The 57,671-nt window shown below is 49.2% G+C and carries 47 protein-coding genes, 1 tRNA gene and 1 pseudogene (1 of these 49 running past the window's edge); 10 read left to right on the top strand and 39 right to left on the bottom strand.

Going from position 1 to position 57,671, the window contains the following annotated elements; all coding sequences use genetic code 11:
• Nucleotides 1–103: the 3' portion of a hypothetical protein gene (locus R3187_RS17930; protein ID WP_318968438.1), read on the top strand. It extends 44 nt beyond the left edge of the window; the window shows 103 of its 147 coding nt (coding positions 45–147); its start codon lies off the left edge, out of view; the stop codon is at nt 101–103.
• Between the two features lie 954 nt (nt 104–1,057).
• On the opposite strand, the gene R3187_RS17925 is transcribed toward R3187_RS17930, so the two are convergent.
• From R3187_RS17925 to R3187_RS17890, 8 genes are all read right to left on the bottom strand, one after another.
• Nucleotides 1,058–2,422 carry a hypothetical protein gene (locus R3187_RS17925; RefSeq protein WP_318968437.1) on the bottom strand — a complete coding sequence of 455 codons (1,365 nt, stop codon included), beginning with the start codon at nt 2,420–2,422 and terminating at the stop codon, nt 1,058–1,060.
• A 2-nt stretch (nt 2,423–2,424) separates the two neighbouring features.
• Nucleotides 2,425–3,576, bottom strand: coding sequence for an ATP-binding domain-containing protein (locus R3187_RS17920; protein WP_318968436.1), 1,152 nt, complete (start codon nt 3,574–3,576; stop codon nt 2,425–2,427).
• Nucleotides 3,573–4,994 carry a protein kinase domain-containing protein gene (locus R3187_RS17915; RefSeq protein ID WP_318968435.1) on the bottom strand — a complete coding sequence of 474 codons (1,422 nt, stop codon included), beginning with the start codon at nt 4,992–4,994 and terminating at the stop codon, nt 3,573–3,575. Before R3187_RS17915 ends, R3187_RS17920 begins: the two co-directional genes overlap by 4 nt.
• Before the next feature lie 377 nt (nt 4,995–5,371).
• Nucleotides 5,372–5,548, bottom strand: a complete 177-nt coding sequence (locus tag R3187_RS17910; RefSeq protein ID WP_318968434.1) for a hypothetical protein — start codon at nt 5,546–5,548, stop codon at nt 5,372–5,374.
• Between the two features lie 312 nt (nt 5,549–5,860).
• A complete protein-coding gene (cas6f, locus tag R3187_RS17905) occupies nt 5,861–6,478 on the bottom strand; it encodes a type I-F CRISPR-associated endoribonuclease Cas6/Csy4 (protein WP_318968433.1) in 618 nt (205 codons plus the stop codon).
• Entirely contained in the window at nt 6,475–7,497 is a 1,023-nt protein-coding gene (csy3, locus tag R3187_RS17900) for a type I-F CRISPR-associated protein Csy3 (RefSeq protein WP_318968432.1), read from the bottom strand. Before csy3 ends, cas6f begins: the two co-directional genes overlap by 4 nt.
• Nucleotides 7,475–9,385, bottom strand: coding sequence for a type I-F CRISPR-associated protein Csy2 (locus R3187_RS17895; RefSeq protein ID WP_318968431.1), 1,911 nt, complete (start codon nt 9,383–9,385; stop codon nt 7,475–7,477). The genes csy3 and R3187_RS17895 overlap by 23 nt, the downstream gene beginning before the upstream one ends.
• Before the next feature lie 5 nt (nt 9,386–9,390).
• A complete protein-coding gene (locus tag R3187_RS17890; RefSeq protein ID WP_318968430.1) occupies nt 9,391–10,587 on the bottom strand; it encodes a TniQ family protein in 1,197 nt (398 codons plus the stop codon).
• Nucleotides 10,588–11,199: 612 nt separating this feature from the next.
• Here R3187_RS17890 and R3187_RS17885 point away from each other — a divergent pair.
• From R3187_RS17885 to R3187_RS17865, 5 genes and pseudogenes are all read left to right on the top strand, one after another.
• Entirely contained in the window at nt 11,200–13,062 is a 1,863-nt protein-coding gene (locus tag R3187_RS17885) for a DEAD/DEAH box helicase (RefSeq protein ID WP_318968429.1), read from the top strand.
• A complete protein-coding gene (locus tag R3187_RS17880) occupies nt 13,053–13,490 on the top strand; it encodes a hypothetical protein (RefSeq protein WP_318968428.1) in 438 nt (145 codons plus the stop codon). Before R3187_RS17885 ends, R3187_RS17880 begins: the two co-directional genes overlap by 10 nt.
• A 331-nt stretch (nt 13,491–13,821) precedes the next feature.
• On the top strand, nt 13,822–14,535 hold the full coding sequence (locus R3187_RS17875) for a hypothetical protein (protein ID WP_318968427.1): 714 nt from the start codon (nt 13,822–13,824) through the stop codon (nt 14,533–14,535).
• Nucleotides 14,536–14,539: 4 nt separating this feature from the next.
• Nucleotides 14,540–15,082 carry a hypothetical protein gene (locus tag R3187_RS17870; RefSeq protein WP_318968426.1) on the top strand — a complete coding sequence of 181 codons (543 nt, stop codon included), beginning with the start codon at nt 14,540–14,542 and terminating at the stop codon, nt 15,080–15,082.
• 300 nt (nt 15,083–15,382) lie between these two features.
• Nucleotides 15,383–15,693, top strand: a pseudogene (locus R3187_RS17865) (integrase core domain-containing protein); the annotation flags it as partial.
• A 40-nt stretch (nt 15,694–15,733) separates the two neighbouring features.
• Here the strand turns inward: R3187_RS17865 and R3187_RS17860 are convergent.
• From R3187_RS17860 to R3187_RS17845, 4 genes are all read right to left on the bottom strand, one after another.
• On the bottom strand, nt 15,734–16,750 hold the full coding sequence (locus R3187_RS17860; RefSeq protein ID WP_318968425.1) for a TniB family NTP-binding protein: 1,017 nt from the start codon (nt 16,748–16,750) through the stop codon (nt 15,734–15,736).
• Between the two features lies 1 nt (nt 16,751).
• Nucleotides 16,752–18,605, bottom strand: coding sequence for a Mu transposase C-terminal domain-containing protein (locus tag R3187_RS17855; protein WP_318968424.1), 1,854 nt, complete (start codon nt 18,603–18,605; stop codon nt 16,752–16,754).
• Nucleotides 18,598–19,230 carry a Tn7 transposase TnsA N-terminal domain-containing protein gene (locus R3187_RS17850; RefSeq protein WP_318968423.1) on the bottom strand — a complete coding sequence of 211 codons (633 nt, stop codon included), beginning with the start codon at nt 19,228–19,230 and terminating at the stop codon, nt 18,598–18,600. Before R3187_RS17850 ends, R3187_RS17855 begins: the two co-directional genes overlap by 8 nt.
• A gap of 136 nt (nt 19,231–19,366) precedes the next feature.
• A tRNA-Arg gene (locus R3187_RS17845) sits at nt 19,367–19,443 on the bottom strand.
• Between the two features lie 160 nt (nt 19,444–19,603).
• Here R3187_RS17845 and R3187_RS17840 point away from each other — a divergent pair.
• Together R3187_RS17840 and R3187_RS17835 are read left to right on the top strand one after the other, a co-directional pair.
• Nucleotides 19,604–21,523 carry an ATP-binding protein gene (locus R3187_RS17840; RefSeq protein ID WP_318968422.1) on the top strand — a complete coding sequence of 640 codons (1,920 nt, stop codon included), beginning with the start codon at nt 19,604–19,606 and terminating at the stop codon, nt 21,521–21,523.
• A 204-nt stretch (nt 21,524–21,727) separates the two neighbouring features.
• The gene (locus tag R3187_RS17835; protein ID WP_318968421.1) at nt 21,728–23,911 is read left to right on the top strand and encodes a M3 family metallopeptidase; all 2,184 of its coding nucleotides are present in this window, start codon (nt 21,728–21,730) and stop codon (nt 23,909–23,911) included.
• 124 nt (nt 23,912–24,035) lie between these two features.
• Here the strand turns inward: R3187_RS17835 and pmbA are convergent, their stop codons facing one another.
• A complete protein-coding gene (pmbA, locus tag R3187_RS17830) occupies nt 24,036–25,382 on the bottom strand; it encodes a metalloprotease PmbA (RefSeq protein WP_318968420.1) in 1,347 nt (448 codons plus the stop codon).
• Between the two features lie 173 nt (nt 25,383–25,555).
• Here pmbA and yjgA point away from each other — a divergent pair, with 173 nt between their 5' ends.
• On the top strand, nt 25,556–26,095 hold the full coding sequence (gene yjgA, locus R3187_RS17825) for a ribosome biogenesis factor YjgA (protein ID WP_318968419.1): 540 nt from the start codon (nt 25,556–25,558) through the stop codon (nt 26,093–26,095).
• Nucleotides 26,096–26,183: 88 nt separating this feature from the next.
• Here the strand turns inward: yjgA and R3187_RS17820 are convergent, their stop codons facing one another.
• The 25 genes from R3187_RS17820 to R3187_RS17700 form a co-directional block, all read right to left on the bottom strand.
• Nucleotides 26,184–27,179 carry a branched-chain amino acid aminotransferase gene (locus tag R3187_RS17820; RefSeq protein ID WP_318968418.1) on the bottom strand — a complete coding sequence of 332 codons (996 nt, stop codon included), beginning with the start codon at nt 27,177–27,179 and terminating at the stop codon, nt 26,184–26,186.
• Nucleotides 27,180–27,209: 30 nt separating this feature from the next.
• The gene (tldD, locus tag R3187_RS17815) at nt 27,210–28,649 is read right to left on the bottom strand and encodes a metalloprotease TldD (RefSeq protein ID WP_318968417.1); all 1,440 of its coding nucleotides are present in this window, start codon (nt 28,647–28,649) and stop codon (nt 27,210–27,212) included.
• Complete coding sequence (locus R3187_RS17810; RefSeq protein ID WP_318968416.1) at nt 28,649–29,482, bottom strand: carbon-nitrogen hydrolase family protein; 834 nt, start codon at nt 29,480–29,482, stop codon at nt 28,649–28,651. The genes tldD and R3187_RS17810 overlap by 1 nt, the downstream gene beginning before the upstream one ends.
• A complete protein-coding gene (locus tag R3187_RS17805) occupies nt 29,472–33,329 on the bottom strand; it encodes a YhdP family protein (RefSeq protein ID WP_318968415.1) in 3,858 nt (1,285 codons plus the stop codon). The genes R3187_RS17810 and R3187_RS17805 overlap by 11 nt, the downstream gene beginning before the upstream one ends.
• Nucleotides 33,329–34,795, bottom strand: coding sequence for a ribonuclease G (rng, locus tag R3187_RS17800; RefSeq protein ID WP_318968414.1), 1,467 nt, complete (start codon nt 34,793–34,795; stop codon nt 33,329–33,331). Before rng ends, R3187_RS17805 begins: the two co-directional genes overlap by 1 nt.
• Complete coding sequence (locus tag R3187_RS17795) at nt 34,792–35,364, bottom strand: nucleoside triphosphate pyrophosphatase (RefSeq protein WP_318968413.1); 573 nt, start codon at nt 35,362–35,364, stop codon at nt 34,792–34,794. Before R3187_RS17795 ends, rng begins: the two co-directional genes overlap by 4 nt.
• 33 nt (nt 35,365–35,397) lie before the next feature.
• On the bottom strand, nt 35,398–35,880 hold the full coding sequence (gene mreD / locus R3187_RS17790; RefSeq protein WP_318968412.1) for a rod shape-determining protein MreD: 483 nt from the start codon (nt 35,878–35,880) through the stop codon (nt 35,398–35,400).
• A complete protein-coding gene (mreC, locus tag R3187_RS17785) occupies nt 35,880–36,737 on the bottom strand; it encodes a rod shape-determining protein MreC (protein ID WP_318968411.1) in 858 nt (285 codons plus the stop codon). Before mreC ends, mreD begins: the two co-directional genes overlap by 1 nt.
• A gap of 48 nt (nt 36,738–36,785) precedes the next feature.
• On the bottom strand, nt 36,786–37,829 hold the full coding sequence (locus R3187_RS17780; protein WP_019677307.1) for a rod shape-determining protein: 1,044 nt from the start codon (nt 37,827–37,829) through the stop codon (nt 36,786–36,788).
• Between the two features lie 223 nt (nt 37,830–38,052).
• Complete coding sequence (locus R3187_RS17775) at nt 38,053–42,015, bottom strand: DUF6701 domain-containing protein (protein ID WP_318968410.1); 3,963 nt, start codon at nt 42,013–42,015, stop codon at nt 38,053–38,055.
• Nucleotides 42,012–42,428 carry a pilus assembly PilX N-terminal domain-containing protein gene (locus tag R3187_RS17770; RefSeq protein WP_318968409.1) on the bottom strand — a complete coding sequence of 139 codons (417 nt, stop codon included), beginning with the start codon at nt 42,426–42,428 and terminating at the stop codon, nt 42,012–42,014. Before R3187_RS17770 ends, R3187_RS17775 begins: the two co-directional genes overlap by 4 nt.
• A complete protein-coding gene (locus tag R3187_RS17765; RefSeq protein WP_318968408.1) occupies nt 42,418–43,242 on the bottom strand; it encodes a type II secretion system protein in 825 nt (274 codons plus the stop codon). Before R3187_RS17765 ends, R3187_RS17770 begins: the two co-directional genes overlap by 11 nt.
• Nucleotides 43,242–43,823, bottom strand: coding sequence for a prepilin-type N-terminal cleavage/methylation domain-containing protein (locus R3187_RS17760; RefSeq protein WP_318968407.1), 582 nt, complete (start codon nt 43,821–43,823; stop codon nt 43,242–43,244). The genes R3187_RS17765 and R3187_RS17760 overlap by 1 nt, the downstream gene beginning before the upstream one ends.
• Nucleotides 43,817–44,290, bottom strand: a complete 474-nt coding sequence (locus R3187_RS17755; protein WP_318968406.1) for a type II secretion system protein — start codon at nt 44,288–44,290, stop codon at nt 43,817–43,819. The genes R3187_RS17760 and R3187_RS17755 overlap by 7 nt, the downstream gene beginning before the upstream one ends.
• Nucleotides 44,291–44,305: 15 nt before the next feature.
• Nucleotides 44,306–44,797, bottom strand: a complete 492-nt coding sequence (locus tag R3187_RS17750; protein WP_318968405.1) for a prepilin-type N-terminal cleavage/methylation domain-containing protein — start codon at nt 44,795–44,797, stop codon at nt 44,306–44,308.
• A 28-nt stretch (nt 44,798–44,825) separates the two neighbouring features.
• Nucleotides 44,826–45,377, bottom strand: a complete 552-nt coding sequence (locus R3187_RS17745; protein WP_318968404.1) for a prepilin-type N-terminal cleavage/methylation domain-containing protein — start codon at nt 45,375–45,377, stop codon at nt 44,826–44,828.
• Between the two features lie 71 nt (nt 45,378–45,448).
• Complete coding sequence (locus R3187_RS17740; RefSeq protein WP_318968403.1) at nt 45,449–46,669, bottom strand: type II secretion system F family protein; 1,221 nt, start codon at nt 46,667–46,669, stop codon at nt 45,449–45,451.
• A gap of 3 nt (nt 46,670–46,672) precedes the next feature.
• Entirely contained in the window at nt 46,673–48,430 is a 1,758-nt protein-coding gene (locus tag R3187_RS17735) for a GspE/PulE family protein (protein WP_318968402.1), read from the bottom strand.
• A gap of 1 nt (nt 48,431) precedes the next feature.
• The gene (locus tag R3187_RS17730) at nt 48,432–49,544 is read right to left on the bottom strand and encodes a hypothetical protein (RefSeq protein WP_318968401.1); all 1,113 of its coding nucleotides are present in this window, start codon (nt 49,542–49,544) and stop codon (nt 48,432–48,434) included.
• Nucleotides 49,541–50,428 carry an ExeA family protein gene (locus R3187_RS17725; RefSeq protein WP_318968400.1) on the bottom strand — a complete coding sequence of 296 codons (888 nt, stop codon included), beginning with the start codon at nt 50,426–50,428 and terminating at the stop codon, nt 49,541–49,543. The genes R3187_RS17730 and R3187_RS17725 overlap by 4 nt, the downstream gene beginning before the upstream one ends.
• A 4-nt stretch (nt 50,429–50,432) precedes the next feature.
• Nucleotides 50,433–52,091 (bottom strand): pilus (MSHA type) biogenesis protein MshL, encoded by a 1,659-nt coding sequence (gene mshL, locus R3187_RS17720; protein ID WP_318968399.1) that lies wholly within the window; start codon nt 52,089–52,091, stop codon nt 50,433–50,435.
• Nucleotides 52,081–52,404: a hypothetical protein gene (locus tag R3187_RS17715; protein ID WP_318968398.1), complete on the bottom strand. Its 324-nt coding sequence runs from the start codon at nt 52,402–52,404 to the stop codon at nt 52,081–52,083. The genes mshL and R3187_RS17715 overlap by 11 nt, the downstream gene beginning before the upstream one ends.
• Nucleotides 52,382–53,032, bottom strand: a complete 651-nt coding sequence (gene gspM, locus R3187_RS17710) for a type II secretion system protein GspM (protein ID WP_318968397.1) — start codon at nt 53,030–53,032, stop codon at nt 52,382–52,384. The genes R3187_RS17715 and gspM overlap by 23 nt, the downstream gene beginning before the upstream one ends.
• A gap of 2 nt (nt 53,033–53,034) precedes the next feature.
• The gene (locus R3187_RS17705) at nt 53,035–53,625 is read right to left on the bottom strand and encodes a PilN domain-containing protein (protein WP_318968396.1); all 591 of its coding nucleotides are present in this window, start codon (nt 53,623–53,625) and stop codon (nt 53,035–53,037) included.
• Nucleotides 53,622–54,545 carry a hypothetical protein gene (locus tag R3187_RS17700; RefSeq protein ID WP_318968395.1) on the bottom strand — a complete coding sequence of 308 codons (924 nt, stop codon included), beginning with the start codon at nt 54,543–54,545 and terminating at the stop codon, nt 53,622–53,624. The genes R3187_RS17705 and R3187_RS17700 overlap by 4 nt, the downstream gene beginning before the upstream one ends.
• 72 nt (nt 54,546–54,617) lie before the next feature.
• On the opposite strand from R3187_RS17700, the gene R3187_RS17695 reads away from it, so the two are divergent.
• Entirely contained in the window at nt 54,618–55,604 is a 987-nt protein-coding gene (locus R3187_RS17695) for a 1-aminocyclopropane-1-carboxylate deaminase/D-cysteine desulfhydrase (RefSeq protein WP_318968394.1), read from the top strand.
• On the opposite strand, the gene R3187_RS17690 is transcribed toward R3187_RS17695, so the two are convergent.
• Nucleotides 55,558–57,195, bottom strand: a complete 1,638-nt coding sequence (locus R3187_RS17690; RefSeq protein ID WP_318968393.1) for an EAL domain-containing protein — start codon at nt 57,193–57,195, stop codon at nt 55,558–55,560. The two genes, R3187_RS17695 and R3187_RS17690, sit on opposite strands and share 47 nt — an antisense overlap.
• Nucleotides 57,196–57,671: the final 476 nt, after the last annotated feature.

The raw sequence follows: 57,671 nt of genomic DNA, 5'->3' as shown, positions 1-57,671 counted from the left end.
TGCTGTATTATCTGACAAGCAGATCCGGTTTTATGCAGTGCCGACGTCACTGTTTGAAGAAATGACGGCATTTTGTGAGTTTGCCCAGCGTGGTAACACTTAACTGAAACACATCCCAACTAAGTTTACTACTACAAACACTGATATAGAGAAATTTGCTGCTGAGATGGCAAAAAAACTTATGGGTAAGTAAGTCCCACACCAAAACATAACTGCGTTTCACTCTTTGAGACACAGTTTAAGATATTTCGGCATGCAGAATATCTAATGGGTATAGCAACTGTTTTCCAATGAGCTACCAAATTTTTACAGGGCCACGAAGCAATTAGCCACCTTCATAAAGCAGTCACAATTAAAAAAACCGCCTTGGTATGGCGGTCTCTTCGCAGCGCTTGTTGGTAATAACGCTGTACGTGAACGTACTTAATCTACATTTTGAATGGTACGACAACTTCTATTTAAAATCAAACTCCGGGGGGGCATTTAAGAACAATAAGCTAAATTCGGCATGCCGTAGCCCAAGCTTTTTGCAATAATGCTATGCCTTTTTTTCTCTTCTAGTTCGCGCACGCTCGGGAAATATTACTGTCACTGGATTCTGAAAGTCTGCCACTAATTGCTTTGCTACTTCAGGCGTTAGCTCTAAAGGTTTTTTTCGCAGAAACCATCGCCCCGTTGGGTTGTTAACACACATTTAATAGTAGAATTTGTCTACAAAATAATATCAGCCACCTCCGCTGCGGAATTTTCGATTTGAACTGGGGACATTTGCTTCCAGTTTCTCAGCCACCTACTCGGCGGATTACAACAAATCATAGGTGCATTAAACACTCTCGAAAAATAATTTGTGCTCTGTCATCTCCAGCTACAAAGAAAATCTGCGTTAGCAAGCTCAGGATTACTTTAGAACCACAGCCTAATTCAGCAGGATATTGAGTTGTTGCCAAAAGAGTCAGCGAAGACGAGTAGCTTCGCTTGCCTTGATCTCCTAGAACGTTGTTGAGGACGATAACCCTTACGAGATTGACTTGGATTCCAATCTATTTTTCTGCCTTCCTCACATTCGAGGCTTAGTAGCTTTGTTTCTTCTTGACGAGTACTCATCAGGGTAGTCTGGCAAATCCTTCGCCAGCAGAGAAAGCTCTAGAGCAAGGCGTTTTGCACGCTCACGTGGAGATATAGAGGTGTTGGTAGACTCCATCTCAAAAGATTGTTGCCTTTCATCGTATCGAGAGCGACTACGGAGTTGAAAGGTAAACGATGTAGAAACGTAAGGAATAAGCTCAATCTGTAATTCACTTGCGTGTCCAATAACACCAGCAATCCCCTCAAGCCCTGAACGAGCTATCATCTTTAATTCCAGGTAAGACATATCCGAAATAGGTGCGGCCAGTTTATCCTCGTCGCGGAGCAAATCACGCAACATACGAAATCCCAAGCCACTATGTAATGATAGAATCTCTTTCGGATGTTGGAGGGCGGCGTACAGCCCATACCAAACTAGCAGCTCCGGTAGTCCAATACTCTTAAGCATCTCAAAATGGTCAAGTCGACCTGGAGCTAACCTTGTCGCCAGGAATGCACATGCGAATACCAATGTATCATGCTCGGTTCGACTCTTAGCAGCAGTTAAGGCTCGGAGAGCTTCCTGTAGCAGCAGGCCCCGGTCTTCTCTTGTCATGGACTGAATGGCTTCAATACTCATTGGACGCGAGAGATAAGCTGTGAGGCCTTCCCAAGCCCGTTCCTGTCCTTCCTTATCACCTTTTAGAATTGAAAACGCTAGTTGGCCAGACGGCTGACTAGGCTTCTTATCAAAAGCAAGCTGAGTGAGGAGCGTTAACCCATTCGTCAAATGCGACACAGTTCTCTGTGCGCTATCCAAGGCTGCAGGTGAATTTAGCATTGAGTATACATCTAACCACCGAGTAGGGAGTTCCTGGAATGAATCCGCACTCACTTGAGCTCCGATAGCTCTACCCCAAGCGTAAGAAAAAGTGCGTTTGCAAAGCAATGGACTCTGCTGCTGCAATCCCACTTTTCCATCACTATGAAGCGAACCTTCAACTAGGCTAAGTAGAGCTATTACTGAAAAAATCGACTTATTTAGTAAAAGACTTTCAGTATCGAAATGCTGCTTTGCCTCTTTCCGTCCAATTACACGACTAATAGCGGTTAATGGAGCAGGTACCTGTGGTGAAGCCTTTAGAGAGCTTAATACCGATTTAACGTCATCATCACCAGCAACAACCAGAACTGGAAAAGAAAAACCTTCACGTGGATCAATATCCCAAATCAGTAAAATGTCATTTTCGTAGTTCAACTTAATTTGTGTAAGTGCGTTTACTCGTTTTTCGATCATTTTCATCGAACCGAGATAAACCTCAAAGCACTCACGCTTATTAACTTGTGCGATCCACATAACTAGTCCTTACCAAAGATTTTTTTCTTCGTCACAGGCGCTTTGGACGGCGACGCACTTTGTATTGCAGATTCAAGATAGCCTGGGATGGAATTGTGCCAATACATTGTCAGGGCTGTTTTGGCGCGTGTTATCCCAGTGTATATCAGTCTTTTTTGCACTCCACCCATTCTATAAAGATAGTCTAAGCCGGCGATGTGAAGTGCTCTAAATTCCAGCCCTTTTGCGGCAGTTAGTGTAGATAACCATATTGGTCGTGATGGATCAAAATCCTTTGAGTTAGCTCTAGTGATTGAATATCCAAGACCTGCGCGTGTCAAAGCGGAAAAAATTATATCCAACTCTTCATTGCGAGGGCATAGAATTCCAATGAGATCGTTGGGGTAAGCAAACCGCTGGTCGTTAATCTGGGTTACCATTGCAGAAATCTGCTCCTCAAGCGAAAGACCTCTTTTGGGCATAAAAGTTGAGGGATAATCAGCCTCTCGATAGTTAGAGTGCGTCCGAAGCGGAGTATAGTCTGGTGCATTCTTGAATATTCCGTCCGCCACACGACATATCGCCAACCCATTCCTAAAGTGAAACGTCAGTGGGTAAATTTCATCTGTGCAGTTACGGAGCACTTCAATGCAATCGTCAACATTGTAGATCTTCTGTCGAGAATCCGCTGTCGCTATCAATACGTCGGTTAAACATTTCATTAACCGGATCTCTTGAGGAGTGTAATCTTGCGCTTCGTCAAGAAGTAGAGCTTCGAACTGTTTACCGACGCGACCCGAATCCACTAATTCCTGCAGCCTGTTTGCACGCTCAACTCGAGCCTCGTTAATTTGTAGATTTTCACTATCAACACCCATTCCCTCACTACGCAAAATATCATTGAACAGTTGCGCATGTGTAACTATTTTCTCGGTTGGAAAGTCATACTGATTGCCTCCGAGTTGAATGAAATGCTTCAGCAGTGACCCAAAGACAACGATATGAAGGTTTGGATAATCTCCCAAGTACAACTGATTTGCTCGAAGCAGTAAAAGATTTGTTTTACCACTCCCTGGAGGCCCCATTATTAGTAGGCTTTTTTCTTCATCCAGATCGAGGACCTTCGCTTGCTCAGCAACTAGGTCATCTTCGTCTTTCCACCAAGTATCACTCACACTGCCCCCCTCTTAACCATTAGAGCAATAATATTGCCTTCGTTAGGCCATTTTCCCTGTTCAATCTGCATATAAGCATCTTCGAGACAGCTAACAAAAACTTCTTCTAGGTAGCTATTGTCGAGCAACAGTTCGATCTCTCCAGTATGAATGGGAGTATATGCTGGGAGCATTTCAATTTGGATGTATTCGTTAGCACAAGCCGCAGCAGCTTCAGCTCTGAAAATCGGTCTACCTAAGTTCTCGTCAATTAAAGTAAAGCGGATCGATACCGTAATCTTAAAAGGGATTCCTTTTAACTCATCTTTTTCGAAATGAATATATGTTTCAGATGCACATTGCTCGACATTCTTAATAGACTGAGTGCTGCGAAGCGGGAAGGCTTGTAGGTCATTCATAAGAGCCGCTAATCTTGACTCAATGCGGTTACATACGTCATCCAATGTTTTCCTTACCGAACGCGGGTTTTGTCCCACAGGCTTCTCTTGAGCTGCCGCGACTTGAAAATATTTTTGCCTTTGTCGAATTCGATCACGAGCAAGAGTGATTGATGGAGAATCATCAATCACAAGGTTCTGAAAACGGTCCCACGAAACAAGCTCTAGACGGGTAGCCGGATTTTTGATCAAGCAGTGATTCGCTAAGGTTACGCACCTTGCGTTGTCGCCGAAGATCTCCGGCACTTTCTCAATTACCGCCCGAACAAGGCATGAAAAAGGCTCGGAATCCCTTTCAAACAAAACGCGCTTCATAATTAGGTCATGCAATACTGCACCTATTTGATAAAACGTTACCGCACGCCATCCCTCAACAGAATCTTCCTCTTGTCTTTGCAGAAACTCAGGTGCCCCGTAGCGAAGAGTTCCGATAAAGGAACGCTGATCAACATCGGTTAAATTAGATAAGCCGATCGGGCGCAGGACACCAAGATCAAGAAGGATAGCTCTTGAAAAATCGGAAGATACTGCAATGTTTTCTGGTTTTATATCGCGATGAACCAAATTTCGGTCTTCCAGAAAGCGCGCTGCAGAAGCGAGCTGTGCAATTAGCACAGGAATCATTTCCGACGGAATGCTCAATAACGCGTCATGCATATTGGGATATGGAATGCACTCCATAACTATATATAAAACTTTGGTTTCTGGACACTCGCCGCCATCCAGAATATTCACCAAGTTAGGATGAGAGGCTCCAACGAGACTTTTCTCCCGTAGTATCCGTTCAAGTTGAGTCGCTCGCCCATATCGCTCAACAAGTTCTGGATGGAACACTTTGATCGCACCTACTTCGGCTTCTCGAGAGCAGGCGAGCACCACCGCCGATTTCCCTTTCCCTAAAAAGCTGTTGATACGCCATCCACCGACTTCTTTTCCAAGTAAACTAGCTACGAGAATTTCAGCTTGCGCAGAATCCATCATTCCCTCGAAAGAATATTTGCCACGTGATTACCTAAGACATTCAGGCCAACAGTTTTACTGTATAACAATATAGGAACAATATTGCTAGCTAAAACTACGCTAATGCCATTCATGTTTGCTGGTTTGTGCAGCAGACAACATAAAGTGATTTGGGGCGGACGGAAAGTGGCTTAAATACTAAAAAGGAAGTATTATTTGCAATGTAATTTTAGCGGCGGCAGAGCAGCCCCGCATCAACAACGTAGTAGCTCATTATCAGCAGTGGCGGTACCGATACCCCACATAAAATATAATTTTCGGAACAATCAAGATCTCAACATGCCAGAGTATTTATGCTTCTGGCCTTCTTAATTGATACATCGTAGCAGCTTTGTAAGCTAACTATGCTTGGCGGCCCATGCTTTTTGCAATAACACTATGCCTTTTTTCTCTTCTAGTTTGTGATCTCTCTCAGAAAATCTTACTTTCACTGGATTCTGGAAGTCTGCCACTAGCTGCTTTGCTGCTTCAGGCGTCAGCACTAAAAGCTTTTCTTCGAATGAATACTCAGACACCATCGCCCCCTTTGGGTTGTTAACACACATTTTATAGTAAAATTTGTCTACACAATAATATCAGCCACCTCTGCGGCGGAGTTCACGATTTGAACCTGGGACATCTGCTTCCGGTTTCTAAGCCACCTATGCGGCGGATAACGCCCCTCCATTGCCATAATGGAATAAAACTCGTTTCTAAGCCACCTATGCGGCGGATAACTATGGAGCAAACCTAATAAAATAAATTAAATCAATAAATTAGACCAATAACAACTAGCTACACTTTAACTTATAGAGGTATCTTTTATAGCATTAAAATTAACCACTTACCTAACGGTCACAAATTAAGGGTCGTAGACAAGGCACTGTCCCCTTAAACTCAGATCTATTTCCTAATCCGTAGCTACTGAACTCTGATAGTTGTTTTTTTTCGCACTCCAAACGGCCGATAAAAAGCAAGAAATCTGCTCCACTAGAGCTACCAAAGGATAGCCTATGTGCAAAAGGTATCTCAACACATCCACGCTCACTTGTTTTAGGAGCATAGTCGACACCGGCTTGAATAGCTCTTGATTGCAAACGTTTCAACTCTCTTTTTATAGCAGATGCGGATTCTTTTTCCAGTCGTCTTTCCCGGTAATAAATAAATTCTTGATATTGGTATTCACCAGGCAACGCCTGAACACCGCTGATTAGAAAATACCTTTCCTCAGCCATTTGGACAAAGTAATTTTGCTGACTGAGGGTAGTTAAGGCTTGTAGCGACTCAGATATAAAAGCGATGGTTCGGCCAATACTGCTTTGCTCCCAATTCGGGAATGACACACCAATACTGCGTATGTTAAATCTAGTTTGATAGGCATGCAAAATGCGAATACATTTACCCGCCAGGAACTCACAATTTACGTGCTCGGGTAAATATCGAATGTAAAAATAAAATCTTTTCACTTTGCTGCTCCTTGTTGAAACAAACCACCTTTTATCAGATTAGCAGCCAAAAAGTGAGCTCTGTTGTTGGGCTGCTTTTCAGCTTTTATCTCGTCAGTCAGTTGCTCGACCTGCGTAACGGTACTGAAAAAATCTAAACCATTTTCAGGTGTGCGCAATGCGGCACTTATCTTTTTATCTACCCCGTATTGAGCCACTCGTAATGGCTCGACAGCGTCATCAAGCCAATCGTCAATCTGAGCAATTGCCGCACCAATTTTATAGGCACCTAAAATTGGGCTCTCAGTGCCATCTACCATAGTTTTTTGGAATACCCGCCCGGCAATATATGCGCTATCCCGATCACTAAATGCCTGACTGGGGTATATCTCCTGGCAGGTTATTGGAATAATCTCAGCTTCCACCTCGCAAAGCAGAAATTTGCCCGGATTAATTAGCGCTTCACTAAACTCATCAACCAAATCTGCCCAGCCAGCTAAATTCTGTTGCCAGCCTTTTTGCCCTGAATGCGGCTGTACATTTTCAACTACCAGATTTCGACCTGTGTGGGTTCTGATCCTGATTGTAGTACTCAGTGAATACTGATTTCGCCATAACCAGGCACCAGAAATGATCTGTATCAGGTAACGCTCGGCAAGATAGTTATAGCCTTTCACGACTATGTAGGACTTCACAAATTCAGACATGGCCTCTATAACTTCAGTGTCATTGCACACCTCGGGCGCTATAGAGTTTGCATTAACAGTCAACGAGAATCTGCAGAAGACCCGGTTCGCGTCGTAAGGTACATGGCAATATTCGATAGTATGTGGGTTTCCCTCGCCAAGTTTCTTCGCTGTAGCTGAGGCTTTGGGAATCATTTTGTTATCAAATCCTTCCGCCACACCCTCTTTTTGACCGAGTACTTTCACTGTTTTAAACGGCAGTGGTCTTTCCTCTCCTTGTTTATTCACATAAGTGAAAACACCAATGCTGGGTGACAGTGAGCGGCGGTAGCTAAATCGTTGAGGCAGCTTCATGTTCAGTTCCTTCAGTCCCTAATAGAACGGCATTTGGAAGTACTGCAAGCTTCCAGAAAAATTCATGATCCAAAGCATCAGCGCCGGCAAGGCGTTGGTACACGTTCCCGAGAACCGGTTCTGCAAAGGCATGTGGCATATCATTCACAGTTCCCGTTTTATCAGTAGGTGTTTCCAGAAGTTGGTAACCCACTGTTGTGAGCAGTAGCTCGGGTACAAGAGTCATTGTTTCGACATCACTTTGCGAAAAGTTAAGATCCGGTGCCAGCCAGCGTCCTCGTTTCTCCGGTATGGCCTGAACTGCGCGATAAAACGAATCCATCCAGAGAAAACTCTCAAGCCGTTCTATTTGGGGGTGCACCGCCCCCTGACACAGTGAATTCGGAAAACATGAAATCAACTGGTTAGGCTCAAGGTGCAATTGAGCTTCAGGCACTTTGAAAACAAAACTGATGACGAAATCACAATAACGTGTTGTCAGAATGGCAGGGGTAACAAGCCTTTTGCCGTCCAGTTTAACTTCTCTGGTTAATCCACGGTCGTCGAATGCAAACTGATGTAAGCACAGTGCGAAGCTCTCAATCTGAAAAGTACTGTTGTTCGTCCGGCGTTGGATATTCCGTTCAAACGCATGTAGAAAGCCCCAGATACCCATTAGCGATGGGATGCCCACTGTGTAAGCGGAGCTAAATGCCGAAGCGCCGGAAATTTTGATGCCTGGCAATACCAGGTACTGATAGTTTCCCTGCGTTATCGGAGAGAGCTCATAATCAAATGATGCTTTGAGCATCAGCTGGTTGAGTAGCCTTGTAACATTGGGCTGATATGCCAGTTCACGACCGAACTTTGTCTTGCTGAGGTGCTCATTAAATTGGGCAACTAAAGCGCTGGCGGTCAGACCTTTTGAGATGTTGTATTTCTTAATCCAGATATCAATGTAATTAAGGATTTCTTGTATCCACTCATCGCCCAGGCGCTTTCGATTATTGTCTGTCAGCAGCATCTGCTCAGCCTTGGTGAGCTGCTCTAATGCCAGCAAACCGGCGTCCGGCAGCGACTGCTTCGGGTTCAGGCAGTGCCTCATCCAGAGTTTTTTGGGCACCGTCCTGAAAGTGAATACCCGGCCGGCAGTTGCAGCAGCCAAATCACCTACACTTGCCGCTCTGGCGTGTTTAATAACACCTCGATGCCGTTTCTCGGCCTTTAACGCCAGATGAATCTCTCGCTGCAACATATGAGATGGTACCGGAGTGACAGCACAGTATGCGTTGAGATAAGGTAACCGGATTTGGCGTAACTCCGGGCCAAGTTCAAGTAAGGTTTGTCTGGGCACAATTCCCTGCAGCTCTTTAGTCAGCCAGATAATATCCTTTTTATACATCCCTGCTTCAAAGAGAAGCTCTTTAAAATTCGAATCCCCGTCGCGGATCAATTCTGCGATGCAGCTTAGCCCGCCCTGCCAATTGAACGAGGCGCAGAGAAATAACTGGTAATTGATATCGGCAGAATTATGTGACCACCCAAGCCTGGCATGGTCTTTACACATTTGAGAGGATATATAGCCGGCTGGGAGCATTCCTATTGGCGCAAGTCGCAATACGCCACGGTTCTTATAATCAAGGTACTTTAAATTATGTGAATGCCTGAACCTCACAGTCGAAAGGCATTTACTTAACCAGTCTTGAGATTTTAACAGGCTATAAGCTTCTGTTGCCGAGGTGACATCCAATACATCACTGAGTTTTAAAGTCAGGTTTGCCAGAATATGGATAGCTTGAACCTCCAAGCCGTCAATACAAACCGCTTCACTAAGGGCATTGAAAGCCCGCTTCAACTCGACATTTCTAATCTGCACATCCGGCAACTGTATAAGCTCTTTTAAGTGCATCCGATTTACCACTTTGAAACCAGATAACGTCTGTTTGACGTCTCACTCTGATATGACGTAAGCCAACAGCAGAGCGCATCGGACAAACGAAATACCGGAGAAGTCACGGCCGCAATTTGGCTGCTCTTAAGTTGATTTTTTGTCTGTAAGATACCTTGGTCATAAAGTGATGCTATCTGCCCAGTGGTGGTGTTAAGCAGAATCGCAGCCTCAATACTGTTAATGGCCAAATCGCCGAGTAAACTACCTTTATCGATCACCTCATCAGATAAAAACTGCACAATGCTTCTAAGTACAATGTTGTCTGCAAGTGCCGACCCCGGCAACCGGCAAGATACTATTAAGAGATCACCAAAAACGTCCTGAAAGGTCATTTCATTTGCAGGTAAAACAGCAAGCTCAATGGCCTTTGTGAAGTCCGATTTTAGCTTCTCAAACACAGAGTCAGGCCAAGCCTTAAAGTAGCTAAAAAATGAGCTCTCAGCGATACACTCACCAGATTCGCCATAGTGCCTGAACCAGTGAACGAGTCCCCATCTATGGCTTTGTACAACGTTAGGAAGATGCTCGTTCGACTCCCCTGATAACCAGGCGGATAGTGTTAGCTCGGGATCGGACGCATTTTCAGTTTGCTCAAGCAAAGATGCCCCGCAAGAATGACAACTGCCAGAAAACTCCTGCTCAACCATATTCAAGGATGCACCACAACGGCAATGGCTTATCAGCGCTATGCCATGTTGATGACAAGCAGTGTAGGACCGAAAATGCCAAAGTTGCCGGCCATATCCATTTTCATTGATACACAAGGGACATACAGGAACTTCGTGAAGTGGCAGTAGTTCATCGAGCGGTATATTTACACCTTGTCTGTACAGACTCACGCGTCTTTTCGAAAATGTGACCGCGCAGCGGGCCAAACTAATATCCAGTAAATCAGACAGCGTACAACCGGCCAGCTCTGCGAACTGACGTAACATGTCGATACGGCGACGACTGGAGATTTGAGAGTGGTATAAGTTAGCACTTGCAATGCCCTCAGGTAAAAATGACTCGAATCTTCTAGCCGAGGAGTTGGTAACACTACTTTTTAAAGACTGAATGAACGTTGAAAAATCTGAATAACCGTTACCTCTGGCAACCCGCAGCATAAAGGATTCAAGACTTTCGTCAGATTTGGGCTTGGGGCGGACAAGATAGCGCAAGGTAGTCTCAGATTATCCAAATATACTTTTTTGAATCAAGCATAGACGCACTTGTGGTTAATTCAATGTATACATGAGTGAAGAAGATAGAGATAGTAGTATTAAGGTGTTTGATGAATGGAGACAATAAACGGTTATAGAGACCTTTGCGGTCTGCACCAGAGGTGTCGCCTTTTGGCACTAGCGCCACAGCACCGGTATCGAGGACTGCTTTGATATCACTACGGCTTTAATAACCTTTGTCAGCGTCATCCAGCTTATTCAGATAGTTGCTAATGCTTAGCTCAACCTGCGCAATATAAATCTGCTGCTTAGACCAAAAAGTGATCAGCAGTTTTCACACAGCCTGCGCTCGTAGCTGTCTTTCACTATATATGACCGGTTAGTGCCAGAAGAAAATGTAGGAATTTGCTGTTGCTGAATCACTGATTTTCACTGAAGCAGACGTTCAGCATGACTGATTTATCGTAATTACAAATGCTTAAATCTGACGGAGTAAAGGAATTAGACTCAAAGCGATCGTTAGTACTCTGTTTCTATAAAAGTTTTTATTTAGTATATTTAGGTTAATTTTTGCGTTACTCAACTCTCAGTTTGAAAAGGGAATTATAGATGTCTTATTTTATGGATACCGCAGCCAATATTTTAGGCAATTCAAAACTCAGAAAGCCACAAATTGAAGCGTATATAAAAATTACTGAATATTTCCGAGAAAATCCTAAGGGTGATGCTTTAGTGGTTTTGCCTACGGGAACCGGCAAAAGTGGCTTAATCTCTATCGCTCCATTTAGCGTTTGCAATGGTAGGGTTTTGATTATCACCCCTGGGCTAGTTACAAAAAAGAGCATTCAGAAAACCCAAGAGTTACTTGAAGATAATTTTTGGATTAATTTTGATGTGCTATTTAGTGCAAATGATATTCCAATAATTTCCGAATACAGTTCTGAGCTATCTGAACAGCATTTGATTGATAGCGATATCGTTTACTCCAATATTCAGAAACTTGGAAAAATACGTGAATCTGGCCTTGTTAATCGAGTTGCATCAGATTTTTTCGACATGATTATTGTCGACGAATCACATCACGCTCCAGCGGAAACTTGGAAAGAAGTTCTTTCTTATTTTTCAAATTCAAAAAAACTATATGTTACAGGTACCCCATTCAGAGGCGATAAACAGGAATTACCAGGAACAAAAATTCATGAAACATTTTTATCTGAGGTAATGCGTGACAAATACGTTAAATGGTTACGCAAAGAAACAGTTAACGCTCATGAACTATTTTTCACAATACCTGATAGCCCCGGAGTTAAATTTTCTAAAGAACAGGTTTTAGCACTCAAAGACCAAGAATGGCTTGAGCGTTCAGTGGCTCTATCGAAAGAGTGTTCAATGGATGTGATTAATCACAGTGTGGAGCGACTTGCGGGACTTCGCAAGGCATCGCCAGATGTGCCCCACAAGATATTGGCAGCGGGTTGCAGCATTCTTCATGCTGAAGATTTAGATCGCTGGTATAAAGTATGTGGTCTCAAGACGGTAATAATCCATAGTGAGATGCCGAAAGAGGAACTTGATGCCTCGTTCAAGCGAATTGAACTTCATGACTGTGATGTAGTTATTTCTGTAAATATGCTGATGGAAGGCTACGATCACAAGTATTTATCTATTCTTTCCATATTTAGACCATATAGAAGCACCAATGCTTTTGCCCAAATTATCGGCAGGGTGCTACGAGCTATACCTGAAGATGAAATCACAGCATTCGAAATTGATAATAATGCACTAGTTATCTATCACGAGGAAACTGGCTTAGATGTCATGTGGCAAGATTTTCAGGGAGAAATCGATCGTGGCAAAAAACAGAAAGTTAGAGAATATCCTGATTTAGACATTGATTACCAAGCAAAAGATACAACTCTCGCAGGAGTATCGTCGGACGGCTCATTTTTGAGTGCGCAATCATCTTATCTTAACGATATAGATTTTAATGAATTATTTGAGCGGAAACGAGCGGAGATAGACGTACAGGTCTCTAAAAAAATTGAGTCAATTCCAGTTGACAGTGGCTTCGATGCCGAAGATCTCGAAATATTAAGAGGCAGACTGATTGAGAAAGAAACACGTCTAGTTGGCAGAAATGAGATTGACCCCAATCTAGTTGCTAAGCGGCCAGATAAAGCAAGAAAAGACATGAGAAAAATTCTTGTAGCCAATGCTCAAAATGAAGCAACAAATCTTTTAAGTGACTTGGGGTTGGATGAAAAAGGTTTGGAGCTAGCGGAAAAATTCACCCGGTCTATTTCGCAGGTACAACCGAACTCGACCAATGATGCCGTGCTCGTAATGTACATTAATGCTAAACTCTTCAAAAAATTTGGCCCAGTGGGGCAACGTGAAAATAACATATTGCTACTTTCAATAAACGAAGTGCCTGCGATAATAGAAGAGTTGAGGAAAATGTTATGTGCTTAGTCAATGGTGTGAATCAATTAATTGATAAATTAGCATCCCTTTACCTTTTCAAGGGTATACAGCCTTCTGAAATTGCGGATACCATTTTCGAGAAAAACTATAGCAGCCTAGCGATTGAAAAAACAGTAGATGGGATCGTGTTAATTGCGTGTTTTTCTGAAGTCGACGAAGACACTCACGCAATTTATAAACATCAACTTAAATATGTGTATTCAGCAGACAAGACTCTGCAAGTGGTCGAACAACGAGTTGGCAATAAGGCGGCAAAAATTCAGTGGTCTCGAAAAGCAGAACTCGATAGGTTAATTGACGAATTTGTAGACAAGGTTAAACCTGTGCTGAATCAAGATCAAATTAAGTCTATTTTGTCTACTTTACCTCGAGAAATACGACCTCAGGTTGAAGTAAAATTAAGGCTTGTTGCATAGTAAATTTCAGTTATACCTAGTGACAAAGCTCGGGGAAGACAACTAGGGTACGGATGGTTTTATCGTTTTTGGCATCAAACATATTTGTTTAGAAATAAAAACTCAGAGTAATAAAATGAATGTCTGCAGTTAAGGCAAAGCAGAGATTCTTTTTTTCGTAAGCTCCTGGTCTGAACGACTGCTATTCGCTCATTGCCGCAAGTAAACCTCTGTTGTCTGTTGAATATCCAAAACAGGCAGAATAAGCTGGAAAATCTTAGCAAAAGATTGGCATTAATCTTGGGGGAAAGGTCACCATGTTTAAGTTTGACTCTTATAATTAGAGGTACTGATGAAGCTTTACGAAAACGTAATTATAGGCAATTTTCTTTATGGTTTGGGGCTGTCTATCGGCAGAGCTTTACCTGAGCAAAGAACGCTGTCTGTTGTTAATCTTTTGCAGCAAACCCCAGCAGATAAATCACTCGGTGATATGTTAGTAGAGTTTGAAAGTGTAGTACGCCTTATTGAGTTCAAGAATAAAGGAAGCTCTCTCAAGAAGGAAAAAAACAAGCAAACACAGCTGATTACTGCTCTGATTGGGCAAAATGATTTGATCGCCGTATCAAGAGAAGCCCACTGGTATGTTGAGACAGAACCTTTTGAAGAAAAATGTGCAAACAATATCACCCCTTATTTAGAAGCATTCTCTGGAGCCAGCTCTAGCTACACTTTAGAAGGCTTCATTGGAAGTATCACTCATGCTGTTAAGAGCCCTCAGAAAAAATTTACAGCTGAGCAGCTCAAGGCTTATCTTGCCGTAGTAGCTGCATGTCAAGGTGACGGTAAAGTGGGAACTGGTGGGATCATTGTGTCAGTGGATAAAGATGGTATTAAATATCTGCAATACGCAGATATCATGCAACTGAGGCTGCAGCATAAAGAGTTCGTTTTAAAGATGAAAAATGAATACGAATCCATAATGAAATTAAGTTTGGAAAAGGAGCTTGAGTTGGAGAAGAAAGTACAGCATACCCGCAGCAGAAGTCCTGGCCTTGGGGCGTAAGGCTATGGATGAAAAAAAATTTCATACTCTGGTAGACTCGTCATTTAACCTGTTAACTGCAAGCCAAATGAGTCAAGAGCACCTTGAACAACTAACCAAAGAATTAAGTCACCAATCAAATATATTACGCCGGACCGCTGAAAGCATTCATAGCGAAGCCGCACAAGCTTCGAAAAAATCAGTGAAGGATATTACTGAGCAGATTCTTGGCGACTTCAAAGTTGCTAGGGACGAGGCGAGAGCCGCATCGAGCGAATTTAGAACAGCACGAAAATCCTCATTTCTAATGTTTTCCGTAATTGTATTTTTCCCTTGGCTCATTCTAATTTCCTTTGGATGTTGGCTTCACTACACCGGAAAGATTCCAACCGTTGATAACATTCAGAGACTTCTTCAAGAGCATGCAATGCTGAGCGAGAAAATAGAAGGCATAAAACAGGAATACGACATTCGGAGCTGCGATGGGAGACCATGTGTGCGGGTAGATACTCGACGTCCATATGGGGACGCGCCTCAGCACTATTATGTAATAGTCTCAGAACAATGATTAGCATTTATGCTGTAAGTGTTCCGGCCATGCTGGCATATCATACTGCGGAGATTTCTGAATCAAATGAAGTGTGAGCGAGTCCGAGCCACAGGAGTTCCGGCTCTGTCCCAAAAGAAGACTTAATATTCAAACCATAACAACTCTCCTAATTTTTAGGAGAGTTGTTATGGTACTTTCTTCATGGAATAAAGATAGTTTTGTTGGACATATAAAAGACCATTTCAGATATCACATATCTGGGGCATTCCAATAAGGCTATAGTTGGAAGGAAAAACTCGAGACTTTGCTCTGTTTAACCTTCCTCAGAAAACTGAGTGGCTAACGGATAACGGCAGCTGCTATGTTGCCGAAGAAACACTTAATCTCGCCAAAACACTTGGCTTTAAAGTGTGCACTATGCCTGTCAGAAGCCTGAAAGTAATGGTATGGTTGAAACGTTCGTGAAGACATTCAAACGTGATTATGTCTGTCTGAGCCAGCGACCTGATGTAGCATCGGTGATCACTCAGCTTGCCGGTTGGTTCTAAGATTTTAATAGCTTCCATCCGCACAGCGTATTGAAAATGATGTCACTGCGAGAGTATATGGCTCTCAAAATGGCAAGTTAGTTAGTTGTATTAGTCCGTTTTAGTGGAGGCAACTACACAGTCAAAACACGTCAGAAAAGTTAAGCACCTTCGGTTTATCTTTAAACTGAACATTACCTCCTTTTCCCTGATTATAGTCATCCCAACCAACATACTCCCCAGGTTCCGAAATTTTTAATTTCTCTATCGGTAACAAAAAAGGATTGTTAGTTTCCGTGATAACAGAGCTCCGTTGACTTGCCGTTTCAGCAAGTCGTTTCTGGCTGATACTACGTTCGCCGTTCTCAAGAGCAGCTTTAAATGCTTCGTTCAGAAGGTTTTTCAACTTTCTGAAGTTTCCGCTCGAGTACGAATACAATCTGCGGTACATTTCTTCCGATGCGAGTTCTGAGGGTTCCGCTAACTCCATAAGCGTCTCAAACTTCGATAAGAAAGCCTGGTAGTTTTGTAACTCGCTATCAGTACTGATACGGAATGGACTAAGTATTCTGCGGCGCTCGAAGCGGCTCGATAGCTGACTGACGCTGCCCAAGATCACTGAACTGTACGGCATACCAAATAGCGCCATTGGGATTTTGGTATCGACTATCAGGCTTTTAATGGAATTTGCCGTTTCCTTAAGTATTTTCAGGCTTTTCCGCTCTATCAAGTGCTGGAACTCGTCGATAATAATTAGCTCTAATCCACAGTTCTGGGCTATCGCCTTGATTTGCTTTCGTAGTGCAACTTCGTTGCTAGACTCGAATGGATACGGATGTCCCAGATCAGCTAAAATTTGTTGAAACAGTGCCACTGAATTGGCCTCGCCAGGCAAAGTGGTCGACAACACGGGTATGAGAGTGCCTTCGTATGAATCGTTTCTTGCATTCAATTCGAGATACTTGTTAATGAGTGATGTTTTACCGGCTCCCGTATCACCGGTAACAATTATGCATTCAGGGTCGCCACCAAGCTTTGACAGCTCCCTGCATTCATCAAGCTCATTTAGCACGGCTTTTAGAAACGGGCTTGCAAGAAATGCTGAACGAAAACGAGCTAGCTTTGCCTTGATGTCTTCTTCACTGAGTTTTGCGGTCATGTTAAAGGAACTCCCAGCCAGTGGTGTCTACAGGCTTACTTGGTATCTTCTTCGGTTCGTCTCCGGCATTGGAGTCAGAAGTTAAGCTCACAACTTCATCCTGTTTTTCAGTAGCCAAAGCTTTTGCACGCTTAGAGTCTTCGACATACCTCGCAGCTTTAGATGTTCGGCCTGTGCGTTTTGATGATCTTGCTTTTGCCGAGAAAGCCTCGTCAACCAACTGGTGAATACGACTATTGGCTTCCTGAATATCATCATCGCAATAGCTATCTCCGACCTCTTGCCTGGCAGCAATACAGTTGATCTTGTGCTGATGCAGCGTTACTGAAGACGCATACTCAAATTTAACTGCCGGCACTTTTAAAAAAGACTGGGTCACCTGGTTGGAAACATAGATGTATCCAAGATTCTCTGGATCTACCTTAAAAATAACCTGATGATCACCAACTTTCGCCCGGAGCTCAGCCAAAGCATGACTGGAGTACCGAAGGTGCCTGAACGTCACTCCATCCCGCCGCAACTGGCCGCTAAGTGCCCGACAAAAAGTCAGATTCAAATCTTCAACATCGTACTCAGTTTGAACAGGAGCAAACTTTTCAAACGCTTTCTTCCATGTATGGTTAGGGATGCGGTCTCGTTTTGCATTCGGGCCTGCCTGGTAAATGTCACAAATCCAGATATGGATAATCTGCAGCAACCTATCCATATCAACAACAGCAGTTTTAGCGGGATCATAATCTGCTGAGCCTTTTAATGAAGCCAAAGTATGACCGGGTTGTGCTCGCAGTAATTCAGAATTCAGTTTCCCAAAGTGCCTTTCGATAATTGGTTTTAGATAGGGCGTTGCTGTTGGATTCTTGCCTGAATTAATCAACAGCTTGCCCAATACCAACTTGAAATCCTTATCATCGAACTCTTTGCCATTATCAGAGACTATGAGCTCCGGCTTACCGAAACAGGGCCAAGTATTTTTAATCTCAGGATATCGCCTCAATACATAGTCTTTGGGTAACAAAGCATGCTTTAGCGCTCTGGCAACAGCTACAAAACTTGGTGGTGTGAACCCAATATAGAACCCCAGCGCAGAGAGCGAATGCACATCACAGAGTGTCGTAATCCAAGGTCGGCCGAGTGGAATGAAGCTTTCTTTCTCGACAACAAAAAAATCGAGCTTAGTATGATCAATTTCTACCCGCTCCAGGAGTCGGTTTGTTTTTACCATTTCACCGATGTGTTTGAATTCCTTGTTCGCCTTAAACTTTCCTTTCTGTTTTACTGCCATCTCATACGGGGAAATTTTCTTAAAGCGCGCCCAGAATGTCTGAATTGAAGGCGCCCTAAGTTTTAGATCAGACCTTTGGTTATACTGAAACACTAAATGCTGGAGATAACTGTAGGCGCTGGAGACTGCACCCGATTTGGCATCCTTAATTCTGTCCAGCGCTTGCTGGATTAACTCTTCCATTTCCGGATTTAGTCTTTTGCTTTTATTACCGCGCCCGCTGCTGTTAGGCGCTAACGCTTTAATTGACCTTCCAGACTCTTGGTAAACTTTAGCCCAACGCCGGATAGTAGATATTGAGGGGGTTAGCGCCGCAAACTCAGACTCAAGTTCAGGGAGAATAGTTTTCAAGCGCTGCTCAGAAAAAACGCCATGACAAAGCTCAGTAACTCTGCTGAGCACTCTCCAGCGGAACACTGCTTGTTCACGCTCCCGCTCTGGCAATGCGTCAAGATGTTCATACGACTCGGTTTTATCCAGGCACTGTTTTACTTCAGCGAGAAGTGCTTCTCTCGCTGTGTCATGGGTCACATCTGCGGGTATTGGGAAAAGTTGCTCGAACACGTTAGCCATGATTAACCCTCGCAAAGACGGTGTCAGAGTTCAACTCAGCATAAAGCGGAAACGACACCAGTTTCTTAGCTACCAGATTCAGCAGTAAACCTTCCGTGTTGTTTTCTGATGTTTGAATTCCGATAGATATGTCACTCAGTGACTGCGGGCCGCCGGTAAGGCGCGATATAATTAGCGCCTGCTCTTCGGTTACGCCTTCACGTGTCATATAGCGATGAACCAGCTTCAGGTTCTCAGCCATTTGACCACGCATCAGTTGCCTGTCAGTTACCAGCTCTAAGCTCAGATCTCTTTCGCCAAATGCCTTTTGTAACAACTGCCACTTTTGTCTAAACTTATCGGTGAGAGTGATGCTGTGGGGTTTGATTTCGAAATATACTTCCTGCTGGTCGTGCAGCCGAACTAAAAAGTCAGGAGTGTAGATAAGAGGCCGATTACTGTTTTCCAGCGGAAAGGCAAAACGCTGAGGTTGGGCTTCGAAATTGATGACCTGGGGGGAGAATTCAAAGTAATGACAAGCTATGAATTCGTTGTAACCTTCGACGGTGACAGGGTCGGGCTTGTGGCAGGAGACAAACCTGAAGATATTGGTAACTGCAGACTTAGTAATTTTTCGTTTCTGCACGCCCAGTCACTTTCGTAACAAAGTTACATAAGCGTGGCAGATAATGACAAAAGCGCAAGTTATGCTTAAAAAAGTTCAACTTATGCTTAAAACGACACTAAAAACAAAAAACCGCCGAAATGGCGGTTGATTGTTTTGGTGCACCCGAGAGGATTCGAACCTCTGACCTCTGCCTCCGGAGGGCAGCGCTCTATCCAGCTGAGCTACGGGTGCAACCGTCGCACTTTGGTGCGAGCGCGCATTATAGACAGGCTTTTGCTGTAAGTCTATTACCTGGCAGTGCGTTTTTTAGGCAAACAGTTCAATAGCCGTGATTGCACCGCCAACGATGACAGGCTAGAGTAGCTTTATTGTGGTTTGGGAACCTTATTGAATGGTTAGTTTTTTCAAGGCGTTGCGCTACTGGCACTGGTTGTTACTACTGGGGCTGGCCGCAATCGCTATGCTGGCAACCGAGGTACTGGTAAACCATGAACAGCAACTTATCCGCAGCCAGCAACTACGCCATGAAGTGGCCAGTGCCGGCCAGCTGAAAGCGTTGCTGGAGTCAGAGCTTAATATTCCGTTGTACTTAACCGTTGGCCTGGCCTCGTATGTCAAAGCCAGTGACGGTAAGGTCGATAAAGCCGAGCTGGATATTTTGCTGCCCGGCCTGGTACAGCAGGCCAAGCATATCCGCAATATTGGCGTGGCACCGGGTAACCGGCTGCAATATATTTATCCGCTGGCCGGCAATGAGCGGGCCTTAAACTTATATTACCCCGATTTACCCGACCAGTGGCCGGTGGTGGCAGAAACAATCCGCAGTGGCCAGGCGCGGCTGGTGGGCCCGGTGCGGCTGGTGCAGGGTGGTCAGGCGTTTATTTACCGTTTACCGCTGTTTATCCCGGACGATAATTACTGGGGCATTTTAAGTACCGTGGTTAACATTGAAACCATCTGGTCACTGCTTGCTGCCAGTGCCGCTGAGCAAAATGTGATGATAGCATTGCGTGCCCGTGACCCGGGGCAAGCTGAGTATGGCAACGCGTTCTTTGGTGAGCCGGATTTATTTTATGACGACAGCCTGTTGCTGAACCTGGCCATTCGTGGTGCCAACTGGCAGATGGCTATCAGAGCCACCGATGTGGTAACTAACCGCACCTCCTGGTTACGGGCCGGCTTGTATCTGGCGACATTTTGCCTGCTAACCCTGCTCGCCTGGCTGTTTTACTCACGCCAGCAGTTGCGGGCCACTGCCGCGGAGCTCAGCCACAGCGAAACGTACCTGCGGGCGGTAACCGACAACGTGCTCGACGCCATTATAGTTACTAGTGAAGCAGGGATTATTGAAGACGCTAACCTGTCGTGCTACCGCTTGTTTGATTATCCGCCCGGCAGTTTACGGGGCTTACACTGGTCAATGTTACTGGCTACCACTCAAAGTATTGAAGCCGTATACAGCGCAACATCAGCACCGGACCAGCAGTTTGAAGGCAGCGGATTGCGCCAGGATAGCTCTCAGTTTGATTTGTCGTTGTCCCGCAGCTGGCTGCAACCGGGACAGCAGCAGCGTCAGCTGTTACTGATCAGAGATATTACCGAGCAAAAACGGACTGAAAAACTGAAAAATGAATTTGTTGCAACCGTCAGCCATGAATTACGCACACCCCTGACAGCCATTAATGGCGCACTGGGCCTGGCGATTGGTGGCGCGCTCGGTGAGCTGAACCGCCCGGCGCAGAAAATGCTGACAATGGCCCATAACAGCTGTGGTCAGTTAAATCAGCTGATTAATGATTTACTGGATACCGAGCGGCTGGCCAGTGGCAAAATGCGCTTTGATATCAGAACCGTTGAACTTATCCCGCTGCTGCAGCAAAGCATTACCCAGATTGCCGCCATGCAGCATAAACAACAACTGGTTATCCGTTGCGACCCGGACAAACCATATCGGGTGCTGGCCGATAAAGTTCGGTTAAGCCAGGTATGTCTGAACCTGCTGGCCAATGCGGTGAAATTTTCACCTGCTGACAGCGTGGTGGAAATCAGCTTAACGGAACAAAATCAGCAGATCCAGGTCAGTATTATTGATCAGGGCAGCGGCGTTAGCAGTGAGTTTTTACCGCAACTGTTTCAGCGTTTTGCCCAGGCCGATAGTCAGGACAGCCGCCGCCACGGTGGCACTGGCTTAGGGCTTGCGATCAGTAAAGCATTAATTGAGCAGATGGCGGGCCAGATTGGTTATCAGCGCCAGCCCGAGGGCAGCTGTTTTTACTTTGAATTGCCTGCTGCTGACGCTGAAGCCGGTTAAAATTTGCACTTAACCGGGTTTTATCTTAATTTGCTTACCATTGGCTGCAAAGCCCGGCATTTTACTGCCATTTTTGGCATACTATTTTAGCTACAGCTGACCTTGCATAAGATCTTGTATAAGTTCTTGGATAAGATCTTAAATAGCACAGCTGATAATAATGACTAGCGGCCCAAGCCGCAACCACGCCACGGAGACATAACAATGCGCAAAACATTACTCGCTACTGCGATGGGTGCCATTTTCGCGCTGAGCGCCTGCTCAGACAATACTGCCCCTGCTCAAACCAACCCGGCACAGGCAGAAACCACATCTTCAGCCGCAGAGAATACCGAAGTGACCAGCACTAATCCTTTTTACCAGCCAAGCAGCCTGCAATACCAGGCGCCTGATTTTAACGCCATTAAAGATGAGCATTTTATGCCGGCGTTCACCGAAGGCATGAAGCTGCACATGGCAGAAATAGAAGCCATTGCCAATAACCCGGAGCCAGCTACTTTTGAAAACACCCTGGTGGCCATGGAAAAAAGCGGTGACATGTTAAACCGGGTATCCCGGGTGTTTTACAATCTGACCGGTACCGACAGCAACGAGCAACGTAGGAAAATTCAGTCTGAACTGGCCCCTAAGATGGCCGCCCACTCTGATAACATCAGTCTGAACCCGGCCCTGTTTGCCCGGGTGAAAGCCATTTATGACAACCGCAATAATTCAGAACTGGATGCCGAGAGCATCCGGTTAGCGGAAGTATATTACGACCGCTTTGTCCGGGCCGGTGCCGAGCTTACTGAAGAGCAGAAAACCGCTATCCGTGCGCTGAATGAAGAACACTCTAACCTGACCACCAAATTTTCACAGAACCTGCTGGCTGAAACCAAAAACATCGCCGTAGTCGTCGACAGCAAAGAAGAGCTGGCCGGGTTAACCGATGCCCAGATCACCGCTGCCGCCAATGCTGCCAAAGCGGCTGGCCATGAAGGTAAATACCTGCTGAGCATTACCAACACCACCCGCCAGCCGGTATTAAGCCAGCTGCATAACCGTGAACTGCGCAAGCGGGTATGGGAAGCGTCGGCCTTCCGTGCTCAGAGCGGTGAATATGACAATACACCACTGGTGGCCCGCTTAGCACAACTGCGGGCAGAACGTGCCAAATTACTGGGCTACCCGAACTGGGCAAGCTATGGTCTGGAAGCGCAAATGGCCAAAACCCCTGAAGCGGTATTCAGCATGCTGGGCAGCATGGTACCGGCCGTGGTTGAGAACACCAGAAAAGAACTGGCTGATATCAATGCGATGATCAAGCAGAAAGGCGGTGATTTTGAAGCCCAGCCTTGGGACTGGGAATACTATGCCGAGCTGGTGCGTCAGGCCAAGTATGATTTAGACGAAAACGAAGTAATGAAATACTTCGAGTTTAACCGGGTACTGGAAGACGGCGTGTTTTACACCTTAAACCGCTTTTACGGCATCCGCTTTGAACCACGGCCGGATTTACCGGTATATCACCCGGACGTAAAAGCCTATGAAGTGTTTGACGCTGACGGCAGCAGCCTGGCTATTTTCTATGCTGACTACTTTGCCCGGGAAGGCAAACGTGGTGGCGCCTGGATGAGCTCTTTTGTTGGTCAGTCGCACCTGTTAGGTACCAAGCCGGTAGTGGTGAATGTGATGAACATTCCAAAGGCACCTGAAGGCAACCCGACGCTGATCAGTTATGACCATACCACGACCATTTTCCACGAGCTGGGCCATGGTATTCACGGTATGTTCTCTGATGTGAAGTATCCAACCTTAGCCGGTACCGCGGTATCGCGTGACTTTGTAGAGTTCCCGTCAACGTTCGAGGAAGACTGGGCCCAGCATCCTGAAGTGTTAGCTAACTATGCCAAACACCATGAAACCGGTGAGCCTATTCCAAAAGAATTGCTGGATAAAGTTCTGCGGTCACGCAGCTTTAACCAGGGCTACGATACCTTAGAGTATATGTCAGCTGCGCTGCTGGACATGGAATGGCACTCAGTGTCAGCCGATGAGCCGCTGCAGGATGTCAACAGCTTTGAAGCTGCTGCGCTGAAAAAGCACGGCATCGATTTACCGGCAGTACCACCGCGGTATAAATCACCGTTTTTCTCCCATTCAATGGGTGGCGGTTATTCAGCCGGTTACTATGCCTATATGTGGAGTGAAATTCTGGCTGCCGATGCGTTTGCCTATGTGCAGTCACGCGGTGGTTTAACCCGCGAAAATGGTGATCACTACCGGAAAAACATTCTGGAAGTCGGTAACTCACGCCCTACTATGGAATCATACAAAGCATTCCGAGGCCAGGAGCCCACTACTGATGCGCTGTTAATCCGCCGCGGCCTGAAAACCAAAGTAGATTAAGCAGTCAGAATGTCGAACCGGCTGACGTAAAGAAGCCGGTTCACATATCAATTACTACAAAAAAGCCCGGTTAAGTTAACCGGGCTTTTTTTATTGCTGCTACTTTTAATCATTAAACGGCCAGTTACACCCCGGCTATCTGCATCTGACTAATCAGCACCGAGCCGGTAAGTACGCCACCGCGCCGGTCGACATCATTACCAACGGCTGCAATATTCATAAACATATCGGCCAGATTACCGGCAATGGTTACTTCTGCCACCGGAAACTGAATTTCGCCATGTTCGACCCAGAAGCCACTGGCGCCACGCGAGTAATCGCCGGTTACGGTATTAACGCCCTGGCCCATCAGTTCGGTTACCAGTAAGCCTTTACCCATTTGCCGGCACAACGCTGCCAGGTCATCATTGCCATGGCTAATCAGCCAGTTATGAATGCCACCGGCATGGCCGGTACTGGCCATACCCAGCTTACGGGCAGAATAGCTGGTGGTCAGGTAAGTGTTTAATACACCGTTTTCAATCACCGCCAAATCGCGGGTTTTGACGCCTTCGGCATCAAACGGGCTGGATGCCAGCGCCTGTGGCAGATGCGGCTGCTCATTAACAGTAACGCCTGATGCCATGACCTGCTTGCCAACTTTATCCAGTAAAAAACTGGATTTACGGTAAATACTGCCACCGCTGATGGCCGATACCAGATGGCCAAACAGGCTGCTGGCAATATCGGCCCGGAAGATAACCGGCACTTTCTGGGTAGGCACCTGGCGGGCGCCAAGCCTGGCGACGGTCTCAAGCGCGGCTTCGCGGCCAATTTGTTTCGGGTCAAGTAATTTGCTGTACTGACGGGCGACAGTAAAACTGTAGTCGCGCTGCATATCGTCGTCCTGCTCGCCAATCATCACACAGCTGAAGCTGTGACGTGAGCTGGGATAACCCACCAGCTGGCCATGGCTGTTGCCATAGACTTTTAAGCCCTGGTGCGATGAGAATGAGGCCCCTTCAGAGTTGGTAATGCGCTTATCAGTGGCAAAAGCCGCCTCTTCAGCGCCGGCACATAAGCTGATAGCCAGCTCAGTACTGATACTGTCAGGGTAGAATAAATCTAAATCCGGCGGGCTGAATTCCAGCCAGGCCTTGTCAGCCACCCCGGCGTGCGGGTCTTCCGAGGTGTAACGGGCAATATCGGCCGCAGCCGCCACCGCCCGCTCCAGCGCCTGCGGGCTTAAGTCAGCGGTAGAGGCCGAGCCTTTGCGCTGGCCGAAATATAAACTGATGCCAAGGCCACCGTCCTGATTAAACTCAACCGTTTCCACCTCGCCATGACGGGTTTCGACGCTTAAACCACGGGTGCGGCTCATTGAGGCTTCTGCACTGCTGGCTCCCAGTGCTTTGGCGCGGGCCAGCACGGCACTGACCGCATCTTTAACTTCGGCAATTTCCTGCCAGACGTTTTGTTCTGTTGCTTGCATATTCACTCTTGCTCATCACGCTATTTGTGCCAAGCTTACCATAGACTGCCAAAGCCTGCTGCCAGCTAAGCTGAGTTTTAACACACTTAGTTTAACGACAACGCTGCAGTGTTCTACTTAACCGGCTAACTTAAGTGATATACTTAGCTCAACTATGCAAATGAAGACGCACCATGACCGAAACCGAATTTAAATATGGCGACAGCAAATGGCTGGAGCAACCAGACCATATCAGCAAAAGCCAGATAAAACGTGAAATGCACGCCCTGCAGACCCTGGGGGAAGAGCTGGTGGCGCTAAGCCCGGCTGCCCGCGCCAAGGTACCGCTGGATGAAGAGTTATTGGATGCGCTGGAGCTGGCCGATAAGCTGGCCAAAAAGCGTGAAGCGCTGCGCCGCCATATTCAGTTTATTGGCCGCTTAATGCGCACCCGTGATGTTGAGCAGATAGAGCAGGCGCTGGCGGTAATGCGTAACACTAAACAGGCGGCTGATAAGCAGTTTCATAAAGTGGAAAAGTGGCGCGACAAGCTGCTGACTAACGATGATGCGTTAACGGAGTTTGTCGCAGCGTACCCGGACATTGAAGTGCAGCAACTGCGCTTATTGATCCGTCAGGCGAAAAAAGAGCGGGAAAAAGAGCAGCCACCGAAAGCCTACCGTGAACTGTTTCAGTTAATCCGGCCGGTAATTATGGCAGGCGAGAACGGTTAGGGTGTGAGCTGCCATCGGTTTGCCCACATTTTCGAAAAATAATAAAGCCAGCGAATAGCTGGCTTTATTACTTCTCTGGTCAGTAACCTTAAATACGGGTTAACCAGCCATGCTTATCTTCGGCGCGGCCCCACTGAATATCATTTAAGGCCTGGCGCAGTTTTAAGGTAACCGGGCCGCCTTCGCCGTTACCGACTTTATGTTCGGTACCATCGGCAATTAAGGTGCCGACCGGGGTTAGTACCGCTGCTGTGCCTGATAATGCCGCTTCGGTACCCGGTTTGGCCGCCCGTTCCAGCAACTCAGTTACGCTGAGCTCCCGCTCCGATACCGTCATGCCCAGATCGCGGGCTAATGTCAGTACTGAATCACGGGTAACGCCGTGCAGAAAGCTGCTGTCCAGCGCCTTGGTAATAATTTCATTGCCGTCAATTAATAAAAAGTTGGCGGCGCCGGTTTCCTGGACATCGCCACCCGGGCAAAACAGTACCTGATCGGCCTGCACACTGGCGCGGGCTTTTAAAATAGGTTGCAGCGCGCTGGCGTAGTTACCACCGCTTTTTACCATACCCATATGGGCGGCACAGCGGGCGCCGTTTTGCTCCAGTAATAAGCGCAGTGGCTTACTGCCACCGGCAAAGTAATCCCCCACCGGCGATAACAGCACATACAGCATCGAGCTGGCGGTTGGCGCGGCGGCTTTACCAATAGCAGCCTCGGTACCAATATGGGTCGGCCGGATATACATTGAACCCGGCGGCTCTGGCACATCGCTGGCGTACTGACTGACGATATCAATAATCATCTGGCTTAACGTCGCACTGTCTGGCTGCGGTAGAGACAGCAACTGGCTGCTCTGAATTAAGCGGGCAACGTTTTTTTCCATCCGGAATAAATTAATTGAGCCGTCGCTGTGTTTAAACGCTTTTAAACCTTCAAAGCAGGTACTGGCATAATGCAGCACATGCGCACCGGGGTGCAGGCTGATACTGTCTGCCGGAACAATTTGCGGGGTGCTCCAGGCGCCCTGCTCAAAACGGGTTAATGCCATCTGTGGCATAAAAACACTACCAAATGCAGCCATTGTTGCTTCCTGTTGTTAATTTTTATTCAGTTATTGGGTGCCGCCGACGGTCATTGCATCCAGTTTTAAGGTCGGCTGACCTACGCCGACCGGCACGCTCTGGCCCTGTTTTCCACAAACGCCTACCCCGGTATCCAGGGCTAAGTCGTTACCGACCATCGATACCTGCTGCATCGCCGCCGGACCGTTACCAATTAAGGTAGCGCCCTTTATCGGGCTGGTGATTTTACCGTCTTCAATTAAATAGGCCTCGGAGGCCGAAAAGACAAACTTACCTGAGGTGATATCCACCTGGCCACCACCAAAATTCGGCGCATAGATGCCCTTTTTGACGCTGGCAATAATCTCGGCCGGATCATGCTCGCCGGCCAGCATATAGGTGTTGGTCATCCGCGGCATCGGTAAATGGGCAAATGACTCGCGCCGGCCGTTACCAGTAGGGTTAACGCCCATCAGCATCGCATTGTGTTTATCCTGAATATAGCCTTTCAGAATGCCTTTTTCGATCAGCACATTATGCTGGCTTGGCACACCCTCGTCATCGACATTAAGCGAGCCACGCCGGTGCGCCAGGGTACCATCATCGACAATAGTGCACAGCTTAGAGGCCACCTGTTGGCCAATTTTACCGCTGAAAGTAGATGAGCCTTTGCGGTTAAAGTCACCCTCGAGGCCATGGCCTACCGCTTCGTGCAGCAGCACGCCGGGCCAGCCTGAGCCCAGCACCACCGGCATGGTGCCGGCCGGGGCGTCAACTGCCGTTAAGTTAACCTGGGCCATCCGCACCGCTTCGCGGGCATAGTGCTGCCAGCGCGGCTGCTCATTAACCAGCTCACTGAAATAAAGATAATCGGTGCGGCCACCGCCGCCGGCACTGCCGCGTTCACGCCGGCCATCCTGCTCCAGTAATACCGAACAGTTTAAGCGGACCAGCGGCCGGATATCGGTAGCATAGGTGCCATCGCTGGCGGCCACTAACACTTCTTCGTATACACCGGACAAGCTGACCATTACCTGCTCGGCCCGGCTGTCCAGGGTGCGGATAAAAGCTTCAATCTGGTTTAACAGCGCCACTTTTTCAGTATTGCTGAGGCTTTGCAGCGGCTCACAGGGTAAGTAAATATTGCTGTTGCCACTTCTGCTGAACGCTTTAACCCGGCCCTGCTGGCCATGGCTGGCAATGCCCCGCGCTGCGCCTGCGGCTTGCTGCAACGCTGCCGCACTGATGGTGTCGGCATAGGCAAAACCGGTTTTTTCACCGCTGATGGCCCGCACCCCCACACCGCGTTCGATATTAAAGGAGCCATCTTTTACCAGGCCATCTTCCAGTACCCAGGATTCATGGACACTGGACTGAAAATACAAATCGGCATAATCGAGCTGATGACCAAATAAATAGCCAAGGCTATGCTCCAGATCGGCCATGCTGAGATCGGAGGCGGTAATTAAATTCTGTTCAACTGCATTCATTATTTCAGCTCACTGTTAAAACGATTATGCTGGTGGACCGGCATTTTCTGGCCCAATTGCTGGCATTGGCTAAGGTCAACCAGTGCCGATACCCAACCCGGCCCGGTGCCTGCATCTGCGAGAACTTCGCCCCAGGGGTCGATAATCAGGCTGTGACCAAATGTCTCGCGGCCATTAGCATGCACCCCGGTCTGATTCGCTGCCAGCACAAAACACTGGTTTTCTATCGCCCTGGCTCTCAGCAGGGTATGCCAGTGTGCCACTCCGGTAGGCCGGGTAAATGCGGATGGCACCGTCAGGACCTGCATTCCCAGCGCGGCTAATGCCTGCATTAAGCCTGGAAAGCGCACATCATAGCATATACTCAGCCCCAGTTTCAGGCCGGGCAACTGACATACACTGATCTTTTGTCCCGCCAGGGTGGTGGCCGACTCCCGATAGCTGCCGGTATTGTCAGCGACATTAACATCAAATAAGTGTAGTTTCTGATAGTCGGCCAGCAGCTCGCCCTTGGGGCTGTAAACCAGGCTACTGGCCGCAAAACGATTAGGATCTGAGGTAGTCGTGGGCTGACTGCCGGCCACCAGAAAAACGTTGAACTCTCTGGCCAGCTGGCGGCAGGCCTGCTGAATTTCGCCTTCGCCAATGGCTGCCTGATGCGCCAGTTGTAATTTGTCACTACCACCGAACACGGCAAAGCACTCTGGCAGCAGCACCAGATGCTGCTCTGCCTGGGGCAATTGTTGCAAATACTGCCTGACAGCGGCCAGATTAGCCGCTGGCTCAGGGCCACTGGTTAACTGAATTGCCGATAAACGCCAGTTAGTCGCCACGGGGCTGTTGCTCCTCTGCGTTGATAAGAGTCTCGGGTTGCGCTATCCGCACCGGTACCGGTACTTCAGTACTGTGGCGATTTACTTCGGTTACCACCGGTTTGTCAAAGGTACCGGTAACGGTAAAGTTAATCCGGGAGATCACTTCGGCCGACTGAAACACTTCGTCCAGCGCCAGCGCTGCCAGGCCGGTTGCCGGGTTCACCATCCAGGCAATAATAACCGGCAAACTGGAGGTGACCTTGGGCGAGAATGACATCTGATAGTCCAGCTGCTGACTGACTAAATCAGCATAGCCCTGAATAGCCAGATTACCCGGTACACCATCGATAATGGTATCGCTGGTTTGCACTACGCCCTGATGCAACGCCAGACTACCGTTCATTTTGTTATAAAAGAACCCTTTGGAGAATACATCGCGAAAATCCAGTTTTAACTTGCGCACCAGCGAGTCGAGACTGAAAATAGAAAACAGCCGCGCCCCCTGATCGCTGACTTCAGTTAACGCCCCTTCTCCCAGATTAAACTGGAGCTGGCCATTCAGTTTTGCCACTTCAAACTGACCAGGCGCGGCCGGCCAGTTAAAATTAAAGTTTATATCGGCCCGGCTGCCGCTGATGCCGGTCGTCAGCTGAAATTCGTTTAACAGAGCCCCCAGATTCGGACTTTGCAACCGGCCACTCAGTTCGGTTATACCAAGTTGCTGATCGGGGAACCAGCTGCCCTGAGCGGTCAGTTCACTGCTTTTGTAACGACTGTTAAATTCGGTCAGTTGCCAGTGATCACCCTGGCCGCGTGCCGCCAGTTCAAGCCGGCCAAAACGGTAGTTGCCAAGTGAACAGTCGTTACATCTGACGCTAAGCGGTGCCATCGTCAATAGCTCGGTCTGCAGCTGCGGTAGCAGCTGTTCCTTTGCTGCAACCACATTTTGCGGCGGCAGTGGCAAATGCAGATAATCAATTTCCACCTGCAGCCCCTGTTGCTGCCAGTCACGACTGAATGCCCAGCGACTGGCTATTTCAGTGCCATGTAAGCGCAGGCGCCAGCTATCCGGTTCGGGCTCCAGTTCAAATACCGTGTTAGTTAACGCCGTGCCGCCAACCAGATCCAGTTTACCAATCCGGCCCCGCACCCGGCGCAGCGGCGGCATCAGCTCACTGTCATTCTGGTTATGACTAAACAGCTGCTCAGTCAGCAGTTGTTGCCAGGGCAGAACCGCAGCGCGGTTTAAATCGACATCGACAGTAAAATCGGGGCCACTTAGCCCGGCATCTTCCGGCCCCAGGCTCAGATTTGCCCGTTGCACCCGGCCGCTGTTGTGATCAAGTTCAGCGCTGAAGTACAGCTGGTCAGCATAATTTGAGGTCAGCAGACCCTGCCGGCTGTCACCTTCCACCTGCAGCTGCAATTTCGCCGCCGTGGCCGCGGCTTTTTGATAGGGCGCCGGCAATAGTAAGGCGGTGTCGGTTAAATCTGCGCTGAGGGTCGAGTTGTAGCGAAAATCATCGGCCTGCAGTTGCAGCGCTAACGCCAGCTGCCAGTCGAGCTCACCGCTGACTAAGCTGCTGGCTGCCGGCCACACAGCCTCAATCAGCTCGCTGCTGTTGTTAGTTGCTGCCGCGTTAAGATTAAACAGATATTGTTCATTCTGTTGCTGGCCACTCAGGCTGGCCGTAACCGGCAAGCCGCGCCAGTTGAACTTCAGATCATCAGCGCTGAGTTCTGCGTCACGAAAATTTACCCGGCCGCTTAACTGGCGGATGGCCAGCTGAGGTGCAGTTAAATCAAGCTGAACCTTATTCAGGCTGATCTCACCGCTGGCCTGTACCGAGGGCTCACGTAAAGCAACCTGCAGCTCAATAGCAGCCCGGGCCGCGCCCCGCGGTGCCAGCTGTTGCAGCACCTTACCTAAGTTGTCTTTCAGCGGTGAGGCGTTTATCAGCCCGCTTGCCTGACTAAGCTGCAATGCACTGTCGATATCAATGCTCAGGTACTGTGCGTCCAGCAAATCGGCAATTTCAGCACTCACCTTGCCGTCAAGCGTAATACCACCGATAGTGGCACTGTCCGTACTGATTTGCATCGCCGCGTTTTCAAACCACAGGCGGCTTTGCAGCTGCTCTAAAGCAGGCCAGTCCGGATTAAACACAAAGTTGGCATCGTTGACCCTTGCCTCAACCTGAAATATTCCCTGTTTGCCTGCAAACGGAAACTCAGCCGCTGCACCCTGCCATAACACGCTGGCCCGCTGCAGTTTGCCATCAATAATGGCGTCTTTTAAATAATCCCGGGTTTTCTGTGGCAGGTAACGCAACGGCAGATAACGGCCGACGTCGTTGGCACTGGCATCAGTTAATGTGGCAAACAAACTGAGTTCCGGCTGTTGCTGCAGACTTAGCTGCATGCTGGCATTAAGAGCGAAATCGTCTGCCTCAACCAGAACCGATGGCAACTGTATTTGCCAGGTTCCAGCCTGGTTTTGCCGGGCCAGCAGGCTTAGCTGCAGCTGCTGATAATGGATCGGCGCACTGAACATCGTGTCCCACTGCAACTCCCCTACACCGCCACTGAGGGTTAAACCCGCAGCGTCGGCAGCCGCCCAGAACTGGCCTTCCAGGCCGGATAAGCCCGGTAAATCAGCACTGCCGGTTTTTTGCAGATTGGTCAGTGCCCCCTGCAATTGCCAGTTATCCTGACTTTGCACCTGAAACTGTGCCAGAGATAGCTCTCCCTGCAATTCAGTGGTCGTCAGGGGTGCCAGTTGCGGTATTTCATCACTGAGTAACTGGCTGAGTGGGGCCAATGCATCCAGTTTTAGCTGCTGTAGCTGACCATGCCAGCCGACGGGTTTACGGTGCAACTGCACAGTAAGCTCTGGCCACTGAGTCTGGCCATCAGACAGCAGCAGCGGCCCGGAATATAGTGACCAGCCTTCGGCTGTCGGATGCCATAACAGCTGGCCCGGCCCCAGTTTCAGCTGATGGCTGCTACCTTGTCGTTGCCAGCTTAAGCTGTTATCAGCCAGTTCTATCTGAAAGCGGTGCAGTTCGCCTTTTTCAACCCGGCCCCAGGCCTGAAAATTAATATCGGCCTGGTCCAGCCGTCCGATTGCTGGCAGGGATTGCTGGACCCAGGGCAACACATCCAGTTTACGGCTTTCCAGAAACACCTGACCAAATGCCTCGTCTAAATCCGGACCGTATAAATCGATAATAAAGCTCAGGGTATTGCCGGTGATATCAGCAACCGCCAGTTCGCCAATGCCCTGATGGCGTTCACCTTGATTGCGCCAATCCAGCTTGTGGACAGCAATGACAATATCATCGCTATCTGCAGCGGTTAATACCAGCTCGCTGTTCAGCAGAGTAAAGTGATTGAGCTGGCGGAAAAATAATTGTTCCAGCGCACTGATAACCGGACTGCTATCCAGTGGCAATTCGGGTTGCGGCCGGCTAAGCAGGGTGCCACTGTCGATAGTATAACGCAGGCCACTAAGCTCAAAATGCTTGGCCCGCAGCTGCAGATTGCGCAAGCTTTGCCAGAAATCAAAATGGACCCGGGTTTGCTTAATACTGAGCTGGACGTCCTGCTGCGGGCCACCCAGTTGCATGCCGTTCAGTACCATGGCCGGCCCTGATTTCTGCCAGCTGGCACTGATTTCTGCAATTTGCACCTGGGTGCCTATCCGGTTTGCGATCAGTTGTTCCAGATGATGTTTATAGCTGTCAGCATACGGCAGGGTCAGGCGCAGAACGGAAACCAGAGTAGCAAGCAGCACCAGGCCAATGGCCAGTAACAGCCAGAGTTTATGTAAACAATAAAGGCAGACCCGGGTTGCTTGTTGCACTACATCATCACCACATCAAATTGCTCCTGCGTGTACATCGGTTCACCGTAAATGGTAATTTGCTTGCCAATAAAAACCTGCAATTCAGCCAGACTGTGAAATTCGTCAGTGGTCAGCGCATCTTTGACCACCGGCGACACATAGACTGCAAATTTATCGGCGGCATACGCCCGGTTTACCCGGACAATTTCCCGCAGAATTTCAAAACACACTGTTTCAACTGTTTTTAACGTACCGCGCCCCTTACATACCGGACACTCGGAGCACAGGATATGCTCCAGACTTTCCCGGGTGCGCTTGCGGGTCATCTCGACCAGACCCAGCGCGGAAAAACCATGGATATTAGTTTTGGCCCGGTCGCGCGACAAGGCTAATTCCAGACTGTGGTAGACCCGGCGCTGATGCTCACTACTTTGCATATCAATAAAGTCGATAATAATAATGCCACCGAGGTTGCGTAACCGCAGCTGGCGGGCGATGGCCTGGGTTGCTTCAGTATTGGTATTAAATATAGTCTCTTCCAGATTACGATGGCCGACAAAAGCACCGGTATTAACATCAATAGTGGTCATCGCTTCGGTCTGGTCAATAATCAGATAACCACCGCTTTTCAGTGGTACCTTGCGTTCCAGCGCCCGTTGAATTTCATTTTCAACGTCAAACATATCGAATATCGGCCGCTCGCCGGGATAATACTCCAGTAACGTCGAGATATGCGGCATAAACTCTTCGCAAAAGGCTGTCAGCTGCTGATAGGTAATTTTAGAGTCAATCCGCACCCGCTCCAGCTCGCTGCCAACAAAATCACGTAAAATACGGTAGCTCAGGGTTAAATCTTCGTATACCACCCCCTCTTTCCGGGTTTTCTGCTTGCGCTTTACAATCTTGCTCCACAGTTTTTTTAAAAATTTTGCGTCCTGTATCAGCTCATCGCTGCCGGCACCCTCAGCCGCTGTGCGGACAATAAAGCCGCCGCTGTCATCCAGACATTCACTGACAATATCTTTTAAGCGCTTGCGCTCGGCTTCGGTTTCCAGCCGCTGCGATACCCCGACATGATTTGAGTCGGGCATAAACACCAGATAGCGCGAAGGCAGGGTAATGTCGGTGGTCAGGCGGGCGCCTTTGGTACCAAGTGGATCTTTTACCACCTGCACCAGCAAATGCTGGCCTTCGCGTACCAGCACCCGGATATCTTTACTGACGACAGGTTTAGCGTCCTGCTCGTTGCTTTCGTTATGTTGGACAATGTCAGAGGCATGTAAAAAAGCGGCCTTGTCCAGACCAATATCGACAAAAGCAGCCTGCATGCCCGGTAATACCCGGCTGACTTTGCCGACATAAATATTGCCAACCAGCCCCAGCTTGGCCTGGCGCTCAATGTGCAATTCCTGCAGCACGCCGTTTTCAATCAGGGCAACCCGGGTTTCCGTGGGCGTAACGTTTAACAGTAGTTCTGCACTCATGCCTGCTCCTGCCAGTTACGTAATAAAAGATCTGTTTCGCAAAGTGGTAAACCGACCACAGCACTGTAGCTGCCACTGATATGGCTGACAAAGCGACCGCCCTGGCCCTGAATACCGTAGCCACCGGCTTTATCGTGGGGCTCGCCGGTTTGCCAGTAGGCTGCAATATCGGTAGCAGTCAGCTCGCGGAAACAGACATCCGTTGTGACACAGCAGGTTTCACTGCGCTGCGGCCCAATCAGCGCCACTGCCGTCAGCACCTGATGACAGCGCCCGGATAACAGTTGCATCATCCGGCTGAAGTCAGCCTGGTTAACCGGCTTTCCTAAAATTTGCTGTTCAACCACCACGATGGTATCTGCACCAAGCACCGGCAGGGCAAATTGTATTTTAGCCGCGCCAGCCTGAGCTTTGGCCTGGGCCAGGCGGGTGACGTAAGCCCGGGGGTTTTCATCGCCATTAAGGCTTTCATCGACATCTACCTGCACCAGAGAAAAATGTACGCCGATTTGTTGCAGCAATTCCCGACGCCGGGGTGAAGCAGATGCTAGTGCTATTTCTGGATACATGGTTTCAGGATCTTTATCGTGTTGAAACGTCAGTTATTGGATCTTAAACTGCCGGCGGTATCGCCTTAACAACCAGAACAACCAGGGCCAGACTAACATACCTGTTAATACCGGCCATAAATAAGCGGGTAAAAAATATACGCCGGTTAGAAAGTGGCTGAGCCAGAACAGCAGCAAATGATACAGCGCTAAAAACAAACCTATCAGTAAGGCTTGCTGGATCACCGAAAAGTTCCGGATTTTTAAATGGTTAACGGCAACGATAAAGGTGACCACTGAAAATGCCAGCGCATTTACCCCTAACACAGTGCCAATCAGCACATCTGTTAAAAATCCCAGCACAAAAGCAGTAAGAATATTGACCCGCCCCGGCAATGCCAGTGTCCAGTATAGTACCACCAGCAACGCCCAGTCTGGCCGGAATAATTTTACCTGCTGCGGCATCGGCATAACGGTAAGCAGCAGTGCTATCAGCAGTGACAGATAGATAAAACCTAACCCTCCGTTTCTGCGCATTATTTTGGCTCCTCAGCGTCCAGCACATCTTCCAGCCGGGCACCTGGCCACAGCAACAGCACATGCCGGATTCTATCGAGCTGGGCATAGGGTTTGGCATAGACGGTCATAAAAGGCTGGCTTTCATCCTGCTGCACCCGGCTGACTTCAGCCACCGGATAGCCTTCGGGAAACAGGCCATCCAGCCCCGAGGTCAGTAAGCGATCGCCAACCCGGATATCTGCGCTTTGCGGCAGGTGGATCACCCGCAGTAAATCCCACTGGCCGAGACCCTCGGCCACGGTGCGAATGCCAGTGCGTTCAGCCCGGACCGAAATAGCATGAGTATTGTCGGAAATAAGTAAGGCCCGGCTGCTGGTGGGGCCGACGCTGACGATTTGGCCGACCACGCCGCTTTCATCTATGATAGGCTGATGCACGGTTACGCCATCGTTTTTGCCTTTGTTTAACACCACCTGATGGCTGAACGGATGACTGTAAACCGCCAACACCTCTGCCACCAGCCGCTGACCGTCAGTCAGCGGTGCTGAGCCCAGCAGCGCCCGTAATTTACTGTTTTCCTGCTGTAAGTAGCCAAGTAGCTGTAGCTGACCATTCTGGCGCAGCAAGGTTTCCTTCAGACGGGCATTTTCATCCAGCAGACGCTGGTGTGACATAAATTGTTCACTGGCACCGGACAGCAGGGTTTCCGGCAAGCTGGCAACGTAAAACAACGGGCTTACTGCCGAGGTAAGGAAACTGCGAAGCTGGGTAGACCGCTCGGTATAGCGGTCTACCACCATCAGGCCGACACTGCACAGCACCGCCAGTAACAGACGTAATCCTAACAGCGGGCCGCGGCTGAAAATAGCGTTCATAACGTTACTGGTTTAGTAAGAGCACATTCACTTACGCTAAGCGTGCTATCACTCATAACTAAATACATCACCACCATGCATATCAATCATCTCCAGCGCCTTGCCACCACCACGGGCTACACAGGTTAACGGGTCATCAGCGACGACAACCGGAATACCGGTTTCTTCCATCAGCAACCGGTCCAGGTCGCGCAACAGCGCACCACCACCGGTTAGCACCATACCGCGCTCAGAAATATCCGAGGCCAGTTCTGGTGGTGCCTGTTCCAGCGCAACCATTACCGCACTGACAATACCCGCCAGCGGCTCCTGCAGCGCTTCCAGAATTTCATTGCTGGTCATGGTAAAGCTGCGTGGCACGCCCTCTGCCAGGTTGCGACCCCGTACTTCGATTTCCAGCACATCATCGCTGGGATAGGCAGAGCCAATTTCAGTTTTAATCCGCTCAGCCGTTGCTTCACCAATTAAAATGCCGTAGTTACGACGAATATAGTTGACGATAGCATCGTCAAATTTGTCGCCGCCAATTCGTACAGATGAGGAATACACCACACCATTTAACGAAATAATTGCGACTTCAGTGGTACCGCCACCAATATCTACCACCATTGAACCGGTTGCTTCTGACACCGGCAAGCCAGCGCCGATGGCAGCGGCCATTGGCTCATCAATCAGGTAAACTTCGCGGGCGCCTGCGCCTTGTGCCGACTCGCGGATGGCCCGGCGTTCTACCTGAGTTGAACCACATGGTACGCAGACCAGCACCCGGGGGCTTGGCCGCAGGAAACTGTTACTATGAGCCTGGCGGATAAAGTGTTGCAGCATTTTTTCAGTGACATAGAAATCGGCAATTACACCATCTTTCATTGGCCGGATAGCCTTAATATTGCCCGGGGTACGGCCCAGCATCCGCTTTGCTGCATGGCCAACTGCCGCGACACTTTTCGGGCCCCCGGCACGCTCCTGCCTAATGGCAACCACTGACGGTTCATTCAGCACAATCCCCTGATCCTTGACATAAATCAGGGTATTAGCTGTACCTAAATCGATCGATAAATCGTTTGAAAAGAGGCCACGCAATTTATTAAACATGTAGACGCCAGATCCTATTAACAAGTACTCCGCAAGCAGCAGCACCATTGGCGGGCTGACTGCCTTGATTGCACCGGAGTTAAAATCAGTTACTCAGGCTATTCTAAGTAAGTCTATGCCAAGAAAATAGCCTTTTGTGACATTTTTCAGAAATTAATCAGCCTTGCTGCGCTATCTGGCAGCGAAGCCAGTGCTTACTCAGCAACGCAGGCATAGTTAGCCGCTAAAAGCGCTCGTGCCAGTAAATTTGCCTTGGGTTGCCGCGATAGCGACCAAAGATAAATTCAGCCAGCGGCGAATTGCTGTAATCACCATCATCATTCCAGTCGTACTGCAGCCAAACCGGTACCTGATAAGTCGCGCCCACGGTACCCGGTGTGCCTGGTGCCAGCAGAAGCAGGCCTGCCGCTGGCGTTTTGCCGCTGCTCAGTGTGGTGGCATTTGCCACCGGGGTCGTCAGGCTATTCGTTAAGTTCAGGCTGGCAGCACTGATCACACTGCAGCTGTCTGCATCGTTGCTGAGAAAACGGCTACCGTCCCAGTACTGCGCCGTTAAATTTACCGGCATGTCGTCAAATTCGGGGCCAAAACCATTTGCCATCTGCATCCGGCCATAGCGGATATCTGTCAGCAGCAGCGCGGCAGCATTACAGCTGTTGTCACCGGCACAGCCGGTATTACTGACATTAGTATCAGGGTTGGCGATCAGGCTGCCATCGTCATCGATGACATTCAGCGCTACGGTAAGCTCAGTAAAAGGTCCGTCAGGCGCGCCCGTTGGCAGCCGGTTAAGGCGAAGCTCAGCAGTACTGAATGATTGCAGGCCCAGGTTCCAGTTGCCAAAACCGCTGCTGTTGAGCCGGCCGGTCAAATCGACGCCATCATCGGCATTTTCAGCCTGTAATAGTAACGTGCTGTTGGCAAAGGCCCCGAAATAGTTACGGGTGCGCTGGCCCAGGGTGTTACGTGCTGTCAGGGTAAAGCCAAGACTAAAAGGCTGCTGCATATAGCTGAAACTGCCGCAGGCGGGATTAGCGCTGATCTCGCTGACGGCAAAATCGGCCGGTACAAAGCGGCCGGTAGGCTGCCCTGTGGCGGCCGGCACAGGATCGCTCATGGTTAAATAATTAACTGGCGCAGTATTAAAGCTAAACACTCCCACTTCAGAGACGCTTTGCTCAACACTGGTCTGGCCGTTGACTGCCCGTTGATGCGCATAATTAACCAGGCCAGGCGTGCCGGGCACGCCGGCAGGTGCCAGCAGCGTGTGGCTGAGGCTGATATTGCTGTGCTGAAAATTCGGGGTAACCGGGTTTGCACAGATATCAGTACTGCCCCCCTGCCAGGCATGGGCGCTGATGGTCAGCGTAAATGGCTCACCGGCCCGCTTAAATACCAGGCAACTGGCGTCCGCAGCCGGACAATGACCGTCATTGCGGATGCACAACCCGGCCGGACGGCGAATAAAAGGGTCAGCACCATCCAAGATCAAACCGTTGTCATTGCTGGCAGTACTGCCACTGTATCGGGCATTTAACTGTACCTGGCCGGCATCGGCATAATTAACGGCGATAATGGCCTCGCCATTGCTGTTAAAATTAAGTGCCAGCGGCGTGGCACTGGTTTCATTCTGGCCAATATTACTGCTATTAACCTGGACAGGTAATGACGCTGGCCGGCCCGATGGCCCCGGATCGAGATAACTGCTCCAGAAATTGACATTACGGCTGACATTGGCAAATTGCGGCACACATTGCTGAGTTACGTCACTTTGCCTGACGGCTGCGACCGTGATCCCCGTTGCCGGCTGGTTAGCAATGCCATCCGGCACAGTAAATACCAGGCCGGCACTGGCAAAGCTGACATTGCACGCTGCAGTGGTTAGCGGTCCGGCACCGGCGCGGCATAAAGTCTGACTCAGGGGCCGGGTGTTAGGCACCGAACCACTGACGCCGATCCGCGTGCTGCCGGCTACATTGCGTCTGAAGTCAACGGTGGTCGTGCCGCCACTGAAATTAATGGTATTACCATCGACCCAGCCGCCACTTGTAATAGTCGCAGGGCTTAACGTGGCGGTTACTGGTTCGGTGACCAGCTGGTTACAACTTGCATTAGCGCAGGCCCGCACGGTAAAGGTTTCCGGCTTACAGGTTAGCGCCTGGCCACTGTAGTCAAATTCAAAATGATCAATTTGCTGGCCAACCGGTGATGAGCGGAGGGCACAGATACTGATATTATCAAGTTCGTGAATATTAGTTGAGCCACCGGTAGAGCCGGTCAGTGACAGAAAAAAGTTCTGTGGCGTGGCAGCCTGGCCCGGCTGGCTGCGGGCATCGAATGGCGGGATCAGAGTGATAAAACCTGTACCATGGTCACGCTCAACGGATACCAGAGTCGTGCCTGGGGCTCTGGAGTCAACGGTAAACCGATAGCGATGCGGGTTGGCAGCGTTGCCATCTACTGGTGGATTGAGGCAATCACCGGTCCGGTTGGTTGTACCATTGTCGCAGGTGCCGCGCAGGTATCGATAACCCGTAGTACCCTCACCGGAGCCCCGCACTACTACACTTTGCCGGCGCCGCCCAATGCTGGCCGCGCCACCTTCGTTGGAAAAATTACCAAATTCATCCAGGCCAAACCCCAGCCAGCCACCGGCAAAGCCCGGAATCCCCGGTTTATAACCGTAACCCAGTGGCCCACCAAAACTACCTGGTTGTGGTGTTACGTTGGCATCTGACAGCACTACAGCGAGGCCGTCAGCCCCACTGCCACCATAGGCCAAGTAGTCAAACTCAATGACCACCAGATTGTCGGCCGCCGGATAAATTCGTCGGAAGGTTGCCGATGTCGCCTGATTGGTGACGGCCTGGGTCATCCGCAAGCGGCCATTAACAACCTGCGGGGTAAAACTACCATTGCTGCGGGCGGTTACCCAGGAGTCGCTTAACGCAGCGGCTGAAAAATCATCTGCCAGACATGTCAGGCAATTGTCCGCGCGGCTATTACCATCGTAATTAAAACCATCCCTTTGTGCAGAGTAAATTTGATTAATTTCACTGGTGGTTAATTTGTTGCGGTAGAACAATACTTCGTCCATCCGGCCGGTAAAAGTATCTGCAAAACTGTTGGCTGCCTGCCACCACACGCCAAGTGCCATCCGGCTGATATCCATACTGCCACTTAACGCTGTAGTACAACCCACCAGCGCCGCATTCAGATACAGGCATATTTCCTCACCGCTGCGTGTAAACACCAGATGCTGCCAGCTGTTAACCGCTATGGTTGGTGGATTAGCAGCAAAGCTGTGATAGGCCCCCTTTATGCCAGTACGTATAGTATTTTCCGGGCTGAGATACAGCTCAAATTCGTTATTTCTGGCGTTATTAGACGCTGAAATAATTTCCCGGAAACCAGAGGCGCTTTCCGGATATATCCATAGTGACAGTGAAAAGTTATCCAGGCCATTGAGTAAAGCAGCCGGTAACTCGGCCCGGCTATTAGTATTACCATTGAATCGAACTGCCTGATTAACTACACCGGTCGCCCGGGCCAGATTTAATCCACCACCCGGATAGCTTCCGGTCAGCTCGGATAAAACACTGCTGCTCTCATCAAAACATTGATCCAGTGGATAATGTGCCTGCAATACAGCTGGTGGCAGCACCGCATCACATACTACGCCACCGTTGAGCAAGGATATGCCGGCGGGCCGGTAGTTAACAGTACCAAAGTTTGCTACTGCCCCTTTTGCTGCCAGGCCACCATTAATTACAACATTGTTATTTAACTGAACGGCGCCGCCTGCCAGCACAAAACCATTAATAACAGTATTATTGTTAATAGTCAGGCTGCCACTGACCACTAAAATAAGATTTTGTGGCGGGCCGCCGGAATTAAGTACCACATTGTTGTCAATGGTCAGGTTGCCGTTAACGAATATGCGGCTGGTAGCGCCTGAGGTTGTCCGGACAGTGCCATTGTTAATGAAATAATTGTCATTAGTTGCGTAGTAGTAGTCAATTGCTGCCAGCGGTTCAGGGAAACTGGGATTAGGGGTCGCGGGAAAAGGTATGCTGGCCGGTACCGCGCTATTGCTGCGAACCGCTGATGTCCAAATATCACTGCAATTAATTGCCAGTGCCTGACTGCTGAGCAGAAGTAGAATACTGGTCAGAAACCATTTCATTGCCGCACCTCCAGCTCAATACTACGACTGGTTATAAATTCATTGGCATTGCAGCTGGCGGTACTTTGCAGCAGGTACAACTGATTCAGCTGCTCACTGGCAATGGCCTGGGCGGTGCACTGCACCTGTGCGGCACAGCCGGTTAAGCCCGGCGCAGCGAAATTAAAGGTCCAGCTACTGCAGTTGCTGGCGCCACTGCGGGGAAATAATTCGGTTAAGGCCAATTCCATACCGCTTTGGGCAGCAAACAAAGCACGGGTGCCCTGCACTTCATAGACCACGCTCTCGCTGCTGCTTAATAAAATACGCGATAGCGCCAGCACAATGGCCAGCATAACCACAATAATAAACACGGCTACCACCAGGGCGCTGCCTTGCTGCTTTGTTTTGGATATCGCCAGCTTAAGGAACATTCGGAATATGCACCTCGTAATTAAAAAACATATCACTGGCCGGGCTCTGGCCAAACTGCAGCAGTAAATTTACCACACTGTTACGGGTGAGTACTGCCTGGTTTACTGCGAAACGAACCTGCAGTACATCGCTGGCCATTAAAGCCGCACTACCGGCCGGCGGCAGCGGCTGAGCGGCAGTGTAGCTGTAATCGCTGTACCGGCGGATACTGCCGTCCACGGCGTTAAAGCAATAGCTGACCGGGCTGGCGGCCAGCAAATAGAAACGCTTTTCAGGTGAATCTAACGGGAAACTATGGCTGTTGCTCAGTTGCACGGTGCGGGTGGCACTGTTGCCATCAGCATCATCTGTCTCATTTCCACTAAGAGGTATGGTGCTGCCACTTGCGCCATAAATATCGGCAAGCTCGCGCGGATAAATGGTGAAGGGCAAGTCCAGATAATCGTCCTGCCAGTTTAGTATCGCCAATCGTAGTTCATTACCCTCGGCCGGGGCAACCGGCGCCTGCAGGTAAACGCCACTGGCGACAATGGGCGCAAACTCGATGCAACGCAATAAGGCGGCGTCGCTGCTACGGATGCTGTTGGGTGCAGCATTACGTAACTCGCGCTGCAGCCGCTCGGCCACAAAACGGCTTTGGTTCAGCACCTGTTCGCGCTCAGTGGCGTCGCTGTACATCGAAGCCCCCAGGGCAATATAACTGCTTACCCCCAGTGCCAGCACCGACAACAATACGATAACAATGGTTAGCTCTATCAGGGTAAAACCCTGCAGCCTGGATGGTGGACTGCTTTGCGACCTGCTTTGTAACATTACCAGTTCCCCTTATAGCTGCTGAACTGTAATTCGCTGCCGGTGGGGGTGCGGACGGTGACGGTAATCACTTTTACCTGATCAGTCGCCAGACTAATGCCAGCAACTTCGGCAGCGGCCGCATAACTAACACTGACCCGCAGCTGATAATTACGATAAACGTCAGCCAGATCTTCCGCCAGAATATTGGTTAATACCGAACCATCAACGGTAAAGTTATCAAAATCATCGACATCGTTAAACCGCAGCCGGTTATCGGCTGCGCTCTCTGCGGGGTCGGCTGGCCAGCTGCCATCGCCGTTTTGGGCGGTGCATGCCGGGGCGCCACTCTCGCCACAGCGCAGCATGCTGCCACTGCGCGGACTTTGCTGATCAAAAGAGCGCGCCATTATGTCATTTAACATGCTCTGACCCAGTTCAGTGGCCCGCACCTGATGCCAGGGATCGGTACTTTTAATATATAAGGGACCCAGTACGGCGGTGACCAGACTCAGCGCTATCGCCAGCACCACAATGCCGATTATCAGCTCAATCAGACTAACGCCCCGTTGGCGACGGACTAACACAGCTAAGGCTAACATCGGTGAATATACCCTTCATACTCAATGCAAATAGCCAGGTTGACACTGCCCTGGACATTAACCCGGCAGCTACTGTCGCAACGACGCAATCCGGATGCGCTTACCGGCTGCCCCAGGTTGTTGAAAAAAAGGTCATTATTAAAGGAGCCAGGCACCAGCCGGATGCTGCTGCGGTCACGTTCACTGATACATAATGCGGTAGCGGTGTTAGCACAAGCATTGATGCCGGCAGGGTTAATACTGAAGCTGCCAACCCGGAAACCTGCCGGAGGACAGTTGGTACATTGCATGGCCTGCATTTGCTGGCGCTGGATCAGGCTGAATGCCTGGTCGCGGTACAGGTATTCATTAGTACCGCTGCCATCAAAAAAGCGTGGTAGCAGCGACACTGCTAACACGCCTATGATTACCAGCACCACAATCAGCTCTATTAAAGTAAAGCCTGTGTAACGCTGGGATTTGTTCATTACTATTAACTGCTATTAGCAGCCAGTACCGGTGACCACAATAGCTGGTTTTGCAGTTGCAGTTGCCGCTGTATAACTAACTTGGCATGTACCCGCGGTTGTCGGTGTGTAACCTGCTGGTGTGATTAAAGCCGGGCCAGTGCCTGTGATCGCCCACTCGGCTGTCGCAAGTTCAGCAGCAGCACGAAGTGAGGCCTCGCTTGCTGCAGGGTAGCCGTAAACAACGTCAGTACCTGTTGTACAAGTTGTTGCTGCAACTGGTGCTGCTACCACCGTAGTCCCGGTAAAACATGATAATGCGGCAGCCTGTTGACCAGCAATAATTGCCTTACCATAGACGATAGAGCTTGCGGACTCCAAAGCTCCTTTCACGCCAGTTAATGTAGATCTGCGGGCATCACCACCAAAATCTAAAAACTTAGGTGCTGCGGTGACCGCCAGAATACCCAGAATAACGATGACGATAATTAACTCAATTAATGTAAAACCTGCTTGATTACGTTTCATGTATTACTACCTTTTACTAAATTAAAACTTAAATGTTTTTATTCAAAAATAAATTTACCTGGCCAGTGGCCGGGTTATAAGAGAATGCATTGTTACCTACTGTATCGGTTGGCGCCTCTGACAGACCTGCAGTTTGATGATAAAAACAAACGTTGGCATCGGTCCGCACATACAGCTGGTTAGCTGCGACAAAGGTGGTGGCGACTCTTAATTGCTGCTGGAACAAATTATTAATTAAAAACAGACAATCATCAACAGTAACACTGGTAACCCGGGTGTTAGTAGCAGGGTCGCCTGATGGGTAACCAATGTCACCATCTACACCAATCTGCACCAGATCGTAATTTACAAAAGTACGCTCTGCAGTGCCACCGTTACCATCTGGCCGGCCTGCCACTTCCCACTGCGCCCGAACCAGGCCCACAGCAGACGCATAGCCACCGGCGATGCCCTCTACCGCGACATCTTCTGCTTCGGCTGTAAGGTCTATAAATTTCGGTAACGCGGTTGCGGCCAAAAGGCCAAGAATAATTATCACTATCACTATTTCAATCAGGGTAAAGCCATTTTGCTTTTTCATATTGGTTGCTCCCAGGCACTTATTAAATTGAGTATATCGTTTTTTATTGTTATTAAGTTAATTTGTGTCAATTACTGGCCACCTTTATAGGCATTCAGCATATCCCACATTGGGGTGAAAATCCCCAATGCCAGCAACAGTACCATTGCCGCGACAATGACAATTAATATGGGCTCTATTTTCGCCGTTAAACTTTTTAAGTCAAACGCCACTTCGCGCTCATAAAAACCCGCTACTTCGGTCAGCATTTCATCCATCTGGCCGGTTTCTTCACCTACCGAGACCATCTGCAATACCAGATCAGTAAACATCCCGCTTTGCTGCGATACCCGCAGCAGGCTCTCGCCCCGTTCAATACTACGCCGCATTTCCCGGATCTTATCTCCAAGATAGTCGTTATCGACCGCTTCGGCAACCAGGCTAAGCGCAGTAGTGATTGGAACGCCGGCTTTTAGCATCATCGAGAAGCTGCGGGCAAAGCGGCCCAGGGTTGCCCGGTTGATAATACTGCCAATGATGGGCACTCTCAGTTTCCAGCGGCCCCAGCGTAACCTGCCGGCCGGGCTTTGTAAGTAGAAGCTGATGCCGACAACAGATGCCAGCAACAATACCAGTAGCAATGGCCAGAAGGTGATAAAGAATGCTGAACTGGCCAGCAGCAACTGGGTTGACCACGGCAATTCGGCGTTAAAGCGGGCAAACATATTGGCAAATTGCGGAATAACAAAAATATTCAGCACCACCATGGCGATAATCAGGGCAATTAACACGAATATCGGATAGCGGGTAGCCTGCTTAATTTGCTTGCGGGTTTCCAGTTCCTGTTCAAAATAAAAGGTCAACTGCAAAAAAGCGTCGTCCAGGCGGCCGGTATTTTCACCAACATGCACCAGGCTGACAATTAACCGGCTGAATACCTTAGGGTGGTTAGCCATTGCTACCGATAAACTGCGGCCATTTTCCAGTTCGCTGGCCAGATCGGCCATAACCTGGCGCAACCTTGGCGAGCCGGTACTTTCAGCCAGGCTTTTTATCGCCCTGATAATGGGAATGCCGGCTTTCATCAGCGAATACATCTGGCGCGAGAAAATAATTAGCTCTGTCAGGCTGACTTTCGCCTGCCACAGCGCAAAGCCGGCTGTTTTGTCTGCCACTACCACGGCGTCAATACTAAGCGGAATATAGCGCCGTTGTTTCAGGATATCGGCCGCGGCTGCCTGACTGCCGGCTTCCAGCTGACCGCTGACCGCATTGCCGCTGGCATCACGCGCTTTGTACTGAAAGCTGGCCATTGTTTAGTTTTCCTCTGCTGCAGCAGCCGCATTGGCGCTTAAATCTGGCGTCAGCGGTTCAGTTTCCAGATACTCGGATACCCGGATCACTTCTTCCAGGGTAGTGACGCCCTGCCGGGCATAGTCGAGTGCCATTTTACCCAGACTGACAAAGTCCGCACTCTGGTATGCCAGATTACTGAAGCCTTCAATGTCAGAGCGGCGCAGCGCATCAGCCAGGGGCTTATTGATCACCAGTAACTCAAATACGCCCAGCCGGCCCTTATAGCCCGTGTGGTGACATGACTGACAACCCGTGCCGTGCCAGAAACTGGTTTGGTCGCTGGTATTGTGATGGCGTAGCCAGGTTTGCTCCAGCTCATCAGGCTGATGCGGCGTTTTACAATAGTCGCAAAGCCGGCGCACCAGGCGCTGGGCGATAATTGCCCGCAAGGCACTGGCGACCAGGTAAGGTGCGGCGCCCATATCAATTAAACGCAGGGTACTGGATACCGCATCATTGGTGTGCAGAGTCGATAACACCAGATGGCCGGTTAATGCACCGCGCAGGCCCATTTCGGCGGTTTCCTGATCCCGCATCTCGCCCACCATAATAATGTCGGGGTCCTGGCGCAATGTGGTGCGCAGTACGTTGCTGAACGTCAGCCCGATCTTATGGTTAACCTGCACCTGATTAATCCGTGATAACCGATACTCTACCGGATCTTCCACGGTGATTATTTTACTGCCGGCCTGATTGAGCTCACTCAGCAAACCATACAGCGTAGTGGTTTTACCCGAGCCGGTGGGCCCGGTGACCAGGATCATGCCATGCGGACTTTGCACAATACGGCGCAACCTTGCCAGCATGGGGCCGGGAATACCGGTGTCTTCCATTTTCAACACACCAGCTGACTGATCCAGCAAGCGCATCACCACAGACTCACCGTATTGCACCGGCATGGTCGACATCCGGATATCAATTTTATGCTGCTTAACATTGATCTGAAACCGGCCATCCTGCGGCAGCCGCTTTTCCGAGATATCCAGGCTGGCCATCAGTTTTAAACGCAGCACCAGGGCCGCTGCAATACTGACTTCGTTTAAAGTGCTCTCCTGCAAAATACCATCGACCCGCTGCCTGATCCGCAGCACTTTTTCGTCAGGCTCAATGTGAATATCAGAGGCCTTGACCTGTACCGCATCTTCAAAAATTGAGCGCAACAACTTAGCAATGGTGTTATCTGTTTCTTCCCGGCTTTCTTCCGCCAGCAATGCATCTTCGGTATCGCCGCTGTGCTCTTGTTTCAGCTGGGTAGCAAAGGTTTCAATATCTTTGGTACGACGATATAGCGAATCAAATGCTTCCAGCAACTGGCTTTCCCGCACCACAGCAATTTTAATTTCGCGCGGTGCCAGTAACGGCGCTATCTGATCCAGCACGGCTAAGTCAGCCGGATCGTTCATCCCCAGCAATACTGCATCGCCCATGTCTTCAATAACCAGCGCCCGGAAGCGGCGGGCATGTACTTCAGCCAGCAGCTGGGCTGCTTTCGGATCGATTTTGCGCTGGGCGATATCCAGAAAAGGCACTTGCAGCTGCTGCGCTAAAAATTGCAGTAATTGCTGCTCTGACAAAAACTGCATTTCTATCAGTGTTGCGCCTAACTTGCGGCCACTGCTTTTCTGGCGTGCCAGCGCCTGCTCCAGCTGAGTTTCAGTGATAATGTGTTCATGCACCAGTAAGTCGCCCAGGCGCATTTTAAGCTTTGGTTTCTGCATACTAGGGTTCTGTTGCCTTAAGCCGTTGTTGAATAAAATTGTGGCTGCTTACTGACAATGCCTGCCGGTACTGCCAGGCATGCAGATAATACTGATGAGCCTGCAGCGGCTGACCTAACTGCTCGCTGGCCACAGCCGCGCCCAGACTCCAGCGGCCCTGCTCAGGTTGCAACTGTTGCAGGCGCTGATACCAGCCAAGTGCCGCGGCGTGTTGCTCTAATTGCTGTAGTACTGTGGCTTTAAAACCAAAATACTCCGGTTCTGCGGCCAGCTCAAACTGATCAGACAAAAATTCCAAAGCCTGCTGCCACTGCCCCTGGCGCACAGCAAGCTGCGCCAGCTGCATGTTTATTTCGGCATTAACCACGCCATTTTGGCGGGCTTGTAATAATACCTGGCTAGCAGTGACAATTTGCTGTTGCTTTAACCATAATCTGGCCAGGTTAAGATAACCTTCAGCCTCAGCCGGTTGTAAGGCAACAATTTGCTGCCAGATGACAATAGCAGCGCTGGTATCACCGGCCGCTTCACTGGCATTGGCTCTTAACTGCATATTATGCTGCCGTGCTGCTACACTAAGCGGCTGTTTATCAACGCTGGCTTGAGGCCTGGCCACAGCGGATAGCGCAGCTTCCTCTGCAGCAACCACTACCAGAGGGGCGGGTGCTGTTGGCTCTGTGGGTTTTGCGGGTTCTGCGGTAATAATTGCTGCCAGGTTTACTGCGGCATTCTCTGCCGGTGCCGCTACTGCTGACGCTGTGGTCGATTCTGAGAGTGCATTGGCCGCGGTATTTGTAGTATCAAGCGCTGCTATAATCGCAGCGGGCGCTGCCTGATCCGTGCTGTGTTGCTCACTTTGCTTTGGAGCGGGCTGGCGGGGTTCTGCCCTCACTGCGGCATCAGGGTTTGTGGCATTGGCAGGCTCCGCCTGCAGTTGCTGATTTTTGCTGAACCAGAAGCCAACCAGTAAAACCAGCAGCAGTAGCAATACCATGCCGATATACATTGGGCTACGGCGCGAAGCGGCCGCGGGCACTTTTGAGTTATTACTTGCCGTGACCTGCGCTGGCTGGCGCTGCTCCAGGTCCTGCAGCATTTTATTAATTACACTCATCGCCATACCCAGGCAGCACAGGCTGCACTAAACACAGCGGCACTGGTCAGTAACCACAAATAATAGGGGGTAGCACGACGGGTATCTTCGGTATCCTGAGCTGCAAAGCGGATATGCCGGCCAGTTACCCGGCTTTTGCCTTCGCCATAGGCCAGCATTAAGCCTTTATGCGCAAGTAAGTTAACTAATCTGGGAATGCCGCGACTGTAGCGGTTAATCGCCAGCAAGGCATAACGGTTAAACAATGCTGGCGTCGCCCCTGCAGTTTGTAGGCGATGCCGGACATAATAACGGATTTGCGCAGATGACATTACCGGCAGTTTGTAAGCAAACGATATGCGTTGACGCAACTGACGGAATTGCTGACTGGCCAGCCGGTCATCTAATTCTGGCTGGCCAAACAGCACAACCTGCAGTAGTTTACGTCGCTCTGTTTCCAGATTGGTTAGTAAGCGTAATGACTCGAGTGTCTCATCCGGCAGCGCCTGCGCTTCATCGATAACCAGAATAATTTTTTTACCACTTTGCGCCAGCAGAATGAGTTGCCGCTGCAGTAATTGCAGCAGCTGACTGGCGTCAATATTTGCTGAGTATTTCAGGCCAAGCTCAGCTGCTAATGCCCAGCGCAGCTCGCTCGGGGTAACGCTGGGATCGGGCAGATAGGCCAGTTGCCAGTCTGCCGGGGCGTGTTTTAATAATAGCCGGCATAACAGCGTTTTACCGGTGCCCACTTCGCCGGTTACTTTAATAAACCCTTCTCCGGCATTTAACGCTGTATTCAATACCGCCAATGCGGCTTCATGTTGCGGTAAACCAACATAAAACCGGGTGTCGGGGGTCAGCGAAAAAGGCGTTGCGGCCAGATTAAAGTGGGCAGCATACATAAGCTTATTGCTCTGGATACCAGTCAGTAATTAATTTTTCTGACTGCTGCAATTGCTGCTGCCAGACCCCGTTGCCAACCACAGTTGGTTTAAGCAGGATCACCAGCTCTTTTTTACGCTCGGTTTTATTCTTGCTGGTAAACAACTGGCCCAGCAGCGGTATCGCGCCCAGTACCGGCGTACGTGATTCGCTGTCACTGGTTACTGTTTGCATTAAACCGCCAATAACCACAATTTCACCGCTCTGGGCTTTAATAATAGTATCCGACTCGCGGATATTGCTTTGGGCCAACGGCAGGACAATTTGCTCATCACTGAACCGGATAGTTTTACTTTGCTCAGACGTTTCTGTTACTGACGGGTGGACATGTAAAATGACACTGCCGTTCTGATCTATCTGCGGCGTAACATCCAGCGCAATACCTGAGAAAAAAGGCTGCAGCGAAATATTAGGAGACGTCGTGGTTGCACCAGTACCGGCAATAGTCGTATTGCTGGTAACATCCGTAACGAAATATTCGTCCTGGCCGACTTTTATTACCGCTTTCTGGTTATTCATCGCGGTAACCCGGGGACTGGATAAGACCTGCGCATTTCCCTGTGTTTCCAGTAAATTAATCACGCCGTTAAAATCAGCATTATTAAAGGAAATGGCGGTAACGCCCCCTAAATTGCTGGTAGTCGGGTTATTTGGAATAATTCCGGAGGTGGTAAAGTTAAAGCTGGTAGAGCCAATGGTAGCAAGAGCATTCTGCCAGTTAATGCCCTGCTGGTACTCATCGCTTAACGTAACTTCAATAATTTTTGCTTCCAGCACCACCTGACGTTGCAGATGCTGCTCTGACTGCCCCAGAAACGCTTTAACCGCCGCAATTTCATCCGGCATACCGCGAACAGTTACCAGGCCTGCCTGCGGGCTTACTACTACCATTCTTTGCTCGCCACCGCCCAGCACGCCTTCAACGGCTTCTTTTAAATCACTCCAGAAATCGGTGCGGCTTTCGCTCTGGATGGTACTGCCGTTAAATTGCTGCTGGCTGTTTTGCATCTGGCCACTGTTATTACCTAACGGATTGTTCAGCAGATTATTATTCGCCAGCCCCTGATTACCCCGGTTATTGTTATTCTGGTTTGAATTATCCTGTGATACCCCACCCGAATTCACCGAAATAGAAGAAAATCCGTTGCGCTGCAACATTAAATAATTAACGACAATGGTTTCAGTTCGTAAACCAGCCGGGTATACCTGGTATACCATACCCTGACGCCGGATATCGAAGCCATATAACGACTGCACAATGGCCAGTGTTTCAGCCAAGGTAACCTGCTTCAGCTGTAGGCTGATCGTACCGCTGATACTCGGGTGCACCACCAGACTGTACGGCGTATCATGTACTATCGAATAGAAAAAATCTGCCAGCGCAACATCGGTGGCCGCCACATTAAACCTGGGTTCAGTGCTCGCTACTATCGCCGGTGGCCGGGTCAGCAGATCCTGGGTCACTGCAGCCGGTACCGTCAACACAGGTGCGGCAGGTTGCTCAGCAGGTTGTAATGCTTTTTTAGCTGCCGCTGCACTGGCGTTAGGTTCCAGAGCCTGACAAGCTGTCAGCATTAGCACACTACTGACAACGCACAATGTAAAGCGGGTATTATTTATCATAATTTTTTATCGTTTTATTATGTAACTGCAAAATTCGTTGTTCATCGCCCCGGCTAAGAACAACGGCGCCGGTGCTGATGCCGGTAAGGGTATAACCCTGATACTGGTCACCCAGCTTTAGAAACTGGCCGTTTATGGTAGCGGCCTTGCCCTGACTACTATTCTGGATTATTTGCAGTTTCAGGGTACTGACAGGGCTGATAGCTCTATTACTGCTGACCTGATCAATATAACCAGCAGCCGGCCGGGTTGGATCAGCCTGACTTGAAAATGCCAGTACTATCAGAGCACTAAAGCTGAATAAAGTTTTCATTCTCGCTCACTGTAATAAACTCAATACTAATATCGGCCAGCGGATACTCAGTTACCTGATAATCCAGCTGCTGCCACTGCACCAGCCAGGGCAATTGCTCCAGCTCACTTAACAGTTTTTGCACGTTGCGATACGTACCACTGACGACCAGGGTTGTTTTATGCTGGTATAACAACGGTGCCTCACCCGCCAGTTGTCCGGCAAGTACTACCGGTACAGCGGCTGACGTGGAGAGCGATTTCAATTTAACCTGCTGACTTTTAGAGAGGATCTCCCGCAGTAATGCCAGCATCTGCTCAGCACCAATAAATAAGCTGCTCTGGCTTTGTCGTTGGGTAGCAAGCGCTGACTGCTGCTGATTCAGGCCAGCAATTTCATCCCGCAACGGTTGTTCAATATCAACCGCCAGTTGTAACTGTAACAGCTCAAGCTGCTGTTGTACCTGCTGTTGTTGCAGCCGGAATTTTTGTTGTTGCCCTGTTAGTTGCTGTTGCTGCTGCCAGGCGGGCTCAAGCAGGTACATTAACAGTAGCCAGAATACTAATATTACTGAGCCGAAATAAATAAGCCGCTTTTCTCTGAGCTGCAACGCCTGATAACGCTGATTGAGCTGCTGCCAGTTGGTCATGCTCACTCTCCCTGCTCAGCAATAAGATGAAACTTTACTGCCTGCTGTTCAGGCTGTTGCGTTAAACGCAGCTCATTAAAACGCTGGCCACTGAAGTAGTTGAAATCGCGCAGGCTTTCCAGCCAGCCTGGCACCGCAGCCGGTGTCAGCGTCAGGCCTTGCAATTCACTGCTGCCTGGCCGCAAGGTAAACTGAGTTAACCAGACGCTGGTAATATCAGCATTATCCAATTGCTGCAGTACAACACTGTAGGCATAGTCTGGCCGTAACTGCTGTGCCGCCAGATAGTGTTGTAACGCAATTTGCTGTTCAACCCGGCGTTTTAGCTGATCCCGCTCTGCGATCAATATGGACGACGGCTGACGCTGCAATAAAGCCTGCTGCAGCAAGCCCAGCTGGTCCTGCTGTCGTTTCAGATCTTGCTCGGTTTGACTGTTTAGTTGCATTTGCTGACGTTGTTGCCATTGTAAACCACCCCACGCCAGCAAACTGATTGTCAGCACCAGCACGATTAAAACAAACAACGACGATAACGCCATAGTTTGCTGCTGTGGTTTTAAACCGGCCTGGTATAAATTTATCCGCTGCTTCATGCTACCGGCTCTCCGCTGGCATTGCCAGCTGCGGCAATAGCTGGCCAGAATTCATTCACGTCCAGCGCCGTAGCCCACTGCAACTGCGGTTTAAGTTGTAATGCCTGGACCTGGCTGAAACCTGCCTGATGAAATAACGGCACTAAATCGGGACGCTCTGCGCCACTGCATAATAAGTGAATACTGCGCACGGGGGGTAGTTTCAGCTGGCTCTCGATATAGTCCATAGAGCGTTGAATTTCCAGCAATAAGTTATCAAACACACCCTGTTGCAACTCTGATTCAGAATACTGATGCAAGCGGCTGAAGCCACGTAACCGTCTGGAAAACTGCAGTTGCCCCTGGCGGATTACCTGCAGCAGAACGTCCTGATCAGGTTGATGCATTAAGACCAAAGCAGCATGGTCAGCATAGTCGACCAGTTCGTGAATTAGCCATTCTTCAATCAGGATGCGCTGCAAGTTCAGTTTGTCACGATTTACCAGAGCTACCAGTTCCTGCAGCTGACTTTTTATGCTGACCACCACGTTGATTTTATCAGGCTGGCCGGGGGCAGCCGGTAAATCAATATAATCCAGCACCATCTCCTCGAGGTCGATGTCGGTTAGATCTTTTATTTGCCAGGGTAACGCAGTAACTAGTTCCTGCTCGGCAATGGCAGGCTTTTCTAACTGAATTATCTGATACATAGCGGGTGGGATTATCAGCGTCAAAGCCATCGACTTGCTTACTTTCGCCAGCATGTCCTGCATGGCCAGTTGCCAGTTGCCTTTGTTAACCGGATGAACCAGAACAGATGCTGGTTTTCCTGCAGCAGGCTGTCGCAGCAATTGAACTTCATGGTCACGAATGTGCAGTACAGCAATTCCTGCTGTGCTATTTTGGCCAATCCTGATATGTTGCAAAACTCTGGCTAACATCTTAATGCTATTTAACCCTGATATCGGTTTATAATACAGACACCTTCAGCTACAAAGTTGCCATCCCGCGTTATGTTATTGCCAACCCGCGACATTGCAGGCCCCGCTGCCAACTGGTACAGGATTGCAGAACCCTTGCTATCGGACGCCAGAGTTGAACTTTGGCTGTATTGCCCGACGACTGCTGAGCCGATGATATCTGGCAACAAATGGATGAAATTACAATATCATATAAAGTTGATTCAGCAACAACAATATCGGGGTCTTGTCACTTTCGGTGGCGCCTTTTCCAACCATCTGGCGGCCTGCGCTGCCTCAGCCAGGCTGCACGACATTAATGCCATTGCCTACGTTCGGGCGGATAGTATTGATCGGCAAAATCCGACCTTACAGTATTGCCTGGCAAAGGGTATGACACTGATAGCAATTGATCGTCAGAGCTACCGGCAACGCCAGCAAGCCGACTTTCTGCAGATGCTGGCAGATCGTCATCCCGGGTATCTGATTATCCCGGAAGGAGGCAGCTCTGCACTGGGAGCCCGTGGTATCGCCGGTTTAAATCTTACTGACACCCCGGCGGGCCGGGCTGATGTTATTGTCACTGCCACTGCCAGTGGCGGTACCCTTGCTGGTTTAATTGCCTCAGGCAAACAGCAGAGCGCCGTTGGCAGTCACAACTTACAGATTTTAGGACTAGCCGTCGTTAATGACCCGTCTTTACCGGCGAAAGTAGCCGCATTGTTAACTGAAGAAGCGGAAGACAGCGTAAACTGGCGCATTGTTGCAACTGCCGTGGATCAACGTTACGCAAAATGTCCTGCTGAACATGTCGAGTTTTGCTGCCATTTTGCGCTGACACACGACGTAGCTTTAGAACCAGTCTATACCGGCAGAGCCCTTTACAAACTTTACCAGATGATTGCGGCAGGTGAAATTGCCCCTGGCAGCAGGGTTAGTTTCTTCCATACGGGTGGCTTGCAGGGGCTGGCGGGCTTGCACTACCGGCAATTAATCAGTCAGCAACAGTACCAGATACTATCTGCGGCAGCGGTTGGCTGAAATAAAACCCCTGCCCACCAGCAACACCTAGTTTCTGCAGGGTTTGCCATTCTGAAGCCAGCTCGACCCCGGTGCCGATCACCCGGATCCCACGTTCAGCAAAGTGCGAAATCAAACCTCTGACAAACAGCTGTTGCTCCAGATGCTGGTCTATATTACGAACAACCGAAGGGTGCAGTTTTGCTGACTCTATTGCCAGATCATCTGCATAAGGCGGTATATCAATAGTCAGGCCTACCTGATCAACCACCAGCGAGAAGCCGAGGTTAATTATCCTGTCCAGTATTGGCTTTAATTTCTCATAATAGCGGATTAAATGATGTTCGGTCAGCTCCAGCGCCAGCTGTGACGGCTCGAGCTGGCCGGAAACGACTATATGCTCCAGCCATTGCTGCCAATCCTTACTTAACAGTGAATGGGCGTTAATATTAACACTACATCTGATTGCACTACGACTTTCCAGTGCGCCCAGCCTGGCGGCTCGCAGCAATACATGCTGGTCAATTTGCAATGTTAGTCCACAACTGTAAGCCATCGGCAGAAAAATCGCCGCAGGAATATTTTCACCATCGGTACTTTGCAACCTCACCAAAACTTCTTGTTGCAACAGTTCCTGCTCCTGCCAGGAAAACACCGGCTGGAAGCTTAAACTGAAGCGATGCTGCGCCAAAGCCTTGGTTAATTCCGAGCGCCACCAGACTGAGCCTTTTGCAGCTGGTTTCTTTTCCGGTTCAAAGCCAAAGGCACTATTATGGCCGTACAGCTGGGCGGTACGTAGCGCCATATCGGCTTCTGACAGCAGTTGATAAGTGGTTTGGTTACGCTGATAAGCAACATAGCCAATATGAACAAAGTCAGCACTTAAATAGTTGGCAAAACAGTTTGCCCGGCCCATAGCAACTACCAGCGTATCAGCCAGATTAGCCATTTCTTTTTCTGAAATACCGGACAACAGTAACACCAAGTCGTTTTCTGACAGCCGCGCCAGGATCCTGTCCTGATAAGGTTCACAATAACTGTTAATAACTTCTACACAGGCCTTAAGACAGGCCAGTTGTTTAACCTGACTAATACCATGACCGGGATGAGAAACCTCAATAATAAATAATGCACCAGCCCCTTCTTCTGAGGCATCACTCAGAAAGTGCTGCAGTTTACTTTCAAAAAAAATCCTGTTGCCAATTGCCAGTTCATGATCAATCAATCCCTGCACCCTGACCAGATGTCGAACCTCATGATCCCGTCTGATATAATTCACCAGCCGGTCATTAATCTTCTCTAACCGGATTTCCGGCATTAAATCAGTGCGCTGGGTTAGTTCAAGCCGCTCTTCCAGCCGCTTAATAGCATGGTCAACTGTCAGTACCGTGGTAGCAAGAGAGCGCCTGTGCCACTGCACCAGATAAAACAATCCGGCCAGAAAGATGACGAGTGTAATATTCAGCAGTAAAACAATCTGCCAGCCAGCAACTGCTGACAGCGGCAATACCATTGATGCTGCGAGCAGTATATTGGCAAAAATAAGACAGGACGCCAGGATAATAAACCAGCTGGAATAGGTTTTCTGTTTAAACAAGCTGGCAAGTGACACAAGCAACTCCTTTTGACTGTCAATACAGTGTTAACTTAATTTGTAGCTTTGTCCAGATATTAACCAGTTTTCCAGCGTGCGGATCGGTAAGCTAAACGCAAAAAGGCCCACTCGACTAAGTGGGTTCTTTAGCTTTATTGAGAGCCTTTATGCTCCTCGCAAAGCTCGGGGCGTTCTGCCGGCGACAAGCCAACAGTTTGGCTTGTCGAAAGACCGGCATCACAGTACTACATTGCTCACCCCATCCGTGGGGTTCGCCGCTTTGCGGCCAGCTGAAGCTGTCCAAAAACGTTCCGGACGTTTTTGTCGCATGGGGTCGCCCTGCTCGAGCAGTGCACCGCCAAATCTCAGCCAATAAAAAAGCCCCTGCTCTTTCGAGAGGGGCTGTTTTATTGAATTGGGAGCCTGGCGGTGTACTACTCTCGCATGGCGAATGCCACACTACCATCGTCGCAGCTGCGTTTCACTTCTGAGTT

The sequence above is a fragment of the Arsukibacterium sp. genome, from assembly GCF_033721375.1.
GTDB lineage: Bacteria > Pseudomonadota > Gammaproteobacteria > Enterobacterales > Alteromonadaceae > Alishewanella.
This window is presented reverse-complemented; position numbering and strand designations above follow the sequence as displayed.

Excerpts from the sequence above, each read along its gene's own strand:
- R3187_RS17875 (WP_318968427.1), top strand. The coding sequence starts at position 13,822 with ATGAAGCTTTACGAAAACGTAATTATAGGCAATTTTCTTTATGGTTTG.
- R3187_RS17775 (WP_318968410.1), bottom strand. The coding sequence starts at position 42,015 with ATGAAATGGTTTCTGACCAGTATTCTACTTCTGCTCAGCAGTCAGGCA.
- R3187_RS17725 (WP_318968400.1), bottom strand. The coding sequence starts at position 50,428 with ATGTATGCTGCCCACTTTAATCTGGCCGCAACGCCTTTTTCGCTGACC.
- R3187_RS17820 (WP_318968418.1), bottom strand. The coding sequence starts at position 27,179 with ATGGCTGCATTTGGTAGTGTTTTTATGCCACAGATGGCATTAACCCGT.
- R3187_RS17835 (WP_318968421.1), top strand. The coding sequence starts at position 21,728 with ATGCGCAAAACATTACTCGCTACTGCGATGGGTGCCATTTTCGCGCTG.
- pmbA (WP_318968420.1), bottom strand. The coding sequence starts at position 25,382 with ATGCAAGCAACAGAACAAAACGTCTGGCAGGAAATTGCCGAAGTTAAA.
- R3187_RS17855 (WP_318968424.1), bottom strand. The coding sequence starts at position 18,605 with ATGGCTAACGTGTTCGAGCAACTTTTCCCAATACCCGCAGATGTGACC.
- R3187_RS17860 (WP_318968425.1), bottom strand. The coding sequence starts at position 16,750 with ATGACCGCAAAACTCAGTGAAGAAGACATCAAGGCAAAGCTAGCTCGT.
- rng (WP_318968414.1), bottom strand. The coding sequence starts at position 34,795 with ATGAGTGCAGAACTACTGTTAAACGTTACGCCCACGGAAACCCGGGTT.
- R3187_RS17750 (WP_318968405.1), bottom strand. The coding sequence starts at position 44,797 with ATGAAACGTAATCAAGCAGGTTTTACATTAATTGAGTTAATTATCGTC.
- R3187_RS17795 (WP_318968413.1), bottom strand. The coding sequence starts at position 35,364 with ATGTATCCAGAAATAGCACTAGCATCTGCTTCACCCCGGCGTCGGGAA.
- R3187_RS17770 (WP_318968409.1), bottom strand. The coding sequence starts at position 42,428 with ATGTTCCTTAAGCTGGCGATATCCAAAACAAAGCAGCAAGGCAGCGCC.
- R3187_RS17700 (WP_318968395.1), bottom strand. The coding sequence starts at position 54,545 with ATGTTAGCCAGAGTTTTGCAACATATCAGGATTGGCCAAAATAGCACA.
- yjgA (WP_318968419.1), top strand. The coding sequence starts at position 25,556 with ATGACCGAAACCGAATTTAAATATGGCGACAGCAAATGGCTGGAGCAA.
- R3187_RS17880 (WP_318968428.1), top strand. The coding sequence starts at position 13,053 with ATGTGCTTAGTCAATGGTGTGAATCAATTAATTGATAAATTAGCATCC.
- R3187_RS17840 (WP_318968422.1), top strand. The coding sequence starts at position 19,604 with ATGGTTAGTTTTTTCAAGGCGTTGCGCTACTGGCACTGGTTGTTACTA.
- R3187_RS17735 (WP_318968402.1), bottom strand. The coding sequence starts at position 48,430 with ATGCAGAAACCAAAGCTTAAAATGCGCCTGGGCGACTTACTGGTGCAT.
- mreC (WP_318968411.1), bottom strand. The coding sequence starts at position 36,737 with ATGAACGCTATTTTCAGCCGCGGCCCGCTGTTAGGATTACGTCTGTTA.
- R3187_RS17765 (WP_318968408.1), bottom strand. The coding sequence starts at position 43,242 with ATGTTACAAAGCAGGTCGCAAAGCAGTCCACCATCCAGGCTGCAGGGT.
- R3187_RS17760 (WP_318968407.1), bottom strand. The coding sequence starts at position 43,823 with ATGTTAGCCTTAGCTGTGTTAGTCCGTCGCCAACGGGGCGTTAGTCTG.
- R3187_RS17870 (WP_318968426.1), top strand. The coding sequence starts at position 14,540 with ATGGATGAAAAAAAATTTCATACTCTGGTAGACTCGTCATTTAACCTG.
- R3187_RS17740 (WP_318968403.1), bottom strand. The coding sequence starts at position 46,669 with ATGGCCAGCTTTCAGTACAAAGCGCGTGATGCCAGCGGCAATGCGGTC.
- R3187_RS17780 (WP_019677307.1), bottom strand. The coding sequence starts at position 37,829 with ATGTTTAATAAATTGCGTGGCCTCTTTTCAAACGATTTATCGATCGAT.
- mreD (WP_318968412.1), bottom strand. The coding sequence starts at position 35,880 with ATGCGCAGAAACGGAGGGTTAGGTTTTATCTATCTGTCACTGCTGATA.
- mshL (WP_318968399.1), bottom strand. The coding sequence starts at position 52,091 with ATGATAAATAATACCCGCTTTACATTGTGCGTTGTCAGTAGTGTGCTA.
- gspM (WP_318968397.1), bottom strand. The coding sequence starts at position 53,032 with ATGACCAACTGGCAGCAGCTCAATCAGCGTTATCAGGCGTTGCAGCTC.
- R3187_RS17715 (WP_318968398.1), bottom strand. The coding sequence starts at position 52,404 with ATGAAAACTTTATTCAGCTTTAGTGCTCTGATAGTACTGGCATTTTCA.
- R3187_RS17925 (WP_318968437.1), bottom strand. The coding sequence starts at position 2,422 with ATGTGGATCGCACAAGTTAATAAGCGTGAGTGCTTTGAGGTTTATCTC.
- R3187_RS17695 (WP_318968394.1), top strand. The coding sequence starts at position 54,618 with ATGTTATTGCCAACCCGCGACATTGCAGGCCCCGCTGCCAACTGGTAC.
- R3187_RS17745 (WP_318968404.1), bottom strand. The coding sequence starts at position 45,377 with ATGAAAAAGCAAAATGGCTTTACCCTGATTGAAATAGTGATAGTGATA.
- R3187_RS17885 (WP_318968429.1), top strand. The coding sequence starts at position 11,200 with ATGTCTTATTTTATGGATACCGCAGCCAATATTTTAGGCAATTCAAAA.
- R3187_RS17705 (WP_318968396.1), bottom strand. The coding sequence starts at position 53,625 with ATGAAGCAGCGGATAAATTTATACCAGGCCGGTTTAAAACCACAGCAG.
- csy3 (WP_318968432.1), bottom strand. The coding sequence starts at position 7,497 with ATGAAGCTGCCTCAACGATTTAGCTACCGCCGCTCACTGTCACCCAGC.
- R3187_RS17730 (WP_318968401.1), bottom strand. The coding sequence starts at position 49,544 with ATGAGTGTAATTAATAAAATGCTGCAGGACCTGGAGCAGCGCCAGCCA.
- R3187_RS17915 (WP_318968435.1), bottom strand. The coding sequence starts at position 4,994 with ATGATGGATTCTGCGCAAGCTGAAATTCTCGTAGCTAGTTTACTTGGA.
- R3187_RS17895 (WP_318968431.1), bottom strand. The coding sequence starts at position 9,385 with ATGCACTTAAAAGAGCTTATACAGTTGCCGGATGTGCAGATTAGAAAT.
- tldD (WP_318968417.1), bottom strand. The coding sequence starts at position 28,649 with ATGAATGCAGTTGAACAGAATTTAATTACCGCCTCCGATCTCAGCATG.
- R3187_RS17755 (WP_318968406.1), bottom strand. The coding sequence starts at position 44,290 with ATGAACAAATCCCAGCGTTACACAGGCTTTACTTTAATAGAGCTGATT.